Annotated in this window: 54 protein-coding genes and 1 pseudogene (2 of these 55 cut by a window edge); 33 read left to right on the top strand and 22 right to left on the bottom strand. The window is 72.4% G+C overall.

Going from position 1 to position 55283, the window contains the following annotated elements:
• From ACIQZO_RS33085 to ACIQZO_RS33070, 4 genes are all read left to right on the top strand, one after another.
• Window positions 1–708, top strand: the 3' portion of a protein-coding gene (locus ACIQZO_RS33085) for an MFS transporter (RefSeq protein ID WP_403633431.1). Its footprint begins 420 nt before the window's first position; the window shows 708 of its 1128 coding nt (coding positions 421–1128); its start codon lies beyond the left edge, outside the window; its stop codon occupies window positions 706–708.
• A 59-nt stretch (window positions 709–767) separates the two neighbouring features.
• Complete coding sequence (locus ACIQZO_RS33080) at window positions 768–917, top strand: hypothetical protein (RefSeq protein WP_403633428.1); 150 nt, start codon at window positions 768–770, stop codon at window positions 915–917.
• A gap of 195 nt (window positions 918–1112) precedes the next feature.
• Window positions 1113–2051 carry a beta-ketoacyl-ACP synthase III gene (locus tag ACIQZO_RS33075; protein ID WP_403633426.1) on the top strand — a complete coding sequence of 313 codons (939 nt, stop codon included), beginning with the start codon at window positions 1113–1115 and terminating at the stop codon, window positions 2049–2051.
• Window positions 2052–2065: 14 nt separating this feature from the next.
• Window positions 2066–2824, top strand: coding sequence for a thioesterase II family protein (locus tag ACIQZO_RS33070; RefSeq protein WP_403633423.1), 759 nt, complete (start codon window positions 2066–2068; stop codon window positions 2822–2824).
• 130 nt (window positions 2825–2954) lie between these two features.
• Here the strand turns inward: ACIQZO_RS33070 and ACIQZO_RS33065 are convergent, their stop codons facing one another.
• On the bottom strand, window positions 2955–4232 hold the full coding sequence (locus tag ACIQZO_RS33065; protein ID WP_403633420.1) for a M6 family metalloprotease domain-containing protein: 1278 nt from the start codon (window positions 4230–4232) through the stop codon (window positions 2955–2957).
• A 278-nt stretch (window positions 4233–4510) separates the two neighbouring features.
• Here ACIQZO_RS33065 and ACIQZO_RS33060 point away from each other — a divergent pair, with 278 nt between their 5' ends.
• The 4 genes from ACIQZO_RS33060 (at window position 4511) to ACIQZO_RS33045 (ending at window position 9238) form a co-directional block, all read left to right on the top strand.
• On the top strand, window positions 4511–5272 hold the full coding sequence (locus ACIQZO_RS33060; RefSeq protein ID WP_403633418.1) for a TetR/AcrR family transcriptional regulator: 762 nt from the start codon (window positions 4511–4513) through the stop codon (window positions 5270–5272).
• A 62-nt stretch (window positions 5273–5334) separates the two neighbouring features.
• On the top strand, window positions 5335–6867 hold the full coding sequence (locus ACIQZO_RS33055) for an MFS transporter (protein ID WP_403633415.1): 1533 nt from the start codon (window positions 5335–5337) through the stop codon (window positions 6865–6867).
• A 120-nt stretch (window positions 6868–6987) separates the two neighbouring features.
• Window positions 6988–7749 carry a dioxygenase gene (locus ACIQZO_RS33050; protein WP_403633453.1) on the top strand — a complete coding sequence of 254 codons (762 nt, stop codon included), beginning with the start codon at window positions 6988–6990 and terminating at the stop codon, window positions 7747–7749.
• A 511-nt stretch (window positions 7750–8260) separates the two neighbouring features.
• Window positions 8261–9238, top strand: coding sequence for an RNA polymerase sigma factor RpoD/SigA (locus ACIQZO_RS33045; RefSeq protein ID WP_403633411.1), 978 nt, complete (start codon window positions 8261–8263; stop codon window positions 9236–9238).
• A gap of 30 nt (window positions 9239–9268) precedes the next feature.
• Here ACIQZO_RS33045 and ACIQZO_RS33040 read toward each other — a convergent pair whose 3' ends face one another.
• Window positions 9269–10276 (bottom strand): helix-turn-helix transcriptional regulator, encoded by a 1008-nt coding sequence (locus tag ACIQZO_RS33040; RefSeq protein ID WP_403633408.1) that lies wholly within the window; start codon window positions 10274–10276, stop codon window positions 9269–9271.
• 62 nt (window positions 10277–10338) lie between these two features.
• On the opposite strand from ACIQZO_RS33040, the gene ACIQZO_RS33035 reads away from it, so the two are divergent.
• Together ACIQZO_RS33035 and ACIQZO_RS33030 are read left to right on the top strand one after the other, a co-directional pair.
• On the top strand, window positions 10339–11901 hold the full coding sequence (locus ACIQZO_RS33035; protein WP_403633405.1) for an MFS transporter: 1563 nt from the start codon (window positions 10339–10341) through the stop codon (window positions 11899–11901).
• 185 nt (window positions 11902–12086) lie between these two features.
• Window positions 12087–12233 (top strand): annotated as a pseudogene (locus ACIQZO_RS33030) (1-phosphofructokinase); the annotation flags it as partial.
• Window positions 12234–12235: 2 nt separating this feature from the next.
• Here the strand turns inward: ACIQZO_RS33030 and ACIQZO_RS33025 are convergent.
• Window positions 12236–13012 carry a DUF6227 family protein gene (locus tag ACIQZO_RS33025; RefSeq protein ID WP_403633403.1) on the bottom strand — a complete coding sequence of 259 codons (777 nt, stop codon included), beginning with the start codon at window positions 13010–13012 and terminating at the stop codon, window positions 12236–12238.
• A 192-nt stretch (window positions 13013–13204) separates the two neighbouring features.
• On the opposite strand from ACIQZO_RS33025, the gene ACIQZO_RS33020 reads away from it, so the two are divergent.
• A complete protein-coding gene (locus ACIQZO_RS33020; protein WP_403633401.1) occupies window positions 13205–13846 on the top strand; it encodes a vitamin K epoxide reductase family protein in 642 nt (213 codons plus the stop codon).
• Window positions 13847–13957: 111 nt separating this feature from the next.
• Here the strand turns inward: ACIQZO_RS33020 and ACIQZO_RS33015 are convergent, their stop codons facing one another.
• A complete protein-coding gene (locus ACIQZO_RS33015; RefSeq protein ID WP_403633398.1) occupies window positions 13958–14368 on the bottom strand; it encodes a rodlin in 411 nt (136 codons plus the stop codon).
• Between the two features lie 270 nt (window positions 14369–14638).
• On the opposite strand from ACIQZO_RS33015, the gene ACIQZO_RS33010 reads away from it, so the two are divergent.
• Window positions 14639–15130 carry a hypothetical protein gene (locus ACIQZO_RS33010; RefSeq protein ID WP_403633395.1) on the top strand — a complete coding sequence of 164 codons (492 nt, stop codon included), beginning with the start codon at window positions 14639–14641 and terminating at the stop codon, window positions 15128–15130.
• Window positions 15131–15284: 154 nt separating this feature from the next.
• Window positions 15285–15524 (top strand): chaplin, encoded by a 240-nt coding sequence (locus ACIQZO_RS33005; protein ID WP_403633393.1) that lies wholly within the window; start codon window positions 15285–15287, stop codon window positions 15522–15524.
• A gap of 88 nt (window positions 15525–15612) precedes the next feature.
• Here the strand turns inward: ACIQZO_RS33005 and ACIQZO_RS33000 are convergent, their stop codons facing one another.
• The 5 genes from ACIQZO_RS33000 to ACIQZO_RS32980 all read right to left on the bottom strand — a co-directional run bounded on the left by ACIQZO_RS33000 (window position 15613) and on the right by ACIQZO_RS32980 (window position 18573).
• On the bottom strand, window positions 15613–15960 hold the full coding sequence (locus tag ACIQZO_RS33000) for a hypothetical protein (protein WP_403633390.1): 348 nt from the start codon (window positions 15958–15960) through the stop codon (window positions 15613–15615).
• A 188-nt stretch (window positions 15961–16148) separates the two neighbouring features.
• Window positions 16149–17183: a chaplin gene (locus ACIQZO_RS32995; RefSeq protein ID WP_403633387.1), complete on the bottom strand. Its 1035-nt coding sequence runs from the start codon at window positions 17181–17183 to the stop codon at window positions 16149–16151.
• A gap of 121 nt (window positions 17184–17304) precedes the next feature.
• Entirely contained in the window at window positions 17305–17538 is a 234-nt protein-coding gene (locus ACIQZO_RS32990) for a chaplin (protein WP_403633385.1), read from the bottom strand.
• 251 nt (window positions 17539–17789) lie between these two features.
• A complete protein-coding gene (locus ACIQZO_RS32985) occupies window positions 17790–18200 on the bottom strand; it encodes a rodlin (protein ID WP_403633382.1) in 411 nt (136 codons plus the stop codon).
• Between the two features lie 118 nt (window positions 18201–18318).
• Window positions 18319–18573 carry a chaplin gene (locus ACIQZO_RS32980; protein ID WP_403633379.1) on the bottom strand — a complete coding sequence of 85 codons (255 nt, stop codon included), beginning with the start codon at window positions 18571–18573 and terminating at the stop codon, window positions 18319–18321.
• Window positions 18574–18746: 173 nt separating this feature from the next.
• On the opposite strand from ACIQZO_RS32980, the gene ACIQZO_RS32975 reads away from it, so the two are divergent.
• The 9 genes from ACIQZO_RS32975 (at window position 18747) to ACIQZO_RS32935 (ending at window position 30327) form a co-directional block, all read left to right on the top strand.
• The gene (locus tag ACIQZO_RS32975) at window positions 18747–19838 is read left to right on the top strand and encodes a DUF3344 domain-containing protein (RefSeq protein ID WP_403633376.1); all 1092 of its coding nucleotides are present in this window, start codon (window positions 18747–18749) and stop codon (window positions 19836–19838) included.
• Entirely contained in the window at window positions 19825–21045 is a 1221-nt protein-coding gene (locus ACIQZO_RS32970; protein ID WP_403633373.1) for a glycosyltransferase, read from the top strand. The genes ACIQZO_RS32975 and ACIQZO_RS32970 overlap by 14 nt, the downstream gene beginning before the upstream one ends.
• Window positions 21042–22562 carry an exopolysaccharide biosynthesis polyprenyl glycosylphosphotransferase gene (locus ACIQZO_RS32965; protein WP_403633371.1) on the top strand — a complete coding sequence of 507 codons (1521 nt, stop codon included), beginning with the start codon at window positions 21042–21044 and terminating at the stop codon, window positions 22560–22562. The genes ACIQZO_RS32970 and ACIQZO_RS32965 overlap by 4 nt, the downstream gene beginning before the upstream one ends.
• Window positions 22562–23944, top strand: coding sequence for an O-antigen ligase family protein (locus ACIQZO_RS32960; protein ID WP_403633368.1), 1383 nt, complete (start codon window positions 22562–22564; stop codon window positions 23942–23944). The genes ACIQZO_RS32965 and ACIQZO_RS32960 overlap by 1 nt, the downstream gene beginning before the upstream one ends.
• A gap of 569 nt (window positions 23945–24513) precedes the next feature.
• Window positions 24514–26316: a murein biosynthesis integral membrane protein MurJ gene (gene murJ / locus ACIQZO_RS32955; RefSeq protein ID WP_403633451.1), complete on the top strand. Its 1803-nt coding sequence runs from the start codon at window positions 24514–24516 to the stop codon at window positions 26314–26316.
• Window positions 26306–27082, top strand: a complete 777-nt coding sequence (locus ACIQZO_RS32950; protein WP_403633366.1) for a polysaccharide deacetylase family protein — start codon at window positions 26306–26308, stop codon at window positions 27080–27082. Before murJ ends, ACIQZO_RS32950 begins: the two co-directional genes overlap by 11 nt.
• Window positions 27079–28326, top strand: coding sequence for a glycosyltransferase (locus ACIQZO_RS32945; RefSeq protein WP_403633363.1), 1248 nt, complete (start codon window positions 27079–27081; stop codon window positions 28324–28326). Before ACIQZO_RS32950 ends, ACIQZO_RS32945 begins: the two co-directional genes overlap by 4 nt.
• 73 nt (window positions 28327–28399) lie before the next feature.
• The gene (locus tag ACIQZO_RS32940; protein WP_403633361.1) at window positions 28400–29188 is read left to right on the top strand and encodes a lipopolysaccharide biosynthesis protein; all 789 of its coding nucleotides are present in this window, start codon (window positions 28400–28402) and stop codon (window positions 29186–29188) included.
• On the top strand, window positions 29185–30327 hold the full coding sequence (locus tag ACIQZO_RS32935; RefSeq protein ID WP_403633358.1) for a GNAT family N-acetyltransferase: 1143 nt from the start codon (window positions 29185–29187) through the stop codon (window positions 30325–30327). Before ACIQZO_RS32940 ends, ACIQZO_RS32935 begins: the two co-directional genes overlap by 4 nt.
• A gap of 5 nt (window positions 30328–30332) precedes the next feature.
• On the opposite strand, the gene ACIQZO_RS32930 is transcribed toward ACIQZO_RS32935, so the two are convergent.
• Entirely contained in the window at window positions 30333–31811 is a 1479-nt protein-coding gene (locus ACIQZO_RS32930) for a glycosyl hydrolase (protein WP_403633356.1), read from the bottom strand.
• Window positions 31812–32105: 294 nt separating this feature from the next.
• Here ACIQZO_RS32930 and ACIQZO_RS32925 point away from each other — a divergent pair, with 294 nt between their 5' ends.
• The 5 genes from ACIQZO_RS32925 to ACIQZO_RS32905 all read left to right on the top strand — a co-directional run bounded on the left by ACIQZO_RS32925 (window position 32106) and on the right by ACIQZO_RS32905 (window position 37478).
• A complete protein-coding gene (locus ACIQZO_RS32925; protein WP_403633353.1) occupies window positions 32106–33476 on the top strand; it encodes an ATP-grasp domain-containing protein in 1371 nt (456 codons plus the stop codon).
• Between the two features lie 67 nt (window positions 33477–33543).
• On the top strand, window positions 33544–34845 hold the full coding sequence (locus tag ACIQZO_RS32920) for an NAD(P)-binding domain-containing protein (RefSeq protein WP_403633449.1): 1302 nt from the start codon (window positions 33544–33546) through the stop codon (window positions 34843–34845).
• 24 nt (window positions 34846–34869) lie between these two features.
• Window positions 34870–35139: a hypothetical protein gene (locus ACIQZO_RS32915; protein WP_403633350.1), complete on the top strand. Its 270-nt coding sequence runs from the start codon at window positions 34870–34872 to the stop codon at window positions 35137–35139.
• A 12-nt stretch (window positions 35140–35151) separates the two neighbouring features.
• Window positions 35152–37239 (top strand): SpoIIE family protein phosphatase, encoded by a 2088-nt coding sequence (locus tag ACIQZO_RS32910; RefSeq protein WP_403633348.1) that lies wholly within the window; start codon window positions 35152–35154, stop codon window positions 37237–37239.
• 71 nt (window positions 37240–37310) lie between these two features.
• Window positions 37311–37478: a hypothetical protein gene (locus ACIQZO_RS32905; protein ID WP_159061886.1), complete on the top strand. Its 168-nt coding sequence runs from the start codon at window positions 37311–37313 to the stop codon at window positions 37476–37478.
• Between the two features lie 45 nt (window positions 37479–37523).
• Here ACIQZO_RS32905 and ACIQZO_RS32900 read toward each other — a convergent pair whose 3' ends face one another.
• Entirely contained in the window at window positions 37524–37961 is a 438-nt protein-coding gene (locus ACIQZO_RS32900) for a DUF6299 family protein (protein ID WP_403633346.1), read from the bottom strand.
• Window positions 37962–38117: 156 nt separating this feature from the next.
• On the opposite strand from ACIQZO_RS32900, the gene ACIQZO_RS32895 reads away from it, so the two are divergent.
• Window positions 38118–38738 carry a hypothetical protein gene (locus ACIQZO_RS32895; protein WP_403633343.1) on the top strand — a complete coding sequence of 207 codons (621 nt, stop codon included), beginning with the start codon at window positions 38118–38120 and terminating at the stop codon, window positions 38736–38738.
• 56 nt (window positions 38739–38794) lie between these two features.
• Entirely contained in the window at window positions 38795–39289 is a 495-nt protein-coding gene (locus ACIQZO_RS32890) for a DUF5949 family protein (protein ID WP_403633340.1), read from the top strand.
• An 80-nt stretch (window positions 39290–39369) separates the two neighbouring features.
• On the opposite strand, the gene ACIQZO_RS32885 is transcribed toward ACIQZO_RS32890, so the two are convergent.
• Together ACIQZO_RS32885 and ACIQZO_RS32880 are read right to left on the bottom strand one after the other, a co-directional pair.
• A complete protein-coding gene (locus ACIQZO_RS32885; protein ID WP_403633338.1) occupies window positions 39370–40623 on the bottom strand; it encodes a cytochrome P450 in 1254 nt (417 codons plus the stop codon).
• A gap of 160 nt (window positions 40624–40783) precedes the next feature.
• Window positions 40784–41950, bottom strand: a complete 1167-nt coding sequence (locus ACIQZO_RS32880; protein ID WP_403633336.1) for a low temperature requirement protein A — start codon at window positions 41948–41950, stop codon at window positions 40784–40786.
• 284 nt (window positions 41951–42234) lie between these two features.
• On the opposite strand from ACIQZO_RS32880, the gene ACIQZO_RS32875 reads away from it, so the two are divergent.
• Complete coding sequence (locus ACIQZO_RS32875; protein WP_403633334.1) at window positions 42235–42447, top strand: hypothetical protein; 213 nt, start codon at window positions 42235–42237, stop codon at window positions 42445–42447.
• A gap of 22 nt (window positions 42448–42469) precedes the next feature.
• On the opposite strand, the gene mscL is transcribed toward ACIQZO_RS32875, so the two are convergent.
• The 8 genes from mscL to ACIQZO_RS32835 all read right to left on the bottom strand — a co-directional run bounded on the left by mscL (window position 42470) and on the right by ACIQZO_RS32835 (window position 49767).
• Entirely contained in the window at window positions 42470–42961 is a 492-nt protein-coding gene (mscL, locus tag ACIQZO_RS32870) for a large conductance mechanosensitive channel protein MscL (protein ID WP_403633331.1), read from the bottom strand.
• Between the two features lie 123 nt (window positions 42962–43084).
• Window positions 43085–43612: a hypothetical protein gene (locus ACIQZO_RS32865; protein WP_403633328.1), complete on the bottom strand. Its 528-nt coding sequence runs from the start codon at window positions 43610–43612 to the stop codon at window positions 43085–43087.
• A gap of 368 nt (window positions 43613–43980) precedes the next feature.
• A complete protein-coding gene (locus ACIQZO_RS32860; RefSeq protein WP_403633325.1) occupies window positions 43981–44538 on the bottom strand; it encodes a carboxymuconolactone decarboxylase family protein in 558 nt (185 codons plus the stop codon).
• An 86-nt stretch (window positions 44539–44624) separates the two neighbouring features.
• Window positions 44625–45119, bottom strand: coding sequence for a hypothetical protein (locus ACIQZO_RS32855; protein ID WP_403633322.1), 495 nt, complete (start codon window positions 45117–45119; stop codon window positions 44625–44627).
• A 90-nt stretch (window positions 45120–45209) separates the two neighbouring features.
• Window positions 45210–46043 (bottom strand): S-methyl-5'-thioadenosine phosphorylase, encoded by an 834-nt coding sequence (locus ACIQZO_RS32850; protein WP_403633320.1) that lies wholly within the window; start codon window positions 46041–46043, stop codon window positions 45210–45212.
• An 81-nt stretch (window positions 46044–46124) separates the two neighbouring features.
• Window positions 46125–46448 carry an FmdB family zinc ribbon protein gene (locus ACIQZO_RS32845; protein WP_150257790.1) on the bottom strand — a complete coding sequence of 108 codons (324 nt, stop codon included), beginning with the start codon at window positions 46446–46448 and terminating at the stop codon, window positions 46125–46127.
• A 67-nt stretch (window positions 46449–46515) separates the two neighbouring features.
• The gene (locus ACIQZO_RS32840) at window positions 46516–47940 is read right to left on the bottom strand and encodes an MFS transporter (RefSeq protein ID WP_403633317.1); all 1425 of its coding nucleotides are present in this window, start codon (window positions 47938–47940) and stop codon (window positions 46516–46518) included.
• A gap of 366 nt (window positions 47941–48306) precedes the next feature.
• A complete protein-coding gene (locus ACIQZO_RS32835; protein WP_403633446.1) occupies window positions 48307–49767 on the bottom strand; it encodes a potassium/proton antiporter in 1461 nt (486 codons plus the stop codon).
• A 278-nt stretch (window positions 49768–50045) separates the two neighbouring features.
• Between ACIQZO_RS32835 and ACIQZO_RS32830 the strand changes: the two genes are divergently transcribed.
• A complete protein-coding gene (locus tag ACIQZO_RS32830; protein ID WP_403633314.1) occupies window positions 50046–52898 on the top strand; it encodes a penicillin acylase family protein in 2853 nt (950 codons plus the stop codon).
• Window positions 52899–52919: 21 nt separating this feature from the next.
• Here ACIQZO_RS32830 and ACIQZO_RS32825 read toward each other — a convergent pair whose 3' ends face one another.
• On the bottom strand, window positions 52920–53534 hold the full coding sequence (locus ACIQZO_RS32825; protein WP_403633311.1) for a 5-formyltetrahydrofolate cyclo-ligase: 615 nt from the start codon (window positions 53532–53534) through the stop codon (window positions 52920–52922).
• Between the two features lie 94 nt (window positions 53535–53628).
• On the opposite strand from ACIQZO_RS32825, the gene galU reads away from it, so the two are divergent.
• The gene (gene galU, locus ACIQZO_RS32820; protein WP_403633308.1) at window positions 53629–54531 is read left to right on the top strand and encodes a UTP--glucose-1-phosphate uridylyltransferase GalU; all 903 of its coding nucleotides are present in this window, start codon (window positions 53629–53631) and stop codon (window positions 54529–54531) included.
• A 4-nt stretch (window positions 54532–54535) separates the two neighbouring features.
• A protein-coding gene (gene glp, locus ACIQZO_RS32815; protein WP_403633305.1) for a gephyrin-like molybdotransferase Glp crosses the window boundary here: on the top strand, window positions 54536–55283 show its 5' portion. 608 nt of this gene lie beyond the right edge of the window; only the first 748 of its 1356 coding nucleotides appear in the window; the start codon lies at window positions 54536–54538; the stop codon falls past the right edge of the window.

Genomic DNA, 55283 nt, shown 5'->3' with positions numbered 1-55283 from the left:
ACCCGCTCGACGGCGCTCGCGCTGGACGCGGTGCTGGCCGACGCCGGATTCATCGTCGGCCCGCTGCTCGTGGGCGTCCTCAGCTCGGTCCTCGTACCGCAGGCGGCCCTGGGCGCCAGTGTCCTGGTGAGCGTAATGGCGACGCTGCTGCTGCTGCGCGCGCTGGCCGGCCGCGAACCCGCCAAGTCCATTGGCAAGGAGCAGAACTGGAGGGGATCGCTCACCAGCGTTCCCCTCCGGCTGCACCTCGGCTGCGCGCTGTTCTTCTCCGCGGCGGTCGGGGTCGTCGAGGTGAGCCTGGTCTCGCACGGCGGGGAACTCCTCGGCAGCGTGTCGGTGAGTGTGCTCTCCGCCGGCAGCATCGCGGGCGGGCTGGTGATCGGTGCGCTGCCGCCGACGCGGGCCGCCCAGGTGTCACGGCTGCCGCGCCTGTTGCTGTATCTGGGCCTGGCCGCGACGGTCCTCGCGGTGGCGGGCACCAGCCATCCGGTGGTGGCCATCGCTCTCACGCTCACCGTCGGGACGGCCTTCGGGCCGTGCTTCGTTGCGGTGTACGGACTGACGGGCGATCTCGCGCCCGCCGGTACCGCGGCGGAGACCCAGGCCTGGGTGGGCGCGGCGCTGCAGGGCGGCGCCGCGCTGGGCCAGACACGGTCGAGCACCCGAAGCCCGGCGAGGTCATCTACGAGGACGCTTCCTCGGTCCTGACCAGGAACTGGAACTACCGCGACGCGCACCGGACCCGCGTCACCGAGGAATCGGGCCGGGTGGTCTTCCTCCTGGAGATCCTCGACGCCGACGCACACCGCGCCGTACTGGAGCGGGCCGCGCGGGAGCTGCGCGACTGGCTCGTCCCTCACGCGGGCAGCACTGCGGTCCACTTCCTCGGTGGCGAGAACACCGAAGTGAAGCTCTGACCACACCCCCGTGCCGCTCGCTGCGCGGGGCGGGTTGTTGCCGGTGGCGGTGTGCAGCCGGTCCTCGGTGGCGCCGCCGTCCGCGCGAAGGGCCCCGCCGCGAGGAGCCCTGTCCCGTGGGCCGGACCGCTGCATAGTCTGACCATCGGTCAATCAGGATCCGCGTCGGGGTCCACGGAGCGAGGAGAAACACTGATGTTCGGGTCTCGTGTCCTTTCCTTCGGGCACTATCAGCCGTCAAGGGTCTTGACCAACGCCGATCTGGAGCAAATGGTCGACACCAGCGACGAGTGGATTCAGAGCCGGGTCGGGATCAGAACGCGACGGGTGGCGGCCGAGGACGAGTCGGTGTCGGACATGGCCACGAAGGCCGCCGAGCGCGCATTGGCCCATGCCGGACTCACCGGAGCGGACATCGACTTCGTCATCGTGGCCACCTGCACGGCGCTCGACCGTTCCCCGAACACGGCGGCCCGGGTGGCCGCCGCGGTCGGGGCGCAGGCGCCCGCGGCCATCGACGTGAACACGGCCTGCTCGGGGTTCCCGCACGCGATGGCGCTGGCCGATCAGAGCATCCGGACGGGTTCCGCCACGAAGGCCCTGGTCATCGGTGTGGAGAAGCTCACCGACTTCGCCGACTGGACCGACCGCACCACCTGCGTACTGGTCGGTGACGGCGCGGGCGCGGCCGTCGTGGTCGCCTCCGAGGAGCCGGGGATCAGCCCCGTCGTGTGGGGGTCCGTACCTGAGATGGGGCAGGCCGTGCGCATCGAGGCCCCTTCCAACACCTTCGCCCAGGAAGGGCAGTCGGTGTACCGGTGGGCCACCACGGCGTTGCCGAAGGTCGCGCTGGAGGTGTGCGAGCGGGCCGGCGTGAAGCCGGAGGAGCTGGGCGCCGTCGTGCTGCACCAGGCCAACCTGCGGATCATCGAGCCCCTCGCGCGCAAGATCGGCGCGGTCAACGCCGTCATAGCCAAGGACGTCGTCGAGTCGGGCAACACCTCGGCCGCGAGCATCCCGCTGGCGCTGTCCAAGCTCATCGAGCGGGGTGAGATCGAGAAGGGATCCCCCGTGCTGCTCTTCGCGTTCGGCGGTGGCCTGTCCTACGCCGGCCAGATCATCAACTGCCCGTGACGGGGGCCTTCGACATGACGACGACGCGATCCTCCGCCGTGCCGTGGTGGCCGCTGCTGCGGCTGCGCGAGCCGGTGACCGCGCCGCGGGTGCGGCTGCTGGTGTTCCCGCATTCCGGGGCCGGCCCCAACACCCTTTTCCCCGTGGTCGGGTCGCTGCCCGACCACGTGGAGGTACTCGGTCTCTCGCTGCCCGGACGCGAGCGCCGCTACGGGGAGCCGCCCGGCTGCCGCCTCGACCAGGTCCTGGACTCCGTCTCCGACGAGGTGCTCGGCCGTGACCCGCTGCCCACCGTGGTCTTCGGGCACAGCCTGGGCGCGCTGCTGGCCGCGCGCGCCGCGCGCCTGCTCGGTCCGCACTGCCGGGCGGTCGTCGTCAGCGGGCAGGTGCCCGGCCGGACCCCGCGCCGGGCCCATGCGACCACCACCGAGGAGGACGCCGTCCGGCTGCTGCGGGACGGCGGGGGCACGCCGGAGTGGGTGCTGCACGATCCGGAGATGCTGGCCCACGTGACGCGCGTCCTGCGGGCCGACATCGAACTCAGCCGGGAGGCCGCGGTCGGGTTCGAGGACGTACGGCTCGAGGTGCCCCTGCACGTGCTGGGCGGCACGGCGGACCCGCTGGTCCCGCACGAGCCGCTGGAGGGCTGGGCCGCTCACACGACCGGATCCTGCCGGGTGCTGCGGTTCGACGGGGACCACTTCTTCCTGCTGGCCGAGGAGCACCGCCCCACCGTCGAGGACGTGCTGCGGCAGGCGCTCGCGGAAAACTGACGGACGGCCCGGGCGCCGGGCGGCCGGCCGGGGACGCCAGGGCACGCGGAAGGGCCTGCGGCACGCCGAGCGTGCCCCCGGCCCCAGGCCCCCGGCCCCCGGCCCCCGGCCCGTCCCTCCTCCGGCGGCGCTACGGCCGGATGATGCGGACCTGGTAACTGCCGTTGCGCAGTTCACCGACCACCGAGACGCTGATGCCCGCCTTGTCGTCGGTGAACGTCTCTCCCGGCCGGAACGGCGCGTCCGAGAGCTCCGCGTGCACGTTGGGCCGCCGGGTGCAGCCGCCGCTCGTGTTCGCGCTGTCCGACACGGCTATCGGGCCGTGGCCGGTGTCCACGTCGGAGTCCACCTTGTAGATGAGGACGCCCGGCTTGCAGACGGCCTCGTCGTTCCCGGCCCGGGTGCGCACCTCCACCGCGTACCCGGCGCTCTCCGACAGGGGGATGAAGGCCAGCTTGGTGCCGCCCCGCACCCCCAGCGGGGACAGGGTGTGGTCGCTGGTGCCCGACTTGGCCGCGCAGCTGATCTGCGTACTGTCCAGCCAGCCCAGCTTCCACTTGTGCCAGCCCATCAGGTCGTTGTTGGCACCCCAGTCCTCGCTCATGATGTCCCAGTGCCCGACCGTGCTCCCGCCGTCGGAGGTGTAGAGGTCGGGCAGCCCGAAGACGTGCCCGTTCTCGTGGGGGAGCACCCGGTAGCCGGTGTCCTGGTAGGTGCCGGAGCCGTCGTCCTGCCGGCTGTAGACGAAGGACGTGTTGGCCAGCGGCACCCCGTCGGCGACCGGTGCCTCGCCGTTGCCCGAGAAGGTCACCGACAGGACGGTGTCCAGGGCGGACGGCCCGGCGTTCGGCGTGACCAGGATGTTGATCAGGTCGTACCGGGTGAAGTCCACCTCGGGGTCGGCGGCCTTCGCTATGTGTTCGACGAGCTGCCGGTAGCCGGGCTCGTACGCGGACCCGCGCTCGATCCCGTACGCCGCGAAGGGCATCGGCATCCGCAGCCAGTCCTTTACCGGCGCTTCGGCCCGGTAGGCCAGCCGGCCGTAGGAACTGGTGCGGAACCATTCGGCCGTTTGGGGGAAGAACTCCGCCATCCGGTCCGCGGCCGTGCCCTCTCCCTTGGCGTCGGGGAAGTCGATCATCAGGTTGAGGGCGCGGATCTCGCCGGTCGAGCGCGAGTACCCGGGAGCGGTCGGCATGCCCTCGGACATCTGCACCCCCATGGTTCCCGCGATACGGCAGGGCGCGAGGGCCGATTCCACGGTCGTGGCCACCGCTCCGGCCGCCGAGTGCCCGCGGCTGGATATGCCCGTGCTCGCGGTTGCCGTGACACCGAGGGCCAGCGCGGTCAGGCCGATGTACGCGCTGGTGCGGCGTGGTGTGCGTATCCGGTGGCGGGTCTGCGGCATGGAGATCGCCTTCGGGTCCGCGGCAGCCGGCCCTGCCCGGTCTGCGCTCTGTTCGCTCACCCTCCGCCGGGCGCGCCGCGCCCGCGCGCCGGGAGAGGCCGAACGTGGGCAGGGCCGTGACTCAGCTCACACGAGGGGGTGAAATAACCGGGGACCTGATCCCCGTTTGCACAGGAGTCCCGCCAAGCGGGGAGTGGCTCCCCGTTTCAGCGGGGCGGTCGCAAGGTCCGCACCGTCCGCACCACGAGCCCGCGAGTCCGTACAAGGGAGGCCCCGGAATGAAGCGCTCCAGCAGTACCGCCACGGCGGTCCGCCCCGCCGTCGAGGCGACCGGGGACCTGGCGTCGACGACGGCGGCGGCGTCCGCGGCGACGTCGCCAACGTCGGTGCCCGCAGCGTCGGCGCCCGCGGCGACGGCCGTGCCGCGTCCGCGCGCCGACGCGGTCCGCAACCGGGAGCGCATTCTCACGGCGGCCCGCGAGGCCTTCGTCGAGTCCGGCTCCGCGGCCCCCTTCGACGAGGTGGCCCGCCGGGCCGGCATCGGCAATGCCACGCTCTACCGGCACTTCCCCGACCGTGCCACCCTCATCCACCACGTCGTGCTCTTCACCATGGTCCGGGTGACGGCCTCGGCCGAGGCCTCCCTCGCCGAGGAGCCCGACGCGTTCGCCGCGCTGTGCAGGTTCACGCACACGGCCGCGGACGAGCGGATCGGCGCCCTGTGCCCGATGCTCGCCGACGGCTTCGACGGCGAACACCCCGAACTCATCCAGGCGGGCACCGCGTTGGAGGCGGCCGTCGTGAGACTGCTGACCACCGGCCAGGACGCCGGACTGGTCCGTACGGACATCGGCGTCGGCGACCTGATGGTCGCGCTGTCCCAGCTCAGCCGCCCCCTTCCCGGCACCGCGTGCCTCGACACCGACCGCTTCGCCCACCGTCATCTCCAGCTCTTCCTCGACGGGTTGCGGGCGCCGGCCCGCTCCGAACTCCCGGGTTCGGCGGCCACTCTGGACGACCTGCGGCAAAAAACCATGTGACCCGCACAAAGCTCAAGAACTAGTCTTTTTCAGTCATTCCGCACAGTGAAGTGGGTACCTCCATGTCAAAAACAGCCGCGAGCCTCGCGCCGGCTGCTGATCCCAGCCGCTGGAAGGCACTCGTCTTCATAGCCCTGGCCCAGCTGATGGTCGTCCTCGACGCGACCATCGTGAACATCGCCCTCCCCTCCGCCCAGACCGACCTCGGCATCTCGGACGGCAACCGCCAGTGGGTCATCACCGCGTACGCGCTGGCCTTCGGCGGACTGCTCCTCTTCGGCGGCCGCATCGCCGACAAGTGGGGCCGTAAGAACGCCTTCGTCGTCGGCCTCATCGGCTTCGCCCTGGCCTCCGCGCTCGGCGGCGCCGCGAACGGCGAGGCCATGATGCTCGGCTCCCGCGCCCTCCAGGGTGCCTTCGGCGCACTGCTCGCACCGGCGGCCCTGTCGCTGCTCGCGGTCATGTTCACCGACGCCAAGGAGCGCGCCAAGGCCTTCGGCATCTACGGAGCCATCGCGGGCGGCGGCGGCGCCGTCGGCCTGATCCTCGGCGGCTTCCTGACCGAGTACCTCAACTGGCGCTGGACCTTCTTCGTCAACATCCCCTTCGCGATCGTCGCGGCCGTGGGTGCCTGGATGGTCATCCGTGAGCCCGCCGGCTCCCGCAACCGCGCGCCGCTCGACATCCCGGGCGTGGTCCTGTCCACCACCGGTCTCGTCGCCCTCGTGTACGGCTTCACCCGCGCCGAGTCGGCCGGCTGGTCGGACGCCCTGACGGTCACCATGTTCGTCGCCTCGGTGCTGCTGCTGTCCGCCTTCGTCCTGGTCGAGTCCAAGGTGAAGTCCCCGCTGCTGCCGCTGCGCGTCCTGCTGGAGCGCAACCGCGGCGGTGTCTACCTCTCGCTGGGCCTCGCCGTCATCTCGATGTTCGGCCTGTTCCTCTTCCTCACCTACTACCTGCAGGTCGTGAAGGGCTTCTCGCCCGTCAAGACCGGCTTCGCCTTCCTGCCGATGATCGCGGGCATGATCACGGGCTCCACCCAGATCGGCGCCCGCCTGATGACCCGGGTCCCGCCGCGCCTGCTGATGGGCCCCGGCTTCCTGGTCGCCGCGCTCGGCATGCTGCTGCTGACCCAGCTGGAGGTCGGCTCCTCCTACCCGGCGCTGATCCTGCCGGCGCAGCTGCTGCTCGGCCTCGGCATGGGTACGGCGTTCATGCCGGCGATGTCCCTGGCCACGCACGGGGTGAACCCGGCCGACGCCGGTGTCGCCTCCGCCATGGTCAACACCTCGCAGCAGGTCGGCGGCGCCATCGGCACCGCGCTGCTGAACACCATCGCCGCCTCGGCGACCACCGCCTACCTGACCGACCACGCGGCCGAGGCCGCGGCGGGCGGCCCGGCGGCGCAGCTGATCCAGGCGCAGGCCATGGTCGAGGGCTACGCCTCCGCCATCTGGTGGGCGGTCGGCATCCTGGCCGCCAGCTCGGCCATCGCCCTGACCCTGATCAACACCGGCCGTCCCGGTGCGGGCGGCCCGGTGGCCTCAGGCTCCGCGGAGGGCGCCGAGCTCAAGGTTCCGGTGATCGCCCACTGATCCGGGCCGAGGATCCGCGGGAATGACTGATGACCCCGTCTCGTTCAAATTTGAACGAGACGGGGTTAGTCTGTTTCAGTACGCATTTCAACTACGCGGAGGAGCGCCGACGTGACCCGCATACCGGCCCTGTACCTGAGCCACGGCGCACCACCGCTGGCCGACGACCCGATCTGGCCCGGCGAGCTCGCCGCCTGGTCCGCCGGCCTGCCCCGCCCCCGGGTGATCCTGATGGTCTCCGCCCACTGGGAGGAGGCCCCGCTCGCCCTCGGCGCCACGGAGCGCGTCCCGCTCGTGTACGACTTCTGGGGCTTCCCGGAGCACTACTACGGCGTCCGCTACGACGCCCCCGGCGCCCCGGAGCTGGCCGCCTCGGTCCGCAAGCTGCTGCGCGCCCCCGGCACCCCGGTCCAGGACATCCCCGACCGCGGCCTGGACCACGGGGCGTACGTCCCGCTGGTGGAGATGTACCCGGAGGCCGACATCCCGGTCCTGCAGATCTCCCTGCCCACCCTGGACCCGGCCCGGCTGATGGACCTCGGCCGCAAGCTGGCCCCGCTGCGCGACGAGGGCGTACTGATCGTCGGCAGCGGCTTCTTCACCCACAACCTCGCGGCGCTGCGCCATACGGGCCCGGGCGTTCCCGCCTGGTCGGCGGAGTTCGACGCGTGGGGCAGCGAGGCCCTGGCCGCGTCCGACGTGGACGCCCTGCTGGACTTCGAGCGGAAGTCCCCGGCGGGCCGCCTGGCCCACCCCCGCACGGAACACTTCGCCCCGCTCTTCGTCACCCTCGGCGCGGCCGAATCCGACCTCACCGCCGCCCGCACCCCGGTGGACGGCTTCTGGCTGGGCCTCTCCAAGCGCTCCCTCCAGTTCGGTTAGTCCGCGCGGGGCGCGCGGCGCTCCGGCGCTCCTGATGGGCGGAGGTCGCTTTTCGTGTGAAATGGGGCTCTTGGTGGGTATCCGGGCATTCGATCGTCAGTCCAGGCAACCAGAAGCCGGCGGGGGCCGTCTTCAGGGGCGGAGTGCAGTCGGGGTCGGCGCTCTCCGGGGCGAATGGGGCCGTGTCAAGGGTGACGGTGGTCTCAGAGGTTTGGTGGAAGTAAAGAGCCGCAAGGGGGCTCCTGATCCACCCCCCATCCTGGGCCTGACCTGCACTCCTTCGAGCTCTCACGGCGTTCCGGCTCCTCGGTGGGCGCGGTGCGGCCAGGCAGGATACTGCAAGATCTCGGAAAAGAGGGGGCAGCGTGGGAATTCTGCCCCGATTCCAGTCGTTGTTTCCTTCGGAAGCGGGCACTCGGGAGAGTGTCCGTGACGTACCGGACCGGCTGGCAGCCGTCCCGGAGGCGTCCACCAGCCGCACCGCGACCGAACACTTCGCAAGGGAGCACGCATGGCAACCCGCGCCGTCGCCCGTCGTCAGTCCACGAGCAGCGCCCGCGCTGTGGGCGGGGAGATCGCAGACCGCGACCTGGTCGGCATGTACCTGGACGAGATCGCGCGCACCCCGCTGCTCGACGCTGCCAAGGAAGTGGAGCTGTCCCAGATCATCGAGGCGGGCGTCTACGCCCAGCAGATCCTCGACGGGACGATAGAGCGGGACGGGGAGACCCCGGCCCGCGAGGAGCTGGAAGCGCTCGCCGCCGAGGGCGAGCGGGCCAAGGAAGTCTTCATCCGCTCCAACCTCCGCCTGGTCGTGGCCGTCGCCCGGCGCTATCCGCGCAGCGGCCTGCCCCTCCTCGACCTCGTCCAGGAGGGCAACGCCGGCCTGGTCCGCGCCGTCGAGAAGTTCGACTACGCCAAGGGCTTCAAGTTCTCCACCTACGCCACGTGGTGGATCCGGCAGGCGATCACCCGGTCCATCGCGGACCAGTCCCGCACCATCCGCCTCCCCGTCCACCTGGTCGAGGAACTCGGCCGCATCCGCCGCGTCCAGCGCGAATTCAACCGCGAGAACGGCCGCGACCCGGAGCACGCCGAAGTCGCCGCCGAGCTGGACTCGACGGAGAAGCGCGTGGGCGACGTACTGGACTGGGCGCGCGACCCGGTCAGCCTCAACATGGCGGTCGACGACGACGGCGACACGCAGTTCGGTGACCTCCTCGAGGACACCTCGGCGATCTCGCCCGAGCAGTCCGTGCTCTCGCTGCTGCGCAGCGAGGAGCTGGAGGACCTGCTGGGCAAGCTCGACCAGCGCACGGCCTCGATCATCAAGATGCGGTACGGCATCGACGACGGCCGCGAGCGGACCCTGACGGAGGTCGGCAAGCAGCACGGCCTGACCCGTGAGCGGATCCGCCAGATCGAGAAGCACGCGCTCCTGGAGCTGAAGCGGATGGCGCGCGACACCGGCTTCGACGCGGTGGCCTGACCGGCCCCGCCCCCGTACGAGCCCCGGTGCCTATCCCCCCCAGGTGCCGGGGCTCTCTCCTGCCCCGGGCCGGTCGGCCCGGGCCCCCGCGGCCACCGCCCCCGCGAGCCGTGCGGCCAGCGCCCCGACCGCCTCCCGCAGCGCCGCCGGCTCCCGCACGGTGAAGGCCAGCCCCGTCAGGGCGAGCCGCGCCACCGTCCACTCCGGCGCGTCCGAGCTCTCGAAGCGCACCGAGGTCTCGCCGCCCTCGCCCGGCCGGGCGAGGGCCCGCAGCCAGGCCGGCAGCTCCCCCGGGGCCGCCGCGAAATCGACCTCCACCAGGTACGGCTGCTTCTCCCCGCCCCGCAGCCCCCGCCGGACGAACTCCTCCGCCTCCATCGGCAGGTCCCGCCGCACGAACCGGGCCCCCGTCGCGAACGCCTCGTCGACCCGGTCCACCCGGAAGGTCCGCCAGTCCTCCCGCTCCAGGTCGTAGGCGACCAGGTACCACCGGCTCCCGGTGCTCACCAGCCGGTACGGCTCCACCAGCCGGCGCGACTCGGCGCCGCTGCCCGCCCGGTACGCGAACCGCAGCCGCTCCGGCCCCGCCACCGCGGACGCCATCGTCGTCAGCGTCCGCGGGTCCACGCTCGCCCCGTCGCCCCGGGTCAGTGCGATGGTGGCCGACTGGAGCGCGCTCACCCGGTGCCGCAGCCGGGAGGGCAGGACCTGCTCGAGCTTCGCCAGGGCCCGTACGGAGGCCTCCTCGACCCCTTCGATCGCATGCCCGGCCCCGGCCCGCAGCCCCACCGCGATCGCCACGGCCTCCTCGTCGTCGAGGAGCAGCGGGGGCATGGCCGCGCCCGCGACCAGCCGGTATCCGCCGTCGGCGCCCAGCGTGGCCTCCACCGGGTAGCCGAGGTCCCGCAGTCGTTCGATGTCGCGCCGGATGGTGCGGGCGCTCACCCGCAGCCGCTGCGCCAGCTCGCTCCCGGGCCATTCGCGCGGGGTCTGGAGGAGGGAGAGCAGGGAGAGCAGCCGTGCGGGTGTGTCGGTCATGAATCAAGGCTGCCAGCGAAATAGGACACGAACTGACCTAGACGCCGTCTAAGTTTCTCCTCATGAGCACCGAGACGTCCAAGACAGCGCCCGAAAGAGAGAACGGGCCCACACCGGAAGAGCGGAACGACGTAGCCCACGACGCACCCAGCTCGACCGCCGACCGCCGCCGCTGGCTGGCGCTCGCCATCGTGATGACCGCGGCCTTCATGGACCTGGTCGACGTCACGATCGTCAACATAGCCATCCGCACCATGCGCGAGGACTTCGGCGCCTCCACCAGCGCGATCCAGTGGATCACCGCGGGCTATGCGCTCGCCTTCGCCGCCGGCCTGATCACCGGCGGTCGTCTCGGTGACATCTACGGGCGCAAGCGCGTCTTCCTCATCGGCATCGCCGGGTTCACCGCGGCCTCGCTGCTCTGCGGCATCGCCTCGACCCCGGACGTGCTCGTCGTCGCCCGCCTCCTCCAGGGCGGTATGGCCGCCCTGATGGTTCCGCAGGTCCTGGCGATCATCCACGTCACCTTCCCGCCGCAGGAACGCGGCAAGGTCTTCGGCATGTTCGGCGCGATCGTGGGCCTCGCCGCCGTCTCGGGCCCGCTGCTCGGCGCGCTGCTCATCGAGTGGGACCTCTTCGGCCTCGGATGGCGCCCGATCTTCCTGATCAACCTGCCCGTCGGCATCATGGGCGTGATCCTGGGCCGCAAGTTCATCGCCGAGTCCAAGGCCCCGCAGGCGCTGCGCCTGGACCTGGTCGGCGTCGTCCTCGCCACCCTCGCCCTGGTCCTGCTGATCTTCCCGCTGACCCACGGCCACGAGAACGACTGGCCGCTGTGGGGCTTCGGCTGCATGATCGCCGCACCGTTCGTCTTCGCCGCGTTCATCGCGTACGAGAAGTACAAGATCAAGAAGGACGGCTCCCCGCTCGTCGAGCTCTCCCTCTTCAAGGTCAAGAGCTTCGCCGGCGGTATCGCCGTCCAGCTGACCTTCGGCATCGCGACCGGCATCTTCTTCCTGGTCTGGACGATGTACATGCAGATGGGCCTCGGCTGGAGCGTGCTGCGCGCCGGTCTCACCGGCATCCCGTTCTCCATCGCGGTCTCGGTCGCCGCGGGCCTCTCGGTCGAGAAGCTCGTGCCCCGCTTCGGCCGCAAGGTGCTCCAGGCCGGCGCGCTGGTCATGGCCGCCGGTCTGCTCCTCTACATCTGGGAGTCGCAGCACTACGGCATGGAGATCGCCTCCTGGCAGATGGCTGCCCCGCTGGTCGTCATGGGCGTCGGCATGGGCCTGATCGTGGCTCCGCTGAACGACACCGTGCTCTCCGAGGTGCCGCGCGAGCATGCGGGATCCGCCTCCGGCCTGATCAACACCACCGGCCAGATGGGCAACGCCCTGGGCCTCGCCCTGACCTCCGTCGTCTTCTTCGGCCTGATCGACGACGACATGGTCTTCGGCCCGCCGTACGTGGACGCCTTCCGTGGCGCGCTGTGGTGGGTGGTGGCCGTACTCGTCGTGATCTTCGCGGTGATGTTCGTCCTGCCCCGTCGGGCGCTCCCGATGGACCAGCGCGAGGGCGCCGCCGAGCACGCCGGCCGCACCGCCGAGAAGGTCCCGGCCGCCTGATCCGGTCCTCCGGCGCCACCACACGGACATGTCCGCCCCGAGGCGGACATGTCCGTTCTTCTTTGTTTTCGGAAGTAAAGGGCGGCTGACCACCCCCGACCTCGCCGAGGCGGCCGTCAAGCGGGCCGCGGTGGCCGCCGCCCGCCGCGTCGTCCTCCTCGCCGACTCCGCGAAGGCCGGACAGGACACTCCTCCTGGACAGCGTCCGTTCGTGCGCCGCCGAAGCCGCCTGGATCGCCTGCTGCGGCAGCCTCCCGCGCGGCCTCGGGCCCGAGTGGTACGCCGAACTGGTCGAGCAGGCGCACGCGGCGGGCGCCCGCATCGCCCTGGACATTTACCGGACGCGTGCGCGGAGCTCCATCGCCTCGCGCGCGGCCGCCTCGCTGTCGTACACCTCGCACATGTGCCGGCCGTCGGGCGTCGCCGTGTGCTCGACCTCCCACAGGCTGATCTCGGTCCCGTCCAGGAGTACGAAGGCGTGCTCGTACAGGCTGAAACCGGCCCCCGAGACCCGTCCGTCCGCCGGGCACTGCCGCGCGCCGAACGCCTGGGTGATCTGGTGCGCGTACGCCGAGCGCAGCAGCGTCGCCACCGGCTCACCCGGCCGGTCGGCGTTCTCCGCGCGGCGCAGCACCCGCCGGGCGTGGTCGGCGGACTGCTCCACCACGTACTCCCGGTGCCGCTGCACCGGGGCCGAAGCCGCGTACAGCGCGCTCAGCAGCGACACGTCGTTCACCGGCTCCTCCTCGCCCGGCACCAGCACCGGATCGGGGGACGATCCGGCGGACGCCTCGCCGAACAGCCGGGTCACGGCCAGGCAGGTCTCCGCCTTGCTCGCGAAGACCTCGTGCCGGGCGGCCCGGTCACCCGCCAGGCGGTACGTCAGCTCCCACAGCGAGACCGAACCGCCGTCGGTCAGCAGGTAGGTGTGCCGGTGGGTCTCCCGCCGGATCCCGGCCTCCGGGCTGTGGTGGGTGGTGTAGAGCGAAGAGCTGTGGGCGAGCGCCGTGCCGAGGCGCTCGACCAACCTGTCCGGCAGGTCGAAGGAGTTGAGGGCGCGGCCGAGGAGTCGTTCGAGGTGCGCCTCGGTTGTCTCGTACGGATCGCTCAAGGTGGGTCTCCAGGCCGTCGCAGCTTGTTACTTCGCGGAAGCTCAACGTAACCCCTGGTTCTGACATCACGTCCGGGGTTCGGTAAAACGTCCGGGAAGCATCGGAGGTTCCCGCCACACCTTCAGGTCAACTTGCATACAGATGCGCATGGTTGGGCCCGATCTGGTAGGAAGCGCGGGACTATGGGGCACATGGCAACGAATACAGTGGGCCTCCCGCGCCAGCAGGCAAGGCCCCGCAGTGGACACGAGGGCGAACAGAACACGGCCCCGAGAGGGCTCGCCCGGCTGCTGGCCGTCACCGGAGCGGCCGGGCTGCTGGCCTCCTGGGTGATCACCCTCGACAAGTTCCTCCTGCTGGAGGACCCGGACTTCAAACCCGCGTGCAGTCTCAACCCGGTCGTCTCGTGCGGCAGCGTGATGGCGAGCGACCAGGCGGCGGCCTTCGGCTTCCCCAATCCGATGCTCGGGCTCGCCGCGTACGGGGTCGTCGTCTGCGTCGGCGCGGGCCTGCTGGCCGGCGCCCGCTACCGCGGCTGGTTCTGGCTCGGACTGAACGCCGGCACCCTCTTCGGCGTCGGATTCTGCAGCTGGCTGATGGTCCAGTCGCTCTACGAGATCAACGCGCTCTGCCTGTGGTGCTGCCTGGCATGGCTGGCGACCCTGCTGATGTTCTGGGCGGTCACCGCGCACAACGTCCGTACGCGCGTCCTGCCCGCCCCCGGCCCGCTGCGCACCTTCTTCACCGAGTTCGGCTGGGCACCGCCCGCCCTGCACATCGGAGTGATCGGCATGCTGATCCTCACCCGCTGGTGGGACTTCTGGACGGGCTGACCGCCGGAGCGGCGCACGAAGAGGGCCCCGGCGGCTGGACGTCGCCGGGGCCCTCGTCATTCACTCCACAGGCTCAGCGGCCCGCGATCGCCCGAAGGGCAGGGGAGCGGATCAGCTGTTGGCCGAGAGGTTGCCCGACAGGACCGGGATGTTGGACAGGATGTGCGAGAGCGGCTCGTCGCCCTTGGCCTGGGTGGAGTTCTCGGCGCACTGCTGGTTCTGCGGGTTGGACAGGACGTTGATGTCCTGGACACCGATGTTGAGCGCGGCGATCAGCGACTGGGCGTTGACCTTCGCGGGCAGGCCGATGCAGGGCTTGTTCAGGGTGCCCTGGACCGCGCTGAGCTGCGGGCTCATGTCGCCGTGGGTCGCCTGGTTGCCGTAGGCCTGCACGGCACCGTTGCCGTTGACGGTGTTGATCCCGTTGTCGTTGCCGATGGCCATGGCCGGGGCCGCGGCGGCGGCGCCCGCGCCGATCGCAACGGCGGAGACCGCGGCGGCGGTCATGAACTTCTTGAACATCTTGATCCTTCTGTCGCACGAGTGCCCGCTGATGGAGCGCCCTGGTCAACTGCCCGGTCGGGGGGTTGGTTCCGCTGCTTCACTCAAACGGCCTGCGCGCGGCGAGGTTTTCCCCGGCCCGGGTGAGAAGGCTCCGGACGCGTGCGCGAAGCCCGTACGCAGCCCGCATCCGCTCACGTTCCGGTTGCGCTCCGTGCGAGGCGTTCGCACGGTAAGTGAGGAAGCGGATCGCTCGGGTCCGTTTGCTGTCCCCACCGAGAAGGAACATCCATGCACCGCACGAAGCCGTCCCGCGCCCGCCTCCTCGTCCCGTCGGCCCTGGCTGTCCTCATAATGTCCGGCGCGGCCGCCCCCGCAGCCGCCGCGGACGGCGACGGCTCCGCGGCCCTGGGCGGTCGGGTGGCCTCCGTCCAGCGCCAGGTCGAGAAGATCGAGCAGCGGGCCAAGGCCGGTCCCATCGACGATCTCCTCGCGGGTCTGACCAAGACCCTCCAGGACCTTCTCGCGTCGGTCGGAGGCCTGTTGCCCGCCGGGGTGACGCTGCCGCCGATCGAGCTGCCGAAGCTGCCGGACCTGACCATCCCGGACCTGTCCGGCCTCATCCCCAAGCTGCCGCCCGTGCAGATCCCGCCGGTCGACGGGCTGGTGCCGGAGCTGCCTACGGTTCCGGAGGTCCCGGAGCTCCCCGCCGTCCCCGCGCTCCCCGATCTCCCGACCGTCCCGACCGTCCCGACCGTCCCGACCGTCCCGACCGTCCCGTAGGGGCGGATGCGGACCGGAACCCGTCGGATGGTTACGACAATTGAGCCGATCAGGTCTCATCCTGCGCGTGACCGTGTCGTCAGGGGTGGTGGACCGTTTCGCTCGGTGTGAGCCCCGAATCGGGGCAGAACATCGAACAGAAGGTGTACTTCCCATGAACTCTGCCAAGAAGGCCGCCCTGGTCCTGGCCACCGCCGGTCTCGCTGCGGCTGGTGCCGTCGGCTCCGCCGCCGCCGACTCGTCGGCCGAGGGTGCGGCCGTGGGTTCCCCCGGCGTCCTGTCCGGCAACATGGCCCAGGTGCCGGTGCACATCCCGGTCAACGTCTGCGGCAACTCCGTGAACGTGATCGGCCTGCTGAACCCCGCGTTCGGCAACACCTGCGTCAACGCCTGATCCAGACGCACTGCGCAACCGACTGTGGGCGCCCCGGCCTTGCCGGTGGCGCCCACAGTCATGTCGGAAGGTGTTCAGTGGCGGTGCCTCAGTGCCGGCCGCCGTTGAGCTGCACGCCACCGAGCATGGGGTTCGACTGCGTGGCGCCGTTCGCGACACCGAGCACGGTGCCGGGTACGTCGTTGCGGACCTTGTTGACCTTCTGGGCGGTGCCCACGACCTTGTTGACCGTGTCGCCCTGCTCGGCCAGCCCGTTGCCCACGGTCTGCGGGAGCGACTCGGAGACGGGCCCCACGGAGTTCAGCGTCTCGGTCACCCCGCCGGTCAGGCTCATGGGGGGCATCGCGGCCGTGGTCTCGGCGGCGAAGGCGGTGGTGGAGGCACCGAGCGCGGCGACGGAGCCGACGACGACAGCGGCGATCTTCGTGAGCTTCATTATCGAAATCCTCTTCTTTCGTTGACAGAGGCATCAGTGGCGACCGTCGCGCCACATTCGCCCTGGGTAACGATTCCCCGCCGCTGCGGAAACGCGAACGCACGAGGACATGGCAGCGACCGGAGAATCCCGCGAGGGATTCTCCGGCCGATATTTCTTCCGATTACCGGTATTGCCGGTATTGCCGGTCAGGAGATGCGCGACCGCCGGTACAGAATGGCGCCGCCCAGGATCAGGGCGCTGGCGAGGGCGGCCGCGGCCGCGGGCTGACCCGCGCCGGTCTCGGCCAGCACCGGACCGCTCACGTGAGCCGGAGCGGGGGCCGCCGGCTGTGCGGGTGCGGGTGCGGGGGCCCGTGCCGGTGCAGGCGCCGGGGGGAGGCCGACCGGGGTGTCACCGCCGGGCGCGGCCGGCGGCTGGTCGGCCGGCGGTACGACCTCGGGCGCGGGCGCCGGAAGCGGCGCCGGGTGCTCCACGGGAAGGCTGCCGTGCGGCGGACCCGACGGGGGCCCCTCCTCGACCACGGGCGCCGGGGCGGGGGCCGGGGCGGGCAGCGTGTGCGGCGCCTCCGGTGCCGGCAGGGGCTCCGGGGCGGGGAGCGGGGCCGGGTGCTCCGCCACCGGTTCCGGCATGGGGTGCGGATGCTCGGGCGCGGGGGGAGCGTGGTGGGCCGGCGGGGGCGGCGGTGCTGACCCGGGGTGGTCGTCGCACTCCTCCTTGCCCTGCTCCCCGCCCTGGCCGCCGTAGCCGCCCTCGTGGCGCGGCTCCTCCTGGCGGGGCTTCGCGTGCCGGGGCCCCTGGTGCCGCGGCTGCTCGTGGCGGGGCTGCTCGTACGCGTTCTCGTGGCGCTGCTCGGGGACCGCGTGCCGGCTGCCCCCGCGCTCGTCGAGGTAGCGCCCGAAGGCCTCGGCGTGCTCGGGGCTGAGGTAGCGCCCGTAGTCGTGACCGTCGTCCGTGCGCGAGCCGGTGGTCGTGGCGCAGGTGTTCCCCATCGAAGGGTTGAGCGCCGCACCGCCGTCCACGCTGTTGCCGCACACGTTCGGCGCGAAGGTGATCGGTACCGAGACGCTGTTGCCGGCCAGCACACCCGGCGAATGCGAGGCCTCGGCGCTCGCTCCGGGGTGCGCGTAGGCCGCGCCGGTCGCGATCGACAGCAGACTCGACGCGGCTGCCGCCGTGAGCATCCCCTTGCCCAGTACCTGTCGGCTCAGTACCTGTCGCATGGGTCCTTCCCTGTCTACCGGCGCCACGGCCGGTGTGGAATCGGAGGTGGCCCCGGAGTGCACCGCCGTGCACTCCGGGGCCACCCCGAGGAGGCTTGCCCTTGCGGGCACAAGCGCTTCGTCAGTTGTTGACGCAGGTGTTGCCGAACGCCGGGTTCAGCAGCGCGATGATGTTCACGGTGTTGCCGCAGACGTTGACCGGGACGTGGACCGGGACCTGGGCGAGGTTGCCGGACAGGACGCCGGGGGAACCCGCCGCAACGCCTTCGGCTGCCGAGTCGGCCATGGCGGGGGAGGCGGCACCGGCGAGCATGAGAGCGCCGGCGGCCAGCACCACTGCCTTCTTGTACGTCATTTCTTTTCTTTCCTTCCCGCAGGGGCGTGTCCACTGCAGAATTAACAACGAGCGGTCCGGGAAAAAGAAACCGCGTATTTTCGGTGGGCCGCAGGGAATTCACCCCGATGCCTGCCCGGTGTTCGGACGGAATTCCGGACGCCTGCGGATTTGTATCGACAATGCGCGGGTGCGGGGAGGTCCCCGGCCCTACATGCGGCGAGGCCGCCGCGACCCGGTGGGTGCGACGGCCTCGCTGGCGCGGGCCTCGGTCAGCTGCCGTTCGAGACGTTGCCGGAGAGGACCGGGATGTTGTCCAGGATGTGAGAGAGGGCCTCGTCGCCCTTGGCCTGGGTGGAGTTCTCGGTGCACTGCTGGTTCTGCGGGCTGGACAGGACCGGGATGTCCTGGACGCCGACGTTGACCAGGGCCAGCACGGACTGCACGTTGGCCTTCGCGGGCAGCGCGATGCAGGGCTTGTTGAAGGAGCCCTGGATCAGCGCCATCTGCGGGCTCATGTTGCCGTAGGTGGCCTGGTTGCCGTAGATCTGCGCGGCGTTGTTGCCGTTGGTGGTGTTGACGCCGTTGTCGTTACCGATGGCCATCGCCTGCGGCGCCATGGCGGCACCGATGCCCACGACCGAGGCGGCAACCGCGGCCGAGGCCATCATCTTCTTGATCATTGTCGTCCCTTTTTTGCAGGATTGCCCGGTAGTGGAGCACCCGGATCAACGGCGCTGCCCCGCTTCGGGTTGCGTGGCTTCACTCGGATGCGGGCGTTTCGGGCAGCGTGGTTGACGGTCAGGCGTTGATGCAGGTGTTGCCGAAAGAGGGGTTCAGCAGGGCGACCACGTTCACGGTGAGGCCGCAGGCGTTCACCGGGACGTCGACGGGCACCTGGAGCAGGTTGCCGCTCAGGACGCCCGGGGACCCGCCGGTGGCGCCCTGGGCCGTCGCGCCGTCCCCGCCGTGTGCGGAGGCGAGGCCCGCGCCGCCCATCAGCAGGGCGGCGCCCGCGACGGCGATGGTGGTGCCGCGCACCAGCCTCTTCTTCATCTCCGCAATTCCCTTCGGTTCGAACAATGGTGCCCCCATAACGACCCGCCCGTTGCGAGGGTGCGTGCTATCGCCCAAAAGGCCGTACGAGCGAGTCCGACGTGATTTCCAGCCCGATTTCTGACAAAGTTCACTCCTGTTTTGTCCCCTTGATCGAAAATGGAGACAGGGTCATGGGTTCCTCCCGCAGAATCCTCGGCGCGCTCGGTCTGCTGTCCTGCCTCACCCTTTCCGTTAACGCCCCGGCGGCGGCCGCTGCGGCTCCCGCCCCCAAGGAGCTGCCCCGGATTCCGTTCACCCAGCGTTACCAGGCCGTGCAGCACGGCGGCCTGGTGCGCGCCTCCAACTCCGGAATCAGCTGCCGCAAGGAGCAGTCCCCGCAGGCCGAGCCGTGCGCCGAGGTCAAGAAGGGCGCGGCGGGGGTCAACAGCGACTTCGAGATGTTCTACAGCGAGGTCGACAGGGACCCGGACACCTACAACTCCACCCGGGCCGAGCTCAGGGTCCCGCAGGGGGCGAAGGTCTCGTACGCCCGTCTCTACTGGGGCGGGAACCTGCGGGTCGGCGAGCAGAAGCCGCCGCAGGACAACGGCCGGGTGCTGCTCGCCGAGCCCGGCGGCGCGTACAAGGAGGTCCTGGCCGACACGGTGATGGGCCACCGCACGGACGCGGGCAGCGATGCCTACCAGGCCTCCGCCGATGTGACCCCGCTGGTCCGCAAGGGCGGCGCGGGCATGTGGACGGTGGCTCAGCTCAACATCGCGATGGGCCACTCCGACGTGGGGGCCTGGGGCGGCTGGACGCTGGTCGCCGCCTACGAGCACCCGCAGGAGCCGGTGCGCCGGATCTCGCTGTGGGACGGCTTCGAGTCGCTGGCCGCCCGCGCGGGTGACGGGACGGTCGGGATCGATGGCCTGGACGCACCCCCCGGATCCGCCGGCCGGGTCGGGGTGGTCGCGTACGACGGGGACCGAGGCGTCCTCGGGGATTCACTCACCGTGACGGCCGACAGTGGGCGCCGGGTGAGCCTCAGCGATGGAGAAAATCCTTTTAATGATGTTATGAATTCCACCATCACGGAATTCGGAGATCAGCCGTTCGTGCGACAGCCTGAACATGTGAATAACCTCGGATATGACGCGGACGTGTTCGATCTGAGTCCCGTTCTGTCCGGTGGTGCCCGCAGCCTGAACTTCAGGTTCACGGGTGAAAGTCAGGGTCATTTCCTCGGTGTGCTCTTCGTTCAGACAGATGCGCGCCGCTGAACGTAGGAGACCACTCCACGTGCCCAGTCAACCTCGGGCGGCACAGCCCACGACCGTCCTCCACCTCGTACAGCCCGTCGACGGCGGTGTGGCCAGGGTCGTCACCGACCTCGTCCGCGCGCAGACCGCCGACGGCCTGCGTACCGTCGTCGGCTGTCCGCCCGGCGGCACGCTCGGCGCATCCGCGCGGGCGGCCGGGGCCGAAGTCCTCACCTGGCGTGCCGGCCGGGCCCCCGGGCCCGGACTGCCCGCCGAGATCGCCGACGCCCGACAGGTGCTCCGGCACGTGCGGCCCGACCTCCTGCACGCCCACAGCGCCAAGGCCGGACTGGCCGGACGGCTCGCCGCACGCGGGACCCTACCCACCGTCTTCCAGCCCCACGCCTGGTCCTTCGACGCCGTCGGCGGAGCCACCGCCGCACTCGCGCTGCGCTGGGAGAGGTACGCGGCCCGTTGGGCCGACCGGGTGCTCTGCGTCAGCGAGGCCGAGCGCCGCGCGGGCGAGAGCAAGGGCATCGCCGCCCGCTGGTCGGTGATCCGCAACGGCGTGGACCTGGACCACTTCCGCCCCGGCGGACCCGACCCCGAGCGCGACAAGGCCCGGGCGCGCGCCGAACTGCCGCTGCCCGCAGGCTTCCCGGCCGACGGGCCGCTCGTGGTCTGCGTCGGCCGGATCTGCCCCCAGAAGGGCCAGGACATCCTGCTCCGGGCCTGGCCGGAGCTGCTGGCCGCCGTCCCCGGAGCTCGCCTCGCCCTCGTCGGGGACGGCCCCGACACCGAACAGCTGAGCCATGCCGCCCCGCCCCGCGTGCTCTTCGCGGGCGCCGCCCCCGACATCCGGCCGTGGCTTCGGGCCGCCGATCTCGTTGTACTGCCGTCGCGGTGGGAAGGCATGGCGCTCGCCCCGCTCGAAGCCATGGCCTGCGGCCGCCCGGTCCTGGTCTCCGACGTCAGCGGTGCCATGGAGAGCCTGCCGCCCGGCCAGGGACGCCTGTGCCTGGTGCCGCCGGAGAACCCGACGGCCCTGGCCGAGGCCCTGGGACGGCTGCTCTCCGAGCCGCGGCTCCTCGCCGAACTCGGCGAGCAGGCGCGGCAGCACGCCCGGACCGACTTCGACGTGCGGCGGACCACGGACGCGGTCACCGGCCTGTACCACGAACTGCTGGGCAGGCCCCGGCCCTTGAACCAGGAGCGCATCAGCCGATGACGATGGACAGCGCACCCGCCCGGCACACCGGGCAGGGCGGCACGGGGCCCACCGGCGGCAGCGCCTTCGCGCCCGCGCCCCACGCGGCGGCCCGCCGTTCCGCGACCGCCATCCACCCCCCGCGCGGGCCCAGGACCGACCGGGCCCGCTTCGCCGTACGCCCGCAGCGGGTCCGCCGCCGCGGCCGCGTCCTCCCGCTGCTCACCGCCGACGCGCTGGCCGCCGTACTCACCGCGACGATCCTGCCCGCGGCGGCCCTGCCCGTCCTGTCCGCGGCCCCCGTGCTGCTCGTCGCGCTGCACGCCCAGGCCGGGCTCTACCGGCCGCGGCTCGCCCCCTCCGCGCTCTTCGAACTGCCCGTGCTGGCCGGGCGGTCCGCCGTCCTGTGGTGCTCGGTGGCCGCGGTCGCGGCCGCCGTCGACCCGGCCCGGGCCATCGGCTGGAGCGCCCTGCTCACCGCCGTCTGCCTCCAGGTCGTCCTGGCGTGCGCGGGCCGCGGACTCGTCAACCAGTTCCTGCGGCGCGCCGCCGTACGCCGGCCCGCCTCCGCCCTCGTCGTCGGACCCGGCGCCGGAGCGAGCGCGGTGGCCGCCGCACTGCACGGCCGCCCCGAGTTCGGACTGCGCCCGGTCGGGCTCGCCGACACCCAGGCGTCGGCCGAGGGCGACGGCGGCGCCCTGCCGCTGCTCGCCACCCACGAGGACATCCGGCGCGCCGTCATCCAGAACTCCGTCGCGCACGCGGTGTTCACCCGCCCCCCGGAGGCCGACGAGCGCACCGCCTCCCTGGTCCGGCTGTTCCACGACCACGGCTGCCGCCTGTGGCTCGCCGACCCGGCCGGTACCGCCAGGATCACCGGCATGCGGGTGGCGCACCCCACCGACCAGCTGTGGGGTTACGCCGTGCAGCCGCTGCTGCCGCGCCCGGCCCGGCCGTTGGAGCGCTGGGCCAAGCGGGGCATCGACACCCTGCTCGCCCTGATCGCGCTGCTCGCCGCCGCACCCGTCATGGGAGTGTGCGCGCTGGCCGTACGGGTCTGGGACGGACCGGGGGTGATCTTCCGGCAGGAGCGGGTCGGCCTGTACGGGCGCCCCTTCACCCTGCTGAAGTTCCGTACCCTGCGCGCAGACGCGCACGAGGCGGCCACCCGCTGGACGGTGGCGGGCGACCGCGGGATGAGCCCGGTCGGCTCCTTCCTGCGCAAGTCCTCGCTGGACGAGCTGCCGCAGCTGTGGAACGTCGTACGCGGTGACATGGCCCTGGTCGGCCCCCGCCCCGAACGGCCCTTCTTCGTCGCCAAGTTCTCCACCGTCCACCCCGGCTACGAGGCCCGGCACCGGATGCCCGTCGGCATCACCGGCCTCGCCCAGATCAACGGCCTGCGCGGGGACACCTCCATCGAGGACCGGGCGCGCTTCGACAACCACTACATCGACACCTGGTCGCTGTGGCAGGACCTGTGGATCCTCGCCCGCACCGCGGCCTCCTTCTTCCGCTTCCGGCTGGGGGGCAGCTGATGAGCCTCGTCGTCCCCGGTCAGTGGATCCGGCCCGACGCGCCGGACCTGCTGCGCCGGCACTGGCCGCTGCTGCCGCTCGCCGCGACCGTGCTCTTCCTCCTCGCCCCGCTCCCGGCGGGGGACGCGACCGCCTCCGGGAAGGTCGGCCCGGCCGACGCCGCCTCGCTCCTGCTGGTCCTCGCCTGCGCGGTGCAGGCGCTGCGCGGCCGGGTGCGGGCGCTGAACCCGCTCGGCGTGCTCGTGCTCGGGATGCCGGCCGTGGGCCTTGCGGTCGCCACGATGACCGCGGGGGACCCGTACGCCGCCCTGCCGGGCTTCGTGCGCTACCTCCAGGTCTTCGTCCTGGTCCCGGCGGCCGTGGTGCTGCTGGTGCAGGGCGCCGCCGAGTTCCGGCTCGCCGCCGGGTGCTTCGTGGTCCTGGCGCTGGTACAGGGCGCGGTGGGGGTCGTCCAGTACGCCACCCACACCGGGGCCTCGTACCAGGGCGAGGACGTCCGCGCCGTCGGCACCTTCGGCCCCGGCGACGTCATGGGCATGGCCACCGTGGTGGCGTACGGGCTGATCGTGGCGACCGCCGCCGGGCTCGCCCCGGGACTGCCGAGGCGCGTCCGGCGGATCGCCGGCGGCTGCGCGCTCGCGCTGGTGCTCCCGCTGGTGCTGTCCTTCAGCCGCGGCGCGTGGATCGCCACCTTCGGTGCGGCGGTGCTGGTGATGGCGCTGGCCGGGATCCGGCGGGCCCTGAAAGTGGTCGCCGCGCTCGTCGCCGCCGGAGTGGTCCTCGTCGGCGGGTTCGGGATCGGCTCGGAGATGGTCACCGAGCGGCTGAGCTCCATCACCCAGGTGTCCAGCGCCCCCGACCAGTCGGTGACCGACCGCTACACGATGTGGGCCGCCGCCGAGTCGATGTGGCGCGAGCGGCCGGCGGTGGGGGTGGGGCTCAAGGGCTTCCCGGCCCACCGCGACGGGCACGCCTCGCTCGGACTCTCCTCCGGCAGCGACACGGCCGGCGCGGGGCAGGCGTACCTGCGCCAGCCGCTGCTGTCCCCGCACAACATGTACCTGCTGATCCTGAGCGAGCAGGGCCTGATCGGGCTGATCGCGCTCGTGGGCGGCTGGGCGGCGCTGCTGGTGGCGGGGCTGCGGCGGCTCGCCTCCGGCGGGGGAGCCAGGGACTGCGGGCTGGTCGCGATCGGGCTGTTCGTGTGGCAGCTGACCGACTTCCTCTACGCGGACATCGGCGGGCCGTCCACCGTGCTGACCGGAGTGATCATCGGCCTGGCGGCCTGGTGGGCGCTGCCCTCCCGGGGGGTCGCGGATTCCGGGGTCGCTGCCGGTGCGGGTTCACGGGGTAGGGCCCCCGGGGTTGCGGCGCGCCCGTGACGGACACCACGCCTTGGCGGCCCGCCTCCGGCTCCCCGGCCGGGGCGGGCCACGCCCGTGTCCCGGGCGCCCCGTACCCCGGCTTCACCGGCCGCCCTGCCGATGGCGCCAACCCGGCCGGGTACCCGCGGCGCGCGACCGCGCCCCCGGCGGACCCGGGCTTCGCCGCCGGGGGCCTCCCGGTCCCCACGGACCCGGGCTTCGCCGGTCGCTCCCGCAGCGCGCCCGGGACCGGGCGGTCCGCCGGAGCCGTCGGCGGGCCGGGCTCGGCGGACCCGGGCTTTGTCGCCGGCGGCCTGCCGGGCCGCGGCGGCGTCCCGGCCGTGCCGGTCCCGAAGGACCCCGGCTTCGCCGGCCGCGCTCGGAGGGCGCCCGTGGCCGGGCGGCCCGCCGGAGGCGTCGGCGGGTCCGGCCTGTCGGATCCCGGGTTCGTCGCCGGGAGGCTCCCGGGCGGTGAACCAGCGGCCCGCAAGCCCGTGTTCGGTTCCGCCGGGTATCCGGGAGGCGCCTCGGGCAGGCACAGCGTGCGGGTGGCGGCGCGGGCCGCGAGCGGCTCCGCCGATGCCCCGGTGACCGGCGCGGACGGTCCTGACGCCGCCCCCGGCGGGAGCGGTGCGGCGGCGGGCGAGCCGCCTGAGCCCGCCGCCCCGGGCGGAAGCCGAGCGGCCGCGCGGGCCCGGAGCGGCTCCGCGGCAGGGGCCGAGGCCCGGCCGCCCGAGTCCGCCACCCCCGGCGGGAGCCGGGACGCGGCCGGGACCCCCGGCGGGAGCCAGCCGCTCGGGCAGTTCCTCGCCAAGGCCGCCGCCGTCACCGCCGGGTTGACCGCCGCCGGGGCGGTGTTCGGGCTGGTGCGCGACCAGACCATCGCGCACCTCTTCGGGGCCGGGCACGCCAGCGACGCGTTCCTCATCGCCTGGACCGTGCCCGAGATGGCCTCGACGCTGCTCATCGAGGACGCCATGGCGCTGCTGATGGTGCCCGCCTTCAGCCATGCCCTGGCCCGCCGGGCCGCCGGCAGGTCCGCGCTCACCCGCAGGGAGGCCCGCGTCCAGGACCCCGTACGGCTGCTGGTGGGGGCGACCCTGCCGCGCCTCGTCGTGCTCCTGGCCGCCGTCGCCTCCGTCCTGGTCATCGCCGCACCGGCCGTCGTCGGCGTGCTCGCCCCCGGTCTGCCCGACCCGGGACTGGCCATCGAGTGCACCCGGCTCACGGCGCTGACCGTGCTCTCCTTCGGCATCGCCGGCTACTTCAGCGCCGCGCTGCGGGCGCACAGGTCCTTCGTGCCGCCCGCCGCGATCTACGTGTCGTACAACGTCGGCATCATCGGCACGATCCTGGCCCTGCACACCCTGTGGGGCGTACGGGCCGCCGCCGCGGGCGTCGCCGTCGGCGGGCTGCTGATGGCCCTCGTCCAACTGCCCGCCTTCATCCGGAACGTGGGCTTCGGCCCGCCGCGCGCCAAACGGTCCGCCCCGCGCAGCCAGCGCGACCGCGACCGTCCGACCCTCATCGCCTTCGGGGTCATCGCCCCCGTGATCTTCTTCGCCGTCTTCCGGCAGTCGCAGGTGCTCGTCGAGAGGTTCCTGGCCGCCTCGCTCCCGTCCGGGGCGATCTCCCATCTCAACTACGCGCAGAAGGTCGCGCAGATGCCGATGGTGCTCTCCCTGATGATCTGCACCGTCACCTTCCCCGTCGTCGCCCAGGCCATGGCCGGGGGAGAGCGGGAGAAGGCCCGGCGGCGGGTGGAGCAGGACCTCGCGCTCGCCTCGCTCGCCGTGCTCGTGGGCACCGCGCTCGTCGTCGGCTACGCGCCCCAGATCATCCAGGTCCTCTTCGAACGCGGCGCCTTCACCCACCAGGACACCCTCGCCACCGCCTCCGTCATGCGGGTCTACGCACTCGGACTCCTCGGCCACTGCCTCGTCGGCGCACTGTCCCGGCCCTTCTTCTCGACCGCCCGGCCCACCTGGTTCCCGGCGTTCGCGATGGGAGCCGGCCTGCTCGTCAACATCGTGGCCGGAGCCTTCGCCGTCGGCTGGTGGGGCACCTACGGCATCGCCGCCGCCAACGCCGCCGGCATCACCACCACGGCCGTCCTGCTGCTCACCGGGCTCGGCTCCCGGATCATCGCCATCGAGGTCCGCCGGGTCGCCGTCAGCATCGGACGGCTCGCCGTCGCCGCCGTCGCCGCGGGCGCCACCGGCTGGCTCGCCGGCCCCATGATCCCCGACCCGATGCTCAGCGCCGCCCTCGGCTGCCTGCTGGTCCCGGCCATGTTCGGAGCCACCGGCACGGCCATACGCGCCCTCGAAGTCACCGCCCTGCCCGGTCAGATCTCCCAGCTCACGCAGAGGTTCCGCAATGTCCGCTGACACCGACACGGCCCCCGCCGCCGTGCTGGTCCCCGCCCGCCGGGCCGCTTCGCCGTGGGTCCTCATGTACCACTCGGTCGCCGAGTTCACCGACCCGGCGGAGGACCCGTACGGGATCACCGTCACCCCCCTCGCCCTGGAGGCCCAGCTGCTGTGGCTGCGCTCCCGCGGCCTGCGCGGCGTGTCCGTCGGCGAACTGCTGCGGGCCCGCGCGGCCGGACACGGGGCCGGACTGGTCGGTCTGACCTTCGACGACGGCTACACCGACTACCTCACCCACGCGCTGCCGCTGCTGCGCCGCCACGACTGCACCTCCACCCTCTTCGTGCTGCCCGGGCGGCTCGGCGTGGACAACGTGTGGGACCCGCTGGGCCCGCGCAAGTCCTTGCTCACCGCCGAGGGCATCCGCGAAGTCGCCGACGCCGGACAGGAGATCGGCTCGCACGGGCTGCTTCACCAGGACCTCACCGCGACCCCCGACGACATGCTCCAGCAGGAGCTGCGCGGCAGCCGCGACCTGCTGCGCGAACTGACCGGCACCCTGCCCGAGGGGTTCTGCTACCCGTACGGGCACCTCGACGCGCGGGTCCTCGACGCCACGCGCGCCGCCGGATACGGCTACGCCTGCGCCATCGACCCCGGACGGTTCGCCGGCCCGTACGCGCTACCGCGTACGCACATCAGCCAGGCCGACGGCGGCGCCCGGCTGCGGATCAAGCACCTCCGCCACCAGATGCGCGAGCTGCGACGCGGGGTGCAGCGGTGAAGACGCTCCAGTCGGTCAAGGCACTGCACATCATCACCGGCCTCGGCGTCGGCGGAGCCGAGCAGCAATTGCGCCTGCTGCTGCGCCACATGCCCATGCGCTGCGACGTACTGACGCTGACCAACCCCGGGCCGGTGGCCGAGGGGCTGCGCGCCGACGGCGTCCGGGTCGTCCACCTCGGCATGCGCGGCAACCGGGACCTCGGGGCGCTGCCCCGGCTGGTGAAGTTCATCCGGCGCGGCCAGTACGACCTCGTGCACACGCACCTGTACCGGGCCTGCGTCTACGGGCGCCTCGCGGCCCGGCTCGCGGGAACGGAGGCCACCGTGGCCACCGAACACTCCCTCGGCGACGGCGAGATCGAGGGCAGGCCGCTGTCGGGCGGCGTGCGCAGGCTCTACCTGGCCAGCGAACGCCTGGGCGCGGCGACGGTGGCCGTCTCCGACACGGTGGCCGCCCGGCTGGAGGGGTGGGGGGTGCCGGCCGCGCGGGTGCACGTCGTACCGAACGGCATCGAGGCCGTCCGCTTCCGCTTCGACGAGGGCGTCCGCCGGGCCACCCGGGCCCGGACCGGGCTGCCCGAGCGGGCCTTCGTGGTCGGCGGGGTCGGCCGGCTGGTCCCCGGCAAGCGTTTCGACGTCCTGGTACGGGCCGTGGCCGCGCTGCCGGGGGCGCACCTGCTGCTGGCCGGGGACGGGCCGGAGCGGGCCGGGCTGCGCCGGCTCGCCGCCGAGCTCGGCGCGCAGCGCCGGATCCACCTGCTGGGGGAGCGGGACCCGCTGGGCGACAGCGCGGACGGCCGCACCCCGGGCATCCCGGCGCTGCTGGCCGCCATGGACGTCTTCGTCTCCCCGTCGCGGGAGGAGGCCTTCGGGCTCGCCGTCGTGGAGGCGCTGGCCGCCGGGCTCCCCGTGCTGCACGTGACCTGCCCGGCCATCGACGACCTGCCCGCCGCGCAGGCCCCCGGTGCCCGTCGCATCGGCACGGGCACGGAGGAACTGGTCGCGGCGCTGCGCGGCCACATGGAGGCGGGGGTGCGCCGGCTGCCCCCGCCGGCGGTGGTCCGCCGCTACGACATCGCCCGCAGCGCACGGCAGCTGCTGGACGTGTACGACCTCGCCCTCTCCGCCGCGCCGGGCGCCGCCGGCCCTGGGCCCGGCCCCGGGCCCGGCGGCGGCACCGTCGTCGGCGCCCGGCGCGAGCAGGTCGGCCCCGGACCGGCGGAGCCGACCGGCACCGGCTGATCCGTACCCCCTCCCCGACGGGGTCCCGCCGGGACCCGAAGGAACTCCCCTCCACCCAGGAAGCGAGCACGTCATGGCCGATACCGCCGACCAGAAGAAGTCCGAGAAGAAGGCCGAGAAGCAGGCCGAGCCGGAGCGCAGGCCCGACCACCGGTCCGAGCGCAGGCCGCGCCGCCGCAGGCCCTCGGCGCCCCTGTGGTGGCCGCTGCCCGCCTGCGCCCTGCTGGGGCTGGCCGCGGGCGGGGCGTACGGGGTGCTCAAGGCCCCCGAGTACGCCGCCACCAGCTACATCGTCGCCGTGCCCGACGACACCACCGAGCCGGCCACCGCCCTCGGCTTCGCGCAGGCCTACGCCCGCATCGCGACCAGCAGTTCCACCCTCGCCTACGCCCAGCCGCGCGCCGGCATCAGCGCCGCGAAGCTGCGGACCCAGGTGCGGGCCGAGACCTCCCCCGAGTCCCCGATGATCGCCGTCACGGGTACCTCGAAGAGCCCCTCGGAGGCCGCCGACATCGCGAACGCCGTCGCCGACGCGCTGTCCCTGAGCAGCAATCAGGCCGCCAAGAACACCGGTGTCCAGCTGCTCCTGTTCAACCAGGCCGTCACCCCGTCCGAGCCTGCCTCCCCGTCCGCCGCCATCAGCGGGGCCGTCGGCCTGTGCGCCGGCGGACTGCTGGGCGGACTGTGGCTGCTGGCCCGGCCGGGCCGCGCCCGGCGCGGCGAGCAGGGCGCGGCCCGCGCGGCCGTCGCCTCCCCGGTCGAGTCCTCGGTGGAGCCCGCCGCCGAGACCCCGGTCGAGGAGTACGCCTCGCTGCCGGCCCAGGGTGAGCCCTCGGCCAAGGAGAAGGAGTCCGTTCGATGACTTCGGGCTCCGCCGGGGTCCTGTCGGTGACGCTGTGCCGAGACCCCCGGCAGTTCGCCGCGCTGGAGGAGTCGTGGAACGCGCTCTTCCGTAGCTGCCCCACCGCCACCCCCTTCCAGAGCCACGCCTGGCTGCACTCCTGGTGGCTGTCCTACGGCAAGGACGGCCGGCTCCGGATCGTCCTCGTCCGGCGCGGCGAGGAGCTGGTCGCCGCCGCCCCGCTGATGCTCGTACACCGGCCGATGCCGCTGCTGGTGCCGCTCGGCGGCCCCATCACCGACTACTTCGACGTGCTCGTGGCCGCGGAGCACGCCGACGAGGTCCTCCCGGCGCTGGCCCGCGGGCTGCACCGGGCCGCCCGCGGGGCGGTGGTGGACCTGCGGGAGGTACGACCGGGAGCCGCCGCCGAGGAGCTGTACCGGCAGTGGCCCGGGGTCTCCAGCAGGCTCACCGACTCCACCTGCATGGAACTGCCCACGCTCCCGTTCGACGAGCTGGTCAAGCGGATGCCGGCCTCCGGCGCCCAGCGGGTGCGGGCCAAGCTGCGCAAGACCGACGCGGCCGGGATCGAGGAGCACGAGGTCTCCGAGCAGGAGGTGCCGCGCGCCGTACGGACCCTGCTGCGGCTGCACGAGAAGCAGTGGCGCGGCCGCGGGGTGACCCCCGAGCACCTGCGGCCCCGCTTCGCCGAGCACCTCACCCGGGCCACCCGGCGGATGGTGCGGGCCGGGGAGAGCCGGCTGACGGAGTTCCGGCTGGACGGCAAGGTGGTGGCGGCCAACGTCACGCTGCTGTCGTCCCGGCTCAGCGGCGGCTACCTGTACGGGGCCGACCCGGACCTGCGAAACCGCAAGGTGGACGTGGCGACGCTGCTGCTGCGCTACGAGGCCGGGCGGGCGCTCGCCGATGGCCGGCCGGTGGTGAGCTTCCTGCGCGGCAACGAGCCGTACAAGAACCACTGGCGGCCCGAGACGGTCGTCAACCAGCGCTTCCTGCTGGCCACGGCGGCGCTCGCGCCCCTGCTGCGGCTGCACGAGTCGCAGGTGACGGGGCGCGAGCGGGCGGTGGAGGCGCTGCGGGAGACGCTGCCGGCCGCCAGGGACTGGCGGGCGCGGCTCAACGAACTGCGGGTGCGATGACCCTTCTAGAAGGGCCAGATGCCGGAGTTCTTGCCGAAGTCCAGCTTGACGCAGACCGCCTGCGTGCCGACCAGCTTGGAGAGCCACTCGCCGAAGTTGAGCGGCACGCACCACTGCTTGCTGTTGAGCGGCGGCGGCGGAGGTGTCGGCTGGGGCTCGGGCTTCGGCTGCGTGGGCTCGGGCTTCGGCACGGCCGGGCTCGGGGCGACCGGGCTCGGGACCAGCGGGCTCGGGGTCACGGGCAGCGGTGTCTGCGGGGTCGGGACCACGGGCGACGGCTTGGTCGTGGGAACCACGGGCGAGGGCTTGGGGATCTCCGGCGTCGGGACCTGAGGGGTCGGGACCTGGGGTGTCGGGACCGCGGGCGTCGGGACCTGAGGGGTCGGGACCTGCGGGGTCGGCACGACCGGCGTGGGCACCACCGGGGTCGGCACCACCGGGGTCGGGACCACCGGGGTCGGGACCACGGGCGTGGGCACCACCGGGGTCGGGACCACCGGGCCGGGCCGCTCGGGCGTCAGCGCGTCGCGGAAGACCTTCGCGGACTCGGGGTTGTCCTTGCACTGCCACACGCCGTGCGGGCAGTAGTCGGTGATGGTGTGGTAGAGCGGCTTGTGCTGCTGGATCCACTTCAGCATGCGCCGTACGTACTCCGGATTGTCCCCGCGCCGGAACAGTCCCCACTCCGGGTAGGAGACCGGCTTGCCGTGTGCCTTCGCGAAGTCCACGTGCTGCTGGAGTCCGTAGGGCTGGGTGATCTGGTCGTCGAAGGTATGGCCGGGGCCCTGGTCGTACGAGTCCATTCCGATGACGTCGACCACGTCGTCGCCGGGGTAGCACTTCGTCCAGCCGATCGCGTCCGTACCCCTGTTCGGGGCGAAGTCGAACTTGAACTCCTGCCCGGGGACGGCGCGCATCGTGTTCACGACGCGCCGCCAGTACGCCTTCCAGTTCTCCGGGTCCGGCCCGCAGCGGTGGGCGTAGGTGACGCCGTTCATCTCCCAGCCGAGCACGATCACCGTGTCCGGGACGCCCAGCTCCACCAGTCGCTCGGCGAGCCGCCGGAAGTGCCCGTCGTACTGGCCCTGCGCGCCCGCCCTGATCAGCTGGGCCACCCGGTAGTCGGGGACCCGGCCCTCGTTGCGTTCCTGCATGGGAACGTTGAGGACGAACAGCCGGTCGTCCCCCTCCCGGCGCCAGTCGGCCCAGTCCTCCAGGAACGACACCCGGCCCTCGATGCCCGCCCATGTGTCGCCGGGCAGATAGGTGTGGCCGACCCGGATCTGCTTGCCGCCCAGCCAGCTCGACAGGTGCGGGATCCGGGCCACCCCGGGCGGCCCGTAGTCGAGATAGGCGCCCATGGCGATGTCGGAGCCCTCCGGCCGGTCCTCCTCCGGAGCCGCGAGCGCGGCGCCGGTGGCCAGCAGTCCGGCCGTGACCGTACCGATGCAGGTGCTCGCCAGTCGGCGGCGTGGTCTGGGCATGGCGTCTCCCGAGCTTTCCTGAATCGGTGTGCTTACCAAAGACGTTAGGCATCAGATCTGACGAATGGCCTGTTCGGTGACCGCCGCGTAGGCCATTAGCAGGTGCGTACCACCCCCGCTTGGTCCGACTAGGTGAAAGACACCGCTGCCATGCCCGCGTATCTCAACCATGTGCCCGCCGTTGTGCTCAGACTCGACCGCAATCCGTTCCACCACGGAACCCTCGGCGCCGTCAGATCCCTTGGCCGCAAGGGCGTGGAGGTCCATGCCGTTGTCGAGGCCGGGGGAGGTCCTGTGGGACGTTCGCGGTATCTGCGCGCCGTGCACGCCGGGCCGGTGGGCGGCCTCGACCCCGAAGCGCCCCAGACGCTGCTGGAGTGCCTGACCGCGGTGTCGGAGCAGATCGGCCGCCCGGCCGTGCTCATCGCCATGGACGACCTGAGCGCCATCGCCGTGTCCCGGGTCGCGCCGATGCTCCGCGAGCGTTTCCGGATCCCCCATCAGCCCGACAACCTGCCCGCCCGGGTGGCCGACAAGGCCGAGCTGTCGCGGCTGTGCGCGCGGTGGGACGTACCGCACCCGGAGACCGTGATCCCGGCGAGCGGGGCCGAGGCGGCCGAGGCGGCCTGGCGGCTCGGCCTGCCGGTGATCGCCAAATGGAGCCGGCCCTGGCTGCTGCCCGCCGGGGCGGACGGGCTGCGCAGCACCATGCTCGTGCACACCACCGCCGAGGCGCGCCGGCTCTACGAGCGCTCCGCCGAGGCCGGGAGCCGGCTGCTGCTCCAGCGCTTCCTGCCCGCCGGGCCGGACACCGACTGGTTCTTCCACGGAGCCTTCGCGCGGGGCGGGCGGCCACTGCTCGCGGGCTCGGGCCGCAAGGAGCTGTCCTGGCCGGTGCGCACCGGGCTGACGGCCGTGGGGCGCTGGCTGCCGGATCCGGCGGTGGAGGAGGCGGGGCTGCGGCTCGCCGAACGGCTCGGCTACCAGGGGATCCTGGACCTGGACTTCCGCCGCGACGAGCAGGGCTGCTTCCGGCTGGTGGACTTCAACCCGCGGCCGGGCGCGCAGTTCCGGCTGTTCGCGGACCGGGCCGGGCTGGACGTGGTCCAGGCGATGTACCTGGACCTGACGGGCCAGCAGGTTCCGCGGCCCTCGGGCGGCCCGGGCCGGGTGTTCGTCGCCGAGAACTACGCGCTGCTGGCGGCGGTGCGCGGCGGGTCGCTGCCGCGCCGCCCGGCGGCGGGCCCCGTGAAGCCGGCGAAGCCGGTGCCGGCCGCGCCGCCGCGCGCCGACCGGGATGCCGTGCCGAAGCAGGACGCCGCGCCGAAGCGGGACGCCGTGCCGAAGCAGGACCCCGTGCCGAAGCGGGACGCCGCGCCGAAGAGGGTCGTCCAGCGGGGGCGGGTGGAGACGGCCTGGTTCGCGGCCGACGACCCGCTGCCCTTCCTTGCGATGCTCGGCGCCCTGCTGGGGCGGGGCGCGGGCAAGGGGGTTCGGGCGCTCCGCGGGGTTCCGGGGCAGGGCCGCCGTACGGCGCTCGCGGTGGTGCGCACGCCCCGCCAGCGCGGCGGGAGCCAGTCCGCCGACGGTTCGGCCGGACCGGCCCCCTCCCGCCCCGCCCCGCCGGAGGCCTCGGCCGAGCCGGACGAGTTGGTGACCCGTTGAACGTGGCCGTCCCGGCGGACCGGGCCGGGCCCGTGAGTAACGAGCTGGAGGAGCGGCCTTGACGCGGATCGACGACCTCGTGGTGATCGGCGCGGGCCCGTACGGCCTGTCGATCGCCGCCCACGCGGCGGCAGCGGGGCTCGACGTACGGGTGCTGGGGCGGCCGATGGCCTCCTGGCGCGACCACATGCCCGGCGGCATGTTCCTGAAGTCCGAACCCTGGTCGTCCAACCTGTCGGCGCCGGACGGGCGGCACACGCTGGCCGACTACTGCGCCACCCGCGGAACAGTCACGGAACACGGCACTCCGCTGCCGATCGGCACGTTCAGTGCGTACGGGATGTGGTTCGCCCGGCAGGCCGCTCCCGAGGTGGAGGAGGTGACCGCCCTGGAGGTGACCCCGCAGGGCGACGGCTTCCGCGTCCGCACCGCCGAGGGCCCGCCCCTGCTCGCCCGTACGGTGGCCCTCGCGGTCGGGGTGATGCCCTTCGTCCGCCACCCCGAGGCGCTGCGGGAGCTGCCGCCCGGCCACTACTCGCACAGCAGCGACCACCACGACCTGAGCCGGTTCGAGGGCCGCGAGGTCGCCGTGCTCGGGGCCGGGCAGGCGGCCCTGGAGACCGCCACCCTGCTGGCCGAGCAGGGCGCCCGGCCCTGCCTGGTCGCCCGGCGCGCCCGGCTGAACTGGAACACCGTCCCGCAGCCCCTGGAGCGGCCCGCGCTGCGGGCACTGCGCGAGCCCCACAGCGGCCTCGGCACCGGCTGGCGCAGCTGGGTGTGGTCGGAGCTGCCCTGGGCGGTGCGCCGGCTGCCCGCGCCCACCCGGGAGCGAATCGCGGCGACCGCGCTGGGCCCGGCCGGCGCCTGGTGGCTGCGGGACCGCTTCGAGCGGCGGGTCCCCGTCCTGCTCGGGCACCGGCTGCACCGGGCGGTGGCGACGGGCGAGCGGACCCGGCTCCGGCTGACCACCCCGCAGGGGGAGTCCGTGGTGCTGGACACCGGGCACGTCATCGCGGCCACCGGCTTCGTCCCGGAACTGGCCCGGCTGGAGCTGCTCGACGCGGGGCTGCGGGACGCCCTGGAGACGGTGGGGGAGAGCGGGGCGCCGGAACTGGGCCCCGGTTTCGAGTCCTCGTGGCCCGGACTCTTCTTCGCGGGGCTGCTGACGGCTCCCTCATTCGGCCCTTCCATGCGATTCGTGCACGGCGCGGGCTTCACGGCGGGGAGACTGGTGAGAGGAGTCCTGGGGCGCCTCGGCGCCCCGGGTCCCCGGCCGGGTGCGCCCGGTGTCGCCCGGACGGACCGGGCTGCCTCCCCCGGGCCCGCTCCGGGGGTACCCCCAGGGCATCCGAAGACGTATCTGCGGTGAGATCCGCGGAGAGAGGGGTCCGTGATGAGCTCGGAGCGAGCACAGGGGCGCGGCTGGGTACGCATTCCCGCCAGCCGTGCGGAGCAGCCCGCCAGGGCCAGAGCCGCCGGGCACGACCGGCCCCCGTACGCGGGGCCGTACGCGGGTCCCTACGCGAGTGCCTCCCATGCCGACCAGCCCACGATCTACCTCTCCGTGGTCAAGCGCTGGCGGGAGGCCGGGCGCACCCTTCCGGGGCATCCTGACGAGGAGTGGGAGAGGCTGATCTCCCAGCCGTGCTGGCCCGGCCGTTAGGTGGTGTGGAAGGTGGCAGCGGCGGAACGCGACGGACCCGAGCCGGTCCGGCAGTCCCCCGGGACCGCGCCCGGGGAGCGGTTCGCGCTCAACGGCATGGGCAGCCTCGAATGGGATCTGGCTTCCGGTGCGGTGGTGCTGGACGAGGCCGCGATGGAGGTCTTCGACCTCGGGCCGGGGGAGTTCGACGGCACCGTGCCCGGTGTCGGACTGCGCGTCCCGCCCGAGGACGGGGTCCGGCTGACCGACATCATCGAAGGGGTCCTGGCGGGCAGCGCGGACACGTACGGCGCGTACTTCATGGTGCAGCGGCGCGACGGCCGCGACCAGTGGACGCACACCGCGGGCCGGGTGCTCCGGGACGGCTCGGGGCAGCCGGAGCGGATCGTGGGCATCGTCCGGGACGCGACCGCGGAGCTGGCCCAGGCGACGCTGCTGCGCAAGCTGGAGGCGGCCCGCGCCCAGCAGACGACGATCGTGCAGCGGACCACGGAGGCCCTGTCGCGGGCGGTGACGGTCGACGACGTCACGGCCGCGCTGACCGGAGCGGGCGCGCTGGAGCGGCTCGGTGCGGACGGGCTGGCCCTGGGGCTGGTCGAGGGCGGCAGCATCAAGATCATCGCGCTGAGCGGGGAGACGCTGGACATCCTGAGCGAGCGCCAATTCACCCGGTTGGACGGTTCGCTGCCGCTGTCGCAGGCGGTACTCAGCCGGCAGGCACGTTTCGTCACCTCGCTGAGCGAGCTGGACGGCGAGTTCCCGCTGCTGGCGGACTATTTGAGCCGGATCCAGTACGACGCGGCCGCCTACCTGCCGCTCATCGCGCAGGCCAAGGCCATCGGCGGGCTGGTCCTCTTCTACCGGCGGCGCAGCGAGTTCAGCCCCGAGGAGCGCAACCTCTGCCTGGGCCTGGCGGGCATCGTGGCCCAGTCCCTCCAGCGGGCGCTGCTCTTCGACCAGGAGCGGGAGTTCGCGACCGGCCTGCAGGCCGCCATGCTGCCGCGCCGGATCCCGGAGATCAGCGGCGGGGAGATCGCGGTCCGCTACCACGCCGCCTGGAGCGGGCGGGAGGTCGGCGGGGACTGGTACGACGTGATCGCGCTGCCCCGCGACCGCGTCGGCGTGGTGGTGGGCGACGTCCAGGGCCACGACACGCACGCGGCGGCCATCATGGGCCAGCTGCGGATCGCGCTGCGGGCGTACGCGGGGGAGGGCCATCCGCCGTCCACCGTGCTGGCCCGGGCCTCGCGCTTCCTCGCCGAGCTCGACACCGAACGCTTCGCCACCTGCATGTACGCGCAGGTCGACCTGGAGACGGGCGGCATCCGGGCGGTCCGCGCGGGTCATCTCGGCCCGCTCATCCGCCACACGGACGGCCGAACGGGCTGGCCCAAGGTGCGCGGCGGCCTGCCGCTCGGGCTGGCGTCGTTCTTCGAGCACGAGGAGTTCCCCGAGACCCGGCTCGACCTGGTCCCCGGAGAGACGCTGGTGCTGTGCACCGACGGCCTCGTGGAGGAGCCGGGCATGTCCATCGCCGTCGGAATGGACGCCCTCGCCCAGGCCGTCCGCAGCGGCCCCCAGGACGCAGGGGCGCTCGCCGACCACCTCTCGGACCGGCTGTGGGAGCGCTGGGGTTCCGGGGACGACGTGGCTCTGCTGGTACTGCGCCGGGCCCCCGACCCGGGCACCCACCGGGCGCCGCGCATCCACCAGTACGTCCACCAGGCCGACCCGGAAGGCCTCTCGGAGGCGCGCTACGCCCTGCGGCAGGCCCTGCGCGACTGGGGCATGCCGGAGCTCGCCGACGACGTGGAGCTGGCGGCCGGGGAGCTGCTGGTCAACGCGCTGCTGCACACCGACGGCGGGGCGGTGCTGACGATGGAGGTGCTGCCGGAGCCGGTCCGGCGGATCCGGCTGTGGGTCAAGGACCGCTCCAGCGTGTGGCCGCGCCGGCGCAGCCCGGGCGAGGCGGCCACCACGGGGCGCGGGCTGCTGCTGGTGGACGCGCTGGCCACGCACTGGGGCGTGGAGTCCCGGGGCGACGGCAAGGCGGTGTGGTGCGAGTTCGACGCCGGGGGCGGCCCCCGGCGCACGGGGTGACCAAGCGGTCACCCCGGGTTGTGGGGCGCCGGGGGCGGGGTGATGATGCGAGCCATGGAACGGATCGTGTTGTGCGCGGGCTGACCAAGGCGGCCGTGACGGGAGTCCTGGCCGCGCTCCTGCTCGTGGCCGGGGTGCCGGCCGTCGTGGACTGGGCGACGGGGCGGCCGCACGCGGACCCCGCATGCCAGTCGGTGGCCTTCATGTCGATGACGGACGTCGCCCCCGACTGCCGGTAGCGGCGGCTACCGGCTCCGGGCGCGTGTTCCGGGCCCGCCGCACGCTCAGTGCTCGCGGACCTCGACGTCCTTGCTGTCCCGGGCGACCGTGGCGATCGACTTCGGCATCAGGCCCGAGAGCTGGACCTCCTGGAGCTCGGCGGTGACCACCGCGTGCCCCGGGTGGACGTTCACGAAGGCGCCCGGGGCGTTGGCCACCCAGCGGCGCTCCTGGCCGTCGCAGACGATCTGCTCCGCGCCGATGCTCAGCCGGCCGCCGCCCTCCTGCTCGACGATCGCCTTGATCTGCATCGCCCCCATGGGTGACGCCTTCTCGCAGTGGTACATCCCGGAAAGGGTGACGGCGCCGTCGTGGGCGACGTAGGCGTCCTGTACGGAAATCCCCTGATTGAAAACGGTGGCGCCGGCCGGAGCGGTGAAAAGCGTGGTGGCGGCCAGCGCGGAGAAGGCCGCGAGGGGCATTCGGCGGGCGGAGATGCGCATTCATTCCTCCAGGTGAGTCGGACGGCGGGATTCCGCCGGAACGCATTGTGCTGGCAGCCGGGCGTACGCACTTGCTCCGCGCGCTCGTGTCGTTGTGCGCGATTTGCAGGTCGAGGGCGTGAAACTGACCGAAATACGTCCCAGAAGGGATCCCGCATGCGCCAGTCCGCCCTCCCCGGCCCCGCCTTCGCTCTTCGCCCCGTCCTCGCCGCCACCGCCCTCGTCCCGCTCCTCCTGTTCGGTTCCACGGGCTGCCAGAGCGCCCCCGAGGGAGCGGCGCTCGCCCCCGCCGCCGTGCCCGCGGTCCCGGTGGACGACGGGGCGCCGGGTGGTGACGCGCAGGCCCCCGTACGCCCCGGAGCCGCGCAGGCCCATGTGGGCGACCCCGTACGGGTGCACGCCCGGCAGGTCGGCCGGCACCTCCAGGTCGAGCTCGGGGCGTTCGTGGACCCGGCGATCAGCGTGGAGAAGAACTTCGTCCCGCCCGCCGGGAAGCGCTGGGTGGCCGCCTCGATGTCCTTCGTCAACGTGGGCGGGGCCTCGTACGGGGCTCTCGGACGCATGTGGGCGCACGACAGCGCGGGGCGGCGTCACCCGGTGGTGAAGACCGGCGAGCTGACGACCGGCAAACCGATCGTCTTCGATTCCCTGGAGGTCGGTGAGCGGGCCGAGGGGTGGGTCGTGTTCGAAATCCCGGAAAGCGCGCGCATTGTGCGGCTCCAGTACCAGGACGCGAACATGCAGGCGAATTCCGGAGAGGGATTCTGGGCTGTCTAGCCCGGCCGGGTGAAGGGCCGTGAAAGGCCCGGCGGAGAGACCACTAGGGTGCGCGCATGACTTCTACTCAAGCCGAAATCGACCGGTCCAAGCTCGGCACCCTTTCGGTGCTCGCCTGGATCGGAGACCCCGAAGAGGCGCACGACATCCCGTACCTCCTCGCCTACACCCTCGGTGACGGCCCGCAGGGCCGGGAGGCCGGCGAGGCGGCCGCCCGCGGGCTGCTGGAGGAGATCGGCCTGCCCATCGGCGACGTGGTCATGGACGGCACCCTCAAGGCGGCCACCTTCCCCGTGCAGATCCTGCTGGAGGGCAACCAGATCGCGCTCACCCTGCCCGGGATGAACGCGCGCTGCACCGCCCCCGACGAGTGGGTCGCCGCGGCCGACGAGAGCGGCCAGGCGTACTTCCTCTTCGCCACCCGTGCCTGGCCCGAGGCGGTCCCGGGCCAGCCGGTCGCCCCGGAGACCCTGCAGGCCTTCGCGGGCGACGAGTCGGTGCTCACCAGCAGCGCCCACTGCGTCCTCGCCGTGCGGCGCGTGCAGCGCTAGCACCGGGCGGGCGGTCCCCACCGCTCCGGCCGCCGGGCTCCCAGCCTGCCCGGTGGCCGGTTTCCCTGCCGGCTGCGCGGTCAGGGCCGTTCGAAGGCGAACTTCAGCGAGCGGACCCGGTTGTCGAAGTTCGACCCCGCCAGGTCCGGCAGCCCCACCGCCCGCAGCCCGACCGGCCGGGTCAGCAGCTCGCGGAAGAGCGCCTTCATCTCGACCCGGGCCAGGTGCGCGCCCAGACAGAAGTGCGGGCCGCCACCGCCGAACCCCAGGTGCGGATTGGGCGAGCGGGTGATGACGAAGTCGTCGGGCTCGGGGAAGACCGCCTCGTCGCGGTTGGCGGACGCGTAGTACAGGACCACCTTGTCGCCCGGCCGGAACACGTGCCCGCCCATGGTGTGCTCGGCGGCCACCGTCCGGCGGAACTGGATGATCGGCGTCGAGTGGCGGATCATCTCGTCCACCGCGCCGTCCGCGTACGCCTCGAAGTCCGAGAGCAGCAAGTCCCGTTGGTCCGGGTGGTCGGTCAGCAGGGTCAGCCCGTGGGTGATGGCGTTCCGGGTGGTCTCCACCCCGGCGACCATCAGCAGCGAGAAGAAGGCGCCGAGCTGGCGGGCCCCGAGGGCCTGGCCGTCGACGTTCGCGCACACCAGCGCCGAGATCAGGTCGTCGGTGGGGTTCTTGCGGCGCTCCCGCCCGATGCCCGCCACCATCCGCTGCATACGGGCGAGCGCGCGCAGGCCGCGCCCCGGCATCCGCAGCCGGGAGGCCAGGCCCCGCTCCACCCCGATGTTCTCGGAGGCATGGTTGACGCGGTCGGCGATCTCGGCACGGTAGTGCTCCGGGATGCCCATCATGTTGCAGATGACCTCAAGGGGCAGCCGGGAGGCCACGGCCGAGACGAACTCGTCGGGCTCCTCGGCCAGTACGTCGTCCACGATGCGGGCGGCCACGGCGTGGATGTCGGCCTCGGCGGCGGCCAGCAGGCGGGGTGTGAAGGCGCGCTGCACGATCTTGCGCAGCTGGGCGTGGTCGGGGCCGTCCAGATTGACCATCGAGTCCCCGAAGAGGGCCCGCACCCAGCGGGCCGGCTCGGGGGTGGTCACGCCGGGGGCGCTGGCGAAGACCTTCGGGAGCCGGCTGGCCTCCTGCACCTGGGCGTGGCGGACCAGGGCCCAGTGGCCGGGGCCGGATCCCTCGGGGACGTGGACCGGGCCGTCGGCCGCACGCAGCCGGGCGAAGGCGGCGAGGCGGTGGGCGGGGGGCTGCTGCCAGAAGCCTGGCTCGGCCAGCTCCCTGCCGGGGTCGGTGCCGTGGCGTTGTGCCGGGAGTGTCAAGGCAGGGCCTCCAGTCGGTGCGCGTCGTCCTGCGCTGGAGAACGGCGGCGGGGGCACGGGAGTGACGGCCCGGCGGGTGCGGGGTGCGGGTCCGAGCGCGGGTGCGGGTGAGGGCCGGGCCGGGACGCGGGTCCCGGTGCGGCGCGGGGCCTGCGGGGACTCAGCCGGCGGTGGCGGCGCCCGCGGCGGCGCGGGTGGACAGGGCCAGGCCGACCGCCACCGTCAGCACCCCGACCAGGCCCGCCCACAGGACGGCGCGAGTACCCGTCCAGGTGCAGGCCAGCATCACGAGGGCTGACACCGGCAGGACCAGCTGCTGGGCGAGGCCGCGCTTGAAGTGGCGGGAGTGCAGCAGCCACACCATCAGCAGGAACAGCGCGGTCGGGACCATCACGGAGGCGTTCGCGGCGACCTGGGAGATGTGCGCCTTGCCCACCGCGTGCTCGACGGCGACCTCGATGCCGGCGCCGATCGCCGCGCCCGAGGCGAAGATCAGCAGGTGTCCGTAGCCCCACGGGATGGCCTCGCGGTTGGACTGCAGGTGCTGGTGCATCGGTACCGCGAAGTAGATCCACCAGGCCGCGAAGACGATCAGCAGGCCGCCCGCCGCGATGAGCAGCAGCTGATCCAGCGCCTCGTTCTCGTCGATCCCGGACTTGACGGCCACCGTGGCCGCGGCGATCGTCTCGCCGAGCACGATGATGGTGAACAGCCCGTAGCGCTCCACGATGTGGTGGGCGTGCCAGGGCGTCTGGTGCCCGCGCTCGGCGATGACGGGAACCGCCAGCTCGGCGACGAGCAGGACGAGGAACAGCCAGCGCTTCATGTCGTCCGGGACGAACAGCAGCCCGATCCAGCCCAGCTGACAGACCACCAGTCCGGCCGCGTACTTCAGCGCCGACGTCCGTGCCGCGCCCTGCTCGCCGGAGGCGGCGCGCAGCCACTGCGCCGTCAGGGCTACGCGCATGATGATGTAGCCGGTGACGGCGACCGCCCAGTCGTTGTCGTCGAAGGCCCGGCTCACCCCGGCCGCATACACGAGCACGCCGGCGATCTGCATGAGCGTCGCGATCCGGTACGGGACGTCGTCCACGTCGTAGGCCGAGGCGAACCAGGTGAAGTTCATCCAGGCCCACCACACGCCGAAGAATACGAAGAAGTAGCCGACGACCCCGGCACCGGGATGGCCCTCCGCGAGTGAGTGCACCAGCCGGGCACCCGCCTGCGCGATGGCGACGACGAAGCAGAGGTCGAAGAACAGCTCCAGCGCGGTGGCGGCGCGGTGGGGCTCGGCGGGGCTGCGCGCGGTCATGGGGGAGTAGGCCATACCGGCCAGGAGACCAGAGGGAGGGACCTCCGGCAGGCCGGACGCGCGGCCCGTACGGCCCGTGTGCCCCGGGCGGATGCGCGGCCCTGAAGCAGTCGGAGAGGGAGGCGGCGCCGTCACCGGCTCCCTCTCCGACTGCCTGGCCGTGTGCCGGTGGTTCTATGCCCGCAAGGGGGCCGAGGCGCCCAGCCGAGCCGGGCCGGGGGCCGGGCGGGACGGGCCGAGGGCCGGGCAGGACGGGCCGAGGGCCGGGACGGCGGCCGGGCCGGCCGTACCCTGGAGGCATGAGCAGCACCCCCGCCCCCGAGCCGCAGCCCTCGCGTCCCGCCCCCGAGGCCGACCAGCCCCGCCCGAAGCCGAGGCTGGTCTTCGACGATCCGCTGGACCAGCAGTCCTCGGACGACACCGACCGCGGCTGGGGCGAGCGGCCGCCCGCCGGCGGAAGCGCGGCCGACCTGGCCCGCTTCCTCGACGAGAAGCCCCCGCACCACATCTGAGCGGCCGAGATGGCCGGACAGGTCAGAACCGGTCGTGTGAACCCGTCGGGCCCGCGCCACCGCCGCGCTGTGCGACCAGGGCGTCGCGGATCTCCTTGAGGACCTCCAGCTCGGTGATCTCCATGGTCTCCTGGACACCCTGGCGCGCCTTGCGGCGGGCCTCCTGCTTGGCGAGGTACTTCGCCATCGGCAGCACCATGAGGAAGTACACGACCGCGGCGGTGATCACGAAGGTCAGCGTCGCGTTCAGCACCGAGCCCCAGAGGATCTCGACACCCGTCGCCTGACCGTTCGCGCCGATACCGCAGGGTGCCTTGAGGCAGGACTTGTAGCCGTCCAGGCTCTGCGTGCCCACCGCGCCCACCACCGGGCTGATGATCCCCTTGACCACCGAGTTCACGATGTTCGTGAATGCGGCGCCGATGACCACGGCCACCGCCAGGTCGACCACGTTGCCGCGCATCAGGAAGGCCTTGAAGCCCGCCAATACGCTCTCCTTCTTCTTCTCGCTCACGACTGAGCCTTTCTTCACAAGTGCCTAACATGGAGCCAACGGTTCCGAAAGCTACGGCAGTCCGGGCGCGCCGTGTCCAATCGGACCCCACCCCAAGGTGACTTGCCCCTCTCTTTGTGCGAATCAGCACAGTGTCACCGCCAGTCGCGTCGTGGCACCCGCGCCCACGAGAACCCGAGCGGTGTCCCGCGGCACGGACAGCACCACCAGCGCCCCGCCGTCCGCAACACCCTTGTCGGGGTCGGGAACTTCGGCAACCCGCGCCCCTGCGGCCACCACCCTGGGCGAGCCGGTCCGCTCCGCCGCGACCACGTCCACCCGGTCCCCGGGCCGCAGCAGCCGCACCGTAGCCGCGTCCGCGATGCGCACCGGAGCCGACACCATCCGCACCGCGGGGGGTGGCGCCGCACTCCGCGCCACCCGCGCCTCGGGCGGGGCGGCGCCCCGGGAGGCCTGCGCCTCCGTCCCGCCCACCGCCAGCGCCGCCGCCACGACGGCCAGCGCGGCCGAGGCGGCCCGCCGCCGGCGCCGCAGAGCCCGGCGCAGCCGGTCCCCGCCCCGTCCGACGCGAAGCGGCGGGAACGGCGGGACCGGGCGGGCGGGGGGACATACGGAGGAGGGAGCCGAAGAGGCCGTGGAACAAAGGGACATGACGAACACCACCAGACGGAGTGAGAAGCCGAGCCCGGACCCCTCGCCCGGACACCTCCCACGATCCGGCCTTCCGGGAAATCCCGCCGGAGCCTGTGGACGGTCCCCGGCCTGTGGACAACCCCGTCACCCCCAAGGGTCAACCAGCGGCCCGCGCCACCCGCCGCACCGCCGCCACCGGGTCCGCCGCCCGGCTGACCGACCGGCCCACCACCACGTGCCTGTCCCCGGCCGCGAAGGCCGCCCGAGGCGTCCCCGACCGGGCATGCCCGCCCGCCGCCCAGCCCGCCGCACCGCCCGAAGCCCCCTCAGGCTCCAGGGTCACGACCGGCGTGGGAGAGGTCCGTGGTCACGCCGTCGTGGTCGGGTCAGTGCCCGGTCCGGGCCCGGCAGGCCTCGGCGAAGCCCTGACTGGTCAGGCCGAAGGCGCTGTTGACGCGCGAGCGCCAGTTCTCCAGCGCGACCATCGCCGTCAGCTCGACGAACGCCTCCTCGCCGAGCCGTGCGATCAGCTCCCGCGCGAGCTCGTCCGTGACCGTCGGCTCGGTCTCCGTCATGGCCTCGGCGTACTCCATGACCAGGAGCTCCAGCTCGGTGAACACCTCCCGGGCCTCCCGCCACCGCGGCACCCGTTCGATCTTCTCCGTCGCCAGCCCCAGCTCGTGGCCCTCCCAGTAGCCGAAGTCCATGCACCACGAGCAGTTGACGCGGGCCGCCGACGCCATCACCGCGAGGTGCTTCAGACCGGGGTCCAGCGCCTTCCACTTCGCCGCGCTCCGCTCCAGGCGGACGTAGGACAGGAGCACGCGCGAGTGGTGCCCGTACGCCTGGCCGGGCTCGAGCACCTTGCTGTAGGTCCGGCGCGAGTACCAGGAGCCGATGCGCATGAGGAGGGTGCGGGGCGGGGTGAGCGAGATACGCGGCATGACAGTCATCTCCCGGGCTGGGGCGGTCTTGTTTCCGCCTTCACCAAGGAGGACAGGACAGCCGGGCCGGATGTGACAGCCTGCCGCTACGGGTTTTCCCCGCCGCCCGCCCCGGGGGCTATTCCGAGCGCGCCGAGGAGCCGGTCCGCGAGAGTCTCCGCGAAGGCCTCGGAGCCGGTGAGGGCGGCCCGGATCCCGTCCGGTTCGGCGGTCAGCCCGCCGGCCTGAGACCAGTCGAGTGCTCCCACCAGGGCGGGCTCGACGGGGAACCGGTCGAGGGGTATGTCGTAGCCCACGGCCGTCTTCCGGTTCAGCAGTGCCCGCCAGTGGCCCCCGGCGAAGGTGGCCGCCTCGACGAAGCCGACATCGCTGTCGAGGTACGCCACGGTGAGCACCGGCGCCCCGGTCCGCCGCGCCAGCGCCGCGGCGCCGCCGTCCGGCTGGTCGGTGTAGTACAGCGTCGACCAGCCGTCGCTCAGCTCCTCGTCGCCGTCGACGCCGCGGAACCCGGCGCCCGCCGCGAACTCCCGCAGCTCGCTCACCATGGCGCGCGCCACGGCCATCCCCCCGAAATTTGCCATGCGGGAAGGCTAGGAGAGAGGACTGACAATCGGGGCCACTGACAATCGGGGCCACTGAGAATCGGAGCCGCGGACACGCGGCCGGGCGGGTTACGGCAGCTCGATGCCCAGGTCCCAGCCGTCGTGCGCGTGCGTGCACAGGCAGTCCCGGGACTCCGTGGCCGGCAGGGCCGCCACCGCGTCGAAGAGGGCCTCGCGCAGCCGCCCGACATTCTCGCCGAACACCTTCAGGACCTCCGTGTGGGAGACCCCCTCGCCGGTCTCGGCGCCCGCGTCCAGGTCTGTGACCAGCGCCATCGAGGTGTAGCAGAGCCCCAGCTCACGGGCGAGGACCGCCTCCGGGTGGCCGGTCATGCCGACCACCGACCAGCCCGCGGCCGCGTGCCAGCGCGACTCGGCGCGCGTCGAGAACCGCGGCCCCTCGATGACGACCATGGTGCCGCCGTCCACCGGCTCCCAGTCGCGTCCGCGGGCCGCCGCCAGTGCCACGGACCGGCCGACCGGACAGTAGGGGTCGGCGAAGGTGGTGTGCACGACGTTCGGAACGCTGCCGTCCGGCAGCGGCTCGCCGTCGAAGAAGGTCTGGGCGCGGGACTTCGTACGGTCGACCAGCTGGTCGGGAACGAGCAGCGTGCCCGGGCCGTATTCGCTGCGCAGGCCGCCGACCGCGCACGGGCCGAGCACCTGGCGGACCCCGACCGAGCGCAGGGCCCACAGGTTGGCCCGGTAATTGATCTTGTGCGGCGGGACGGTGTGGCTGCGCCCGTGCCGGGGGAGGAAGGCCACCTGGCGCCCGCCCAGCTCACCCACGTACAGGGAATCGCTCGGGGGTCCGTACGGGGTCTCCACCTCGATCTCGGAGACGTCCTCCAGGAAGGAGTAGAAGCCCGAACCGCCGATGACACCGATCTCTGCGTTCACCATGCGGTCCACCCTAAGGCCCTGCCGCGGGCATGCCGAAGGCCCCGCTGCCGCTGGGGCGGGCGGGGCCTCGGTGAGAAGCGATCAGGCGGCCGACGTGGAACTGCTGCTGCTCGACGAGCTCGACGACGTCGAGGAGGACGAGGCGGCAGGAGCGGCGGCAGCGGTCGACGTCGAGGACGACGAGGAGCCGGACGACGGCTTCGAGGCAGGGGTGCTGCTCGACGACGCGCCACGGCTGTCGTTCCGGTAGAAACCGGAGCCCTTGAAGACGATGCCGACCGCGGAGAACACCTTCTTCAGGCGTCCGTCACAGCTCGGGCACACGGTCAGTGCGTCATCGGTGAACTTCTGCACGGCCTCAAGGCCCTCACCGCACTCGGTGCACTGGTACTGGTAGGTCGGCACGAATTTCCTCCTGGCACTCTGACTCAATGAGTGCTAACGACGCTCCATGGTGACGTATTCCGGCGGATCAGTCCACCGTCACCGGCACGCGGTGACCCATCCCACGCTCGTTCACCCGGTTACGGGAGGTCGGCGAGGCGGTGCTGCGGGCGGTCACCTGCGTCTTCGCGGCGGCCTGGGAAACGATCTGGGACGCGACCTGGGACGCGGCCTCGGGCACGGTCCCGGTCTCGGGCGCCGTCTCCTGCGCGGACGCGTTCACGATCCGGCTCGGAGCCTTCGGGGTCAGCTTCGCCCGCAGCGACAGCAGCGCGGCCAGCGCGAGCGCGGTGGCGCCCATGGGCACCAGGAACCCGAACGAGGACCCGTGCGTGTCGGTGAGGCGGCCGGCGAGGATGACGGCGATGGCCTGGCCGAAGGCGATCGAGCCGGTCAGCCAGGTGAAGGCCTCGGTCCGGGCGCCCGCCGGGACCAGCTGCTCGACCATCGTGTAGCCGGTGATCAGCGCCGGGGCGATGAACAGGCCGACGACCAGGCCGAGCGCGCCCAGCAGGATCATCGAGTTCGCCGCCCACAGGACGGAGGCGGCGGCGGTGAGGCCGATGTAGCCCAGGATCAGCCGACGACGCGGGCCGATCTTCCAGGCGATGGCGCCCATGGCGATACCGGCGGTCATGTTGCCGGCGGCGAAGACGCCGTAGAGCAGGCCGTTGGCGCCGGGGTTGCCGATCTCGTTGGAGAAGGCGGCGAGCGAGACCTGCATGCCGCCGAAGACGGCGCCGATCCCGAGGAAGGCGAAGACCAGGACGCGCAGGCCCGGGAAGGACAGCGCGAAGGCGCGCTTCTCACCGGTGACCGACGGGGCGTGCGCCTTGGGCTGGCTGGCCCGCTGGGCCGCGAAGAGCAGACCGCCGAGCAGGCTCAGCGTGGCCTCGGTGACCAGGCCGGCCGCCGGGTGGATACCGGTGCACAGCGCGGTCGCCAGGACCGGGCCGACGACGAAGGTGAACTCGTCGGTGACGGACTCGAAGGCGGCGGCCGTCGACAGCAGGGGCGAGCCCTCCAGCTTGGCGGCCCAGCGCGCCCGGACCATGGGTCCGACCTGCGGCACCGAGGCACCAGTGGGTACGGCGGCCAGCGCCAGCGCCCAGACCGGCGCGTCCAGCAGCGCGAGCGCGGCCAGGCCGGTGACGGCGGCGGAGTGCGCGAGGACCACGGGCAGCAGGACGGCGGTCTGGCCGAGGCGGTCGGTGAAGATGCCCATCAGCGGGGCGGACAGTGCCATGGAGATACCGGTGACGGCGGCGACGATGCCGGCGCTGCCGTAGGAACCGGTGGTGTGCTGGACCAGCAGCAGGATGCTGATGGTCAGCATGCCGAAGGGGAGTCGCGCTGCGAAGCCGGGGAGTACGAAGCCGAGGGCACCGGGAGTGCGCATGAGCTGCCCGTAGCCGGGGCGGGCGGACGTGTCGGTCGTGACCGCGGATGTCACGGCCTTGCCTTTCCGCTGCCTGGTAGAGCTTCCCCGTCTGCGGACGGTGCTTCGCCTTGTGAGCGGCCGCACCCGTACATGTGGGAGCCCCGAGAGCTGTCCTCTTGCGCAGAACCGAGTGATACCTGGGCGCCCACTGCGGGTGGTGCCACGGCCGCTTTGCGGTCGCGCCAGCTCTGCGTCAGGCAGAGTTGGTTCGATCTGGTGTGCCTTCATCGTACAGGGAAAGCCACTACCACGCCCTGTGAATTCGGTGACAGGGGGTGTCTTCACCTGGGATTAACGGCCGCTTCGCATGTGAAGAGCCAGGAAAAGCAGGCAAAAGCGGGCATATCTCGGCGAATTCGGCTGAATTAGAACGACGCTCTAATGCGAAACGGGTCCGCCCGTGCCCAGCCATCCCGCGAGCTTGCCGCCCCGGGCGACCGCCCGCAGCCGCGCCTCCGCCGCGTCCCGGACCGGATCCGTGGCCACCACCAGCAGCTCGTCCCCGCGCCGCAGCACGGTCGACGGCGCCGGTACAAAACTCTTCGCGTCCCGGACCACCAGAGTGACCGAGGCGCCCGGCGGCAGTCGCAGCTCGCTCACCTCCACGCCGTGCATCCGCGAGGCCGGCGGGATGGAGAAGGAGAGCAGGTGTCCGCGCAGCTTCTCCAGCGGCGCCGACTCGATCCCGAGGTCGGAGGCGCCCTCGTCCCCGTCCCCGAGGTTGAGCTTGCGCGCCAGCCAGGGCAGGGTCGGGCCCTGCACCAGGGTGTAGACGACGACGAGCACGAAGACGATGTTGAAGACGCGGTCGCTGCCCTCGATCCCGGACACCATCGGGATCGTCGCCAGGATGATGGGCACGGCGCCGCGCAGGCCCGCCCACGACATCAGTGCCTGCTCCTGCCAGGAGATCCGGAAGGGCAGCAGACTGATGAAGACCTCCAGCGGCCGCGCCACCATCGTGAGCACCAGCCCGATGACCACCGCGGGCCAGAAGTCGCGGACCAGTTCGTGCGGGGTGACCAGCAGGCCCAGCAGTACGAACATGCCGATCTGGGCGATCCAGCCGAGCCCGTCGGCGAATCCCCGGGTGGCCGGCCAGTGCGGGAGCTTCGCGTTCCCGAGCACCATCGCCGCCAGGTACACCGCGAGGAAGCCGGAGCCGTGCGCGATGGCGCCGGCCGCGTACGCCACGATGGCGATGGCCATCACGGCGATCGGGTAGAGGCCGGAGGCGGGCAGGGCGACGTGTCGCAGGCCGTACGCGCCCAGGAAGCCCACGGTCAGGCCGATCGCGATGCCGATCGCCAGCTCCAGGGCGATCTTGCCGATCAGGACGTACCACTCGTCCACCGGGCCGACGGTCGAGAAGGCGACGACCAGGATGACGACGGGTGCGTCGTTGAAGCCGGACTCGGCCTCCAGGACACCCGTGATCCGGGACGGCAGCGGGACCTTCCGCAGCACCGAGAAGACGGCCGCCGCGTCGGTCGAGGAGACGACCGCGCCGATCAGCAGGGCCTGGCGCCATTCCAGGCCGACCAGGTAATGCGCTCCCGTCGCCGTCACGCCGACGCTGATCGCCACGCCCACCAGGGAAAGCACGACCGCCGCCGGCAGGGCCGGCTTGATCTCTTTCCACTTCGTGCCCAGACCGCCCTCGGCCAGGATCACGACCAGCGCGGCATAGCCGATGACCTGGGTCAGCTCGGCGTTGTCGAATACGACGTTGCCGATGCCGTCCTGGCCTATGGCGATGCCTATGCCGAGGTAGATGAGCAGGCTGGGGAGGCCGCTTCGCGAAGAGATGCGTACCGCCGCGACCGCGACGAGCAGCACGAGCGAGCAGACCAGCAACAGCTCATTCAGCGTGTGGACAGTCAGCGGGCGGCCCTCCTCAATGCGCCCGGTGGATCGATCCTCCCGGCGACAAGTTCGGCAAGTAGTTCGTTACCTTACCTAATCTTTGACGCGCCCTTTACGCGATAACCACATTGTGAAACGCCGGTTCGCCCCTGTCCTCGTCAGCTCCACCCCTGGCGGATCAACGAACTCGGTCCTGCGCCTATGGTTGCTCCCAGCACTCCCAGGACCACCCTGCCCCTCTAAGGACAGCGATGCCCGCCAACGAAACCGCTCCTCCCGTCAAGAAGAAGGGACGACGCGCCCGTCTGATCGTGCTCGTTCTGGTCCTGGCGCTCTTCGCGGGCCTCGGCTACGGGGCGTACTGGAGCGTGGACAGTGTGCGCGCCTCCTTCCCCCAGACGACCGGCTCCCTCAAGGTGCCGGGCCTGACCGGGACCGTCGACGTCAAGCGAGACGCCCACGGCATTCCCCAGCTCTACGCGGACAACGACGACGACCTCTTCCGCGCGCAGGGCTTCGTGCACGCGCAGGACCGGTTCTGGGAGATGGACGTACGACGTCACATGACGTCCGGGCGGCTCTCCGAGATGTTCGGTTCCGGCCAGGTCGAGACCGACGCCTTCCTGCGCACGCTGGGCTGGCGCCAGGTCGCCCAGGCCGAGTACGACACCAAGCTCTCGCCCGAGACAAAGAAGTATCTCCAGGCCTACGCCGACGGGGTCAACGCGTACCTGAAGGGGAAGTCCGGCAAGGACCTCTCCGTCGAGCACGCCGCCCTGGGGCTCAGCGGCGACTACCGGCCCGAGCAGTGGTCGCCGGTGGACTCGGTGGCCTGGCTCAAGGCGATGGCGTGGGACCTGCGCGGCAACATGCAGGACGAGATCGACCGCGCGCTGATGGCGACCAAGCTCCCGCAGGCGCAGATCGACGAGCTCTACCCGCCGTACCCCTACGACCGGAACAAGCCGGTCGTGGAGGGCGGCAAGGTCGACGGCGGGAAGTACACCCCGCAGGGCGGCGCCGCGGGCACCGGCCCGGGCACCGGCACCGGCAGCGGCAATGCCGTCGGGACCCAGACCGTGACCCCCACGGGTGCCGGCGCGGGCAACGCCGGCGGCCTCGCCGACAACGCCACCGCCCAGGGCGCGGCCGTGGGCCTGCGCACCCAGCTGAGCGCCCTCGCCGACACCCTGGACGAGATCCCCGCGATCCTCGGCCCCAACGGCAGCGGCATCGGCTCGAACTCGTGGGTCATCTCCGGCAAGTACACGACCACCGGCAAGCCGCTGCTCGCGAACGATCCGCACCTGTCCCCGCAGCTGCCCTCGGTCTGGTACCAGATGGGCCTGCACTGCCGCGCGGTCTCGGCCCAGTGCCAGTACGACGTGGCCGGCTACACCTTCTCCGGCATGCCCGGCGTGGTCATCGGCCACAACGCCGACATCGCCTGGGGCATGACCAACCTCGGCGCCGACGTCACCGACCTCTACCTCGAGCAGGTCAAGCCCGAGGGCTACGTCTACGACAACAAGGTGCTCCCCTTCGCCACCCGGGAAGAGGTCATCAAGGTCGCCGGCGGCGCCAGTAAGAAGATCACCGTCCGCACCACCAACAACGGCCCGCTCGTCTCCGACCGCAGCGAGGAGCTCGCCACGGTCGGCACCCGCGCCCCCGTCGCCAGCTCCGCCCCCGACCGCGGCGACGGCTACGCCGTCGCCCTGCGCTGGACGGCGCTGGACCCGGGCAAGGCGATGGACGCGGTCTTCAAGCTCAACCGGGCCAAGGACTTCGCGGGCTTCCGGGCGGCGGCCGCCGACTTCGAGGTGCCTTCGCAGAACCTGATCTACGCCGACAACAAGGGCGCCACGGGCAACATCGGCTACCAGGCCCCCGGCCGCATCCCCGTACGCGGCCAGGGCGACGGCCGGATGCCCGCCCCGGGCTGGGACTCCAAGTACGCCTGGAAGGGCGGCAAGGACGGCAACGCCGGCTACATTCCGCAGAACGAGCTGCCCTGGGACTACAACCCGTCCCGCGGCTACATCGTCACCGCCAACCAGGCTGTCGTGGAGACCGGGACCGGCGCGGGCAAGTACCCGTACCTGCTGACCACCGACTGGGGCTACGGCGCCCGCAGCCAGCGGATCAACGACCTCATCGAGGCGAAGATCAAGGACGGCGGCCGGATCTCGACCGACGACATGCGCACGATGCAGATGGACAACAGCAGCGAGATCGCCGCGCTGCTGACCCCGATGCTGTCGAAGATCGAGATCTCGGACCCGGGCGTGCGCGCCGCGCAGAAGCTGCTGGACGGCTGGAACTACACGCAGGAGCCCGACTCGGCCGCCGCGGCCTACTTCAACGCGGTCTGGCGCAACATCCTCGAGCTGTCCTTCGGCGACAAGATGCCCAAGGAGCTGCGGATCGAGGGCAGCTGCATGAACGTCCGCGGCAACGGCACCGGCCCGGCCGACGACCTCGCCAAGACGGTCCGCGAGTGCGGCACCCGCGACGCGGACTCGGCGCAGCCCGACGGCGGCGACCGCTGGTTCGAGGTGGTCCGCCGCCTGGTCAAGGACGAGAAGTCGCAGTGGTGGAGCGCCCCCGCCAAGGGCCTGAACAACCCGGCCACCACCACTCGCGACGAGCTGTTCGCGCGGGCCATGGCCGACGCCCGCTGGGAGCTCACCGCCAAGCTCGGCAAGGACCAGTCCACCTGGAGCTGGGGCCGCCTGCACCAGCTGACGCTGAAGAACCAGACGATCGGCACCGAGGGCCCGGGCTTCATGCAGTGGCTCCTCAACCGCGGCCCGTGGGACCTGGGCGGCGGCGAGGCCACGGTCAACGCGACCGGCTGGAACGCCTCCAGCGGGTACGGGGTCACCTGGGTGCCCTCGATGCGGATGGTCGTGAACCTCAACGAGCTCGACAAGTCGCGCTGGATCAACCTGACGGGCGCCTCCGGGCACGCGTACAACGCGCACTACACGGACCAGACGACGATGTGGGCCAAGGGCGAGCTGCTGGAGTGGCCCTTCGGCAAGGACGCCGTCGAGAAGGCCACGGTCGACACCCTGACCCTCAAGCCCGAGGGCTCCTAGGGGCTCGCGGGGACCAGGTCGTCATGAGCTGAAGCGGCGGACCCCGGACGGGGTCGCCACCGCCTGAACGGGGTGGTCGTGCGGTTCCTCCGGGACCCGCGCGACCACCTCGTCGTCGTAGAGGAGCACGACGAGCGCGGGATCGGCCCCGGCGCGCTCCAGCCGCTCCAGCACCCGGTCGTACGAACCCCCGCCGCGGCCCAGCCGCATACCGCGGCCGTCCACCGCGAGCCCGGGCAGCAGCACGGCGTCGGCCCCGGTGACCGCCTGCGGTCCGAGGGCGGGGCCGGTCGGCTCCAGCAGCCGCATCTTCCCCGGGTGGGCGGCCTCGGCGAGGCTGTCCGGGCCCTCGTACGCCGCCCAGTCGAGGTCGTTGTCGGGCAGCAGCAGGGGGAGCAGCACGCGCTTGCCGGCCGCGCGCAGGGCGTCGAGGAGCTCCCGGGTGCCGGGCTCGGTGCCGATCGAGACGTACGCCGCCACCGTGCGGGCATCGGCCAGTTCGGGCAGTTCCAAAGCCCTGACGGCGAGTGCGGTGGCCGCCGTACGGCAGTTTTCGGGGGACAGGGCGCGGCGCGCTGCGAGCCGTTCTCGGCGCAGCACGGCCTTGGTGGAGACGGTGTGCGGGTTCTCGGCCACGAGGAAATCAAATATCCTTCCGAATCGGTCCATACCAGCATCTACCTGCTGCGATCTCGTCAGGCGTTCGACAGAAGCCACTATCGTTCGGGGCATGACTATGTTGCACCCCGTGATCAAGAAGGCCGTGATTCCGGCCGCTGGCCTCGGTACTCGCTTCCTTCCGGCGACCAAGGCGACCCCGAAGGAAATGCTCCCGGTGGTGGACAAGCCGGCCATCCAGTACGTGGTCGAGGAGGCCGTGGGAGCCGGGCTCGACGATGTGCTCATGATCACTGGGCGTAACAAGCGTGCCCTGGAAGACCACTTCGACCGGAACTACGAGCTGGAGTCGGCCCTCATCGCCAAGGGCGACGACGACCGCCTGAAGAAGGTCCAGGAATCCAGCGACCTGGCCACCATGCACTACGTCCGCCAGGGCGACCCGCGGGGCCTGGGCCACGCGGTGCTGTGCGCCGAGCCGCACGTCGGCCGCGAGCCCTTCGCTGTCCTGCTCGGTGACGACCTGATCGACCCGCGCGACCCGCTGCTGCGCCAGATGGCCGACATTTACGCCCGCACCGGCGGCACCGTCATCGCGCTCATGGAGGTCGACCCGGCCAGCGTCCACCTCTACGGCTGCGCCGCCGTCGAGGCCACGGACGAGGAGAACGTGGTCCGCATCACCGGCCTCGTCGAGAAGCCGGACGCCGAGGACGCCCCCAGCAATTACGCGGTTATCGGCCGCTACGTCCTCAACCCCGCGATCTTCGACATACTGCGGGAGACCGAGCCGGGCCGCGGTGGGGAGATCCAGCTCACCGACGCCCTGCAGAAGCTGGCCGCCGACGAGAGCGTCGGCGGTCCGGTGCACGGCGTGATCTTCCGGGGCCGTCGCTACGACACCGGGGACCGCGGCGACTACCTGCGGGCCATCGTCCGCCTCGCGTGCGAGCGTGAGGACCTGGGCCCCGAGTTCCGCACCTGGCTTCACCGTTACGTCACGGAGGAGATGTAGCACCTTGAGCAGTTCGGCACCGCAGGATTCACAACTGGCGGGCGGCCACCGTCTGTGGTCCGTGGACGAGCACCTCGCGGACGTCCTCTCGGCCGTCCGGCCGTTGGAGCCCATCGAGCTCCAACTGCTGGACGCCCAGGGCTGTGTCCTGGTCGAGGACGTGACCGTGCCCGTCGCCCTCCCGCCCTTCGACAACAGCTCGATGGACGGCTACGCCGTCCGGACGGCCGACGTCCAGGGTGCGAGTGAGGAGTTCCCCGCGGTGCTGACGGTGATCGGGGACGTCGCGGCGGGCAGCGGTGAGCTGCCCACCGTGGGCCCCGGTGAGGCTGCCCGGATCATGACCGGCGCCCCGCTGCCGCCCGGTGCGGAAGCCGTCGTACCGGTCGAGTGGACCGACGGCGGCACGGGCGGCGGCGCGGCCGCCGGAATGACCCCGGCCAGCGCCGCCCCCGAGCACGCGGGCGGCGAGGTACGGGTGCACCGCGCCGCCGCGGCGCGCGAGTACGTCCGCGCGCGCGGCAGCGACGTACAGGCCGGCGACCTGGCGCTCGCGGCCGGCACGGTCCTCGGGCCGCCGCAGATCGCCCTGCTGGCCGCCATCGGACGCGGCACCGTACGGGTGCGGCCGCGCCCCCGCGTGGTGGTGCTGTCCACCGGCAGCGAGCTGGTCCAGCCCGGCGAGGCACTCACCGCGGGCACCATCTACGACTCCAACAGCTTCGCGCTGGCCGCGGCCGCGCGGGACGCCG

This window comes from Streptomyces sp. NPDC097617 (assembly GCF_044761485.1).
In the GTDB taxonomy this organism is placed as follows: Bacteria; Actinomycetota; Actinomycetes; order Streptomycetales; family Streptomycetaceae; genus Streptomyces.
The sequence above is the reverse complement of the archived record's forward strand: the minus strand, read 5'-3'. Positions and strand labels throughout refer to the sequence as shown.

What these genes read in the sequence shown, in the direction of transcription:
- ACIQZO_RS33075 (WP_403633426.1), top strand. Translation starts at nt 1,113, where the DNA reads ATGTTCGGGTCTCGTGTCCTTTCCTTCGGGCACTATCAGCCGTCAAGG.
- ACIQZO_RS33070 (WP_403633423.1), top strand. Translation starts at nt 2,066, where the DNA reads ATGACGACGACGCGATCCTCCGCCGTGCCGTGGTGGCCGCTGCTGCGG.
- ACIQZO_RS33065 (WP_403633420.1), bottom strand. Translation starts at nt 4,232, where the DNA reads ATGCCGCAGACCCGCCACCGGATACGCACACCACGCCGCACCAGCGCG.
- ACIQZO_RS33060 (WP_403633418.1), top strand. Translation starts at nt 4,511, where the DNA reads ATGAAGCGCTCCAGCAGTACCGCCACGGCGGTCCGCCCCGCCGTCGAG.
- ACIQZO_RS33055 (WP_403633415.1), top strand. Translation starts at nt 5,335, where the DNA reads ATGTCAAAAACAGCCGCGAGCCTCGCGCCGGCTGCTGATCCCAGCCGC.
- ACIQZO_RS33045 (WP_403633411.1), top strand. Translation starts at nt 8,261, where the DNA reads ATGGCAACCCGCGCCGTCGCCCGTCGTCAGTCCACGAGCAGCGCCCGC.
- ACIQZO_RS33040 (WP_403633408.1), bottom strand. Translation starts at nt 10,276, where the DNA reads ATGACCGACACACCCGCACGGCTGCTCTCCCTGCTCTCCCTCCTCCAG.
- ACIQZO_RS33035 (WP_403633405.1), top strand. Translation starts at nt 10,339, where the DNA reads ATGAGCACCGAGACGTCCAAGACAGCGCCCGAAAGAGAGAACGGGCCC.
- ACIQZO_RS33020 (WP_403633401.1), top strand. Translation starts at nt 13,205, where the DNA reads ATGGCAACGAATACAGTGGGCCTCCCGCGCCAGCAGGCAAGGCCCCGC.
- ACIQZO_RS33015 (WP_403633398.1), bottom strand. Translation starts at nt 14,368, where the DNA reads ATGTTCAAGAAGTTCATGACCGCCGCCGCGGTCTCCGCCGTTGCGATC.
- ACIQZO_RS33010 (WP_403633395.1), top strand. Translation starts at nt 14,639, where the DNA reads ATGCACCGCACGAAGCCGTCCCGCGCCCGCCTCCTCGTCCCGTCGGCC.
- ACIQZO_RS33005 (WP_403633393.1), top strand. Translation starts at nt 15,285, where the DNA reads ATGAACTCTGCCAAGAAGGCCGCCCTGGTCCTGGCCACCGCCGGTCTC.
- ACIQZO_RS33000 (WP_403633390.1), bottom strand. Translation starts at nt 15,960, where the DNA reads ATGAAGCTCACGAAGATCGCCGCTGTCGTCGTCGGCTCCGTCGCCGCG.
- ACIQZO_RS32995 (WP_403633387.1), bottom strand. Translation starts at nt 17,183, where the DNA reads ATGCGACAGGTACTGAGCCGACAGGTACTGGGCAAGGGGATGCTCACG.
- ACIQZO_RS32990 (WP_403633385.1), bottom strand. Translation starts at nt 17,538, where the DNA reads ATGACGTACAAGAAGGCAGTGGTGCTGGCCGCCGGCGCTCTCATGCTC.
- ACIQZO_RS32985 (WP_403633382.1), bottom strand. Translation starts at nt 18,200, where the DNA reads ATGATCAAGAAGATGATGGCCTCGGCCGCGGTTGCCGCCTCGGTCGTG.
- ACIQZO_RS32980 (WP_403633379.1), bottom strand. Translation starts at nt 18,573, where the DNA reads ATGAAGAAGAGGCTGGTGCGCGGCACCACCATCGCCGTCGCGGGCGCC.
- ACIQZO_RS32975 (WP_403633376.1), top strand. Translation starts at nt 18,747, where the DNA reads ATGGGTTCCTCCCGCAGAATCCTCGGCGCGCTCGGTCTGCTGTCCTGC.
- ACIQZO_RS32970 (WP_403633373.1), top strand. Translation starts at nt 19,825, where the DNA reads ATGCGCGCCGCTGAACGTAGGAGACCACTCCACGTGCCCAGTCAACCT.
- ACIQZO_RS32965 (WP_403633371.1), top strand. Translation starts at nt 21,042, where the DNA reads ATGACGATGGACAGCGCACCCGCCCGGCACACCGGGCAGGGCGGCACG.
- ACIQZO_RS32960 (WP_403633368.1), top strand. Translation starts at nt 22,562, where the DNA reads ATGAGCCTCGTCGTCCCCGGTCAGTGGATCCGGCCCGACGCGCCGGAC.
- ACIQZO_RS32950 (WP_403633366.1), top strand. Translation starts at nt 26,306, where the DNA reads ATGTCCGCTGACACCGACACGGCCCCCGCCGCCGTGCTGGTCCCCGCC.
- ACIQZO_RS32940 (WP_403633361.1), top strand. Translation starts at nt 28,400, where the DNA reads ATGGCCGATACCGCCGACCAGAAGAAGTCCGAGAAGAAGGCCGAGAAG.
- ACIQZO_RS32935 (WP_403633358.1), top strand. Translation starts at nt 29,185, where the DNA reads ATGACTTCGGGCTCCGCCGGGGTCCTGTCGGTGACGCTGTGCCGAGAC.
- ACIQZO_RS32930 (WP_403633356.1), bottom strand. Translation starts at nt 31,811, where the DNA reads ATGCCCAGACCACGCCGCCGACTGGCGAGCACCTGCATCGGTACGGTC.
- ACIQZO_RS32915 (WP_403633350.1), top strand. Translation starts at nt 34,870, where the DNA reads ATGAGCTCGGAGCGAGCACAGGGGCGCGGCTGGGTACGCATTCCCGCC.
- ACIQZO_RS32900 (WP_403633346.1), bottom strand. Translation starts at nt 37,961, where the DNA reads ATGCGCATCTCCGCCCGCCGAATGCCCCTCGCGGCCTTCTCCGCGCTG.
- ACIQZO_RS32895 (WP_403633343.1), top strand. Translation starts at nt 38,118, where the DNA reads ATGCGCCAGTCCGCCCTCCCCGGCCCCGCCTTCGCTCTTCGCCCCGTC.
- ACIQZO_RS32890 (WP_403633340.1), top strand. Translation starts at nt 38,795, where the DNA reads ATGACTTCTACTCAAGCCGAAATCGACCGGTCCAAGCTCGGCACCCTT.
- ACIQZO_RS32880 (WP_403633336.1), bottom strand. Translation starts at nt 41,950, where the DNA reads ATGGCCTACTCCCCCATGACCGCGCGCAGCCCCGCCGAGCCCCACCGC.
- ACIQZO_RS32875 (WP_403633334.1), top strand. Translation starts at nt 42,235, where the DNA reads ATGAGCAGCACCCCCGCCCCCGAGCCGCAGCCCTCGCGTCCCGCCCCC.
- ACIQZO_RS32865 (WP_403633328.1), bottom strand. Translation starts at nt 43,612, where the DNA reads ATGTCCCTTTGTTCCACGGCCTCTTCGGCTCCCTCCTCCGTATGTCCC.
- ACIQZO_RS32860 (WP_403633325.1), bottom strand. Translation starts at nt 44,538, where the DNA reads ATGCCGCGTATCTCGCTCACCCCGCCCCGCACCCTCCTCATGCGCATC.
- ACIQZO_RS32855 (WP_403633322.1), bottom strand. Translation starts at nt 45,119, where the DNA reads ATGGCAAATTTCGGGGGGATGGCCGTGGCGCGCGCCATGGTGAGCGAG.
- ACIQZO_RS32850 (WP_403633320.1), bottom strand. Translation starts at nt 46,043, where the DNA reads ATGGTGAACGCAGAGATCGGTGTCATCGGCGGTTCGGGCTTCTACTCC.
- ACIQZO_RS32830 (WP_403633314.1), top strand. Translation starts at nt 50,046, where the DNA reads ATGCCCGCCAACGAAACCGCTCCTCCCGTCAAGAAGAAGGGACGACGC.
- galU (WP_403633308.1), top strand. Translation starts at nt 53,629, where the DNA reads ATGACTATGTTGCACCCCGTGATCAAGAAGGCCGTGATTCCGGCCGCT.